Origin of the sequence: Pseudomonas trivialis (assembly GCF_001439805.1) — a bacterium.
GTDB classification, from domain to species: domain Bacteria; phylum Pseudomonadota; class Gammaproteobacteria; order Pseudomonadales; family Pseudomonadaceae; genus Aquipseudomonas; species Aquipseudomonas trivialis.
The window spans coordinates 287809-342597 of the sequence record NZ_JYLK01000005.1 but is presented as its reverse complement, the minus strand read 5'-3'; the positions used below and the strand labels follow the sequence as shown (position 1 = coordinate 342597).

Annotated in this window: 60 protein-coding genes, 2 tRNA genes and 2 pseudogenes (2 of these 64 cut by a window edge); 33 read left to right on the top strand and 31 right to left on the bottom strand. The window is 60.8% G+C overall.

The features are described from left to right. A protein-coding gene (locus TU79_RS10510; protein ID WP_057007921.1) for a response regulator crosses the window boundary here: on the top strand, positions 1–266 show its final stretch. Its footprint begins 1660 nt before the window's first position; 266 of the gene's 1926 nt are visible here — the last part of the coding sequence; its start codon lies off the left edge, out of view; the stop codon is at positions 264–266. An 18-nt stretch (positions 267–284) separates the two neighbouring features. Here TU79_RS10510 and TU79_RS26875 read toward each other — a convergent pair whose 3' ends face one another. Continuing rightward, positions 285–1094, bottom strand: coding sequence for a methyl-accepting chemotaxis protein (locus TU79_RS26875; RefSeq protein WP_414896189.1), 810 nt, complete (start codon positions 1092–1094; stop codon positions 285–287). Positions 1095–1139: 45 nt separating this feature from the next. Further along, positions 1140–1910, bottom strand: a pseudogene (locus TU79_RS26870) (MCP four helix bundle domain-containing protein); the annotation flags it as partial. A gap of 262 nt (positions 1911–2172) precedes the next feature. Between TU79_RS26870 and TU79_RS10500 the strand changes: the two are divergent. Beyond that, entirely contained in the window at positions 2173–3399 is a 1227-nt protein-coding gene (locus TU79_RS10500) for an MFS transporter (protein ID WP_057007919.1), read from the top strand. Positions 3400–3773: 374 nt separating this feature from the next. Continuing rightward, positions 3774–4385 (top strand): DapH/DapD/GlmU-related protein, encoded by a 612-nt coding sequence (locus TU79_RS10495; protein ID WP_057007918.1) that lies wholly within the window; start codon positions 3774–3776, stop codon positions 4383–4385. 89 nt (positions 4386–4474) lie between these two features. Here TU79_RS10495 and TU79_RS10490 read toward each other — a convergent pair. From TU79_RS10490 to dapA, 5 genes are all read right to left on the bottom strand, one after another. After that, a tRNA-Ser gene (locus TU79_RS10490) sits at positions 4475–4564 on the bottom strand. 83 nt (positions 4565–4647) lie between these two features. Further along, a complete protein-coding gene (gene purC / locus TU79_RS10485; RefSeq protein WP_057007917.1) occupies positions 4648–5361 on the bottom strand; it encodes a phosphoribosylaminoimidazolesuccinocarboxamide synthase in 714 nt (237 codons plus the stop codon). A 27-nt stretch (positions 5362–5388) separates the two neighbouring features. Then, positions 5389–6147, bottom strand: coding sequence for an MBL fold metallo-hydrolase (locus TU79_RS10480; protein ID WP_057007916.1), 759 nt, complete (start codon positions 6145–6147; stop codon positions 5389–5391). Positions 6148–6151: 4 nt separating this feature from the next. Then, a complete protein-coding gene (gene bamC, locus TU79_RS10475; RefSeq protein WP_003233936.1) occupies positions 6152–7267 on the bottom strand; it encodes an NlpB/DapX family lipoprotein in 1116 nt (371 codons plus the stop codon). A gap of 17 nt (positions 7268–7284) precedes the next feature. Further along, a complete protein-coding gene (dapA, locus tag TU79_RS10470; RefSeq protein WP_057007915.1) occupies positions 7285–8163 on the bottom strand; it encodes a 4-hydroxy-tetrahydrodipicolinate synthase in 879 nt (292 codons plus the stop codon). Between the two features lie 262 nt (positions 8164–8425). Between dapA and TU79_RS10465 the strand changes: the two genes are divergently transcribed. Further along, positions 8426–8986 carry a glycine cleavage system transcriptional repressor gene (locus TU79_RS10465; protein ID WP_003172487.1) on the top strand — a complete coding sequence of 187 codons (561 nt, stop codon included), beginning with the start codon at positions 8426–8428 and terminating at the stop codon, positions 8984–8986. An 11-nt stretch (positions 8987–8997) separates the two neighbouring features. Then, entirely contained in the window at positions 8998–9471 is a 474-nt protein-coding gene (locus TU79_RS10460) for a peroxiredoxin (protein WP_057007914.1), read from the top strand. Between the two features lie 7 nt (positions 9472–9478). On the opposite strand, the gene TU79_RS10455 is transcribed toward TU79_RS10460, so the two are convergent. Further along, on the bottom strand, positions 9479–9718 hold the full coding sequence (locus TU79_RS10455; protein WP_057007913.1) for a sulfurtransferase TusA family protein: 240 nt from the start codon (positions 9716–9718) through the stop codon (positions 9479–9481). A 94-nt stretch (positions 9719–9812) separates the two neighbouring features. On the opposite strand from TU79_RS10455, the gene TU79_RS10450 reads away from it, so the two are divergent. Continuing rightward, positions 9813–11246, top strand: coding sequence for a M48 family metalloprotease (locus TU79_RS10450; protein WP_057007912.1), 1434 nt, complete (start codon positions 9813–9815; stop codon positions 11244–11246). Positions 11247–11313: 67 nt separating this feature from the next. Here TU79_RS10450 and TU79_RS10445 read toward each other — a convergent pair whose 3' ends face one another. From TU79_RS10445 to rpoE, 4 genes are all read right to left on the bottom strand, one after another. After that, positions 11314–12753 (bottom strand): DegQ family serine endoprotease, encoded by a 1440-nt coding sequence (locus TU79_RS10445; protein ID WP_057007911.1) that lies wholly within the window; start codon positions 12751–12753, stop codon positions 11314–11316. Between the two features lie 235 nt (positions 12754–12988). Further along, positions 12989–13951, bottom strand: a complete 963-nt coding sequence (locus TU79_RS10435; protein WP_057007909.1) for a MucB/RseB C-terminal domain-containing protein — start codon at positions 13949–13951, stop codon at positions 12989–12991. 16 nt (positions 13952–13967) lie between these two features. Beyond that, a complete protein-coding gene (locus TU79_RS10430; RefSeq protein ID WP_034096393.1) occupies positions 13968–14555 on the bottom strand; it encodes a sigma-E factor negative regulatory protein in 588 nt (195 codons plus the stop codon). Between the two features lie 32 nt (positions 14556–14587). Next, the gene (gene rpoE / locus TU79_RS10425; RefSeq protein ID WP_003172477.1) at positions 14588–15169 is read right to left on the bottom strand and encodes an RNA polymerase sigma factor RpoE/AlgU; all 582 of its coding nucleotides are present in this window, start codon (positions 15167–15169) and stop codon (positions 14588–14590) included. A gap of 466 nt (positions 15170–15635) precedes the next feature. On the opposite strand from rpoE, the gene nadB reads away from it, so the two are divergent. Next, a complete protein-coding gene (gene nadB, locus TU79_RS10420) occupies positions 15636–17252 on the top strand; it encodes an L-aspartate oxidase (protein WP_057007908.1) in 1617 nt (538 codons plus the stop codon). On the opposite strand, the gene TU79_RS10415 is transcribed toward nadB, so the two are convergent. Further along, positions 17221–17667, bottom strand: a complete 447-nt coding sequence (locus tag TU79_RS10415; protein WP_057007907.1) for a hypothetical protein — start codon at positions 17665–17667, stop codon at positions 17221–17223. The two genes, nadB and TU79_RS10415, sit on opposite strands and share 32 nt — an antisense overlap. After that, positions 17651–17905 (bottom strand): FAD assembly factor SdhE, encoded by a 255-nt coding sequence (locus TU79_RS10410; protein WP_003233917.1) that lies wholly within the window; start codon positions 17903–17905, stop codon positions 17651–17653. Before TU79_RS10410 ends, TU79_RS10415 begins: the two co-directional genes overlap by 17 nt. A 140-nt stretch (positions 17906–18045) precedes the next feature. Between TU79_RS10410 and ygfZ the strand changes: the two genes are divergently transcribed. Then, complete coding sequence (ygfZ, locus tag TU79_RS10405) at positions 18046–18987, top strand: CAF17-like 4Fe-4S cluster assembly/insertion protein YgfZ (protein ID WP_057007906.1); 942 nt, start codon at positions 18046–18048, stop codon at positions 18985–18987. Positions 18988–19023: 36 nt separating this feature from the next. After that, entirely contained in the window at positions 19024–19845 is an 822-nt protein-coding gene (locus tag TU79_RS10400) for an HDOD domain-containing protein (RefSeq protein ID WP_057007905.1), read from the top strand. 1 nt (position 19846) lies between these two features. Here the strand turns inward: TU79_RS10400 and TU79_RS10395 are convergent, their stop codons facing one another. Then, positions 19847–21232: a sensor histidine kinase gene (locus TU79_RS10395; protein ID WP_057007904.1), complete on the bottom strand. Its 1386-nt coding sequence runs from the start codon at positions 21230–21232 to the stop codon at positions 19847–19849. Beyond that, complete coding sequence (locus tag TU79_RS10390) at positions 21225–21896, bottom strand: response regulator (protein WP_057007903.1); 672 nt, start codon at positions 21894–21896, stop codon at positions 21225–21227. The genes TU79_RS10395 and TU79_RS10390 overlap by 8 nt, the downstream gene beginning before the upstream one ends. 235 nt (positions 21897–22131) lie before the next feature. Here TU79_RS10390 and TU79_RS10385 point away from each other — a divergent pair, with 235 nt between their 5' ends. The 5 genes from TU79_RS10385 to TU79_RS10365 are packed head-to-tail and all read left to right on the top strand — an operon-like array spanning position 22132 to position 27501. Further along, entirely contained in the window at positions 22132–23424 is a 1293-nt protein-coding gene (locus TU79_RS10385) for an OprD family porin (protein ID WP_057007902.1), read from the top strand. A 31-nt stretch (positions 23425–23455) separates the two neighbouring features. Beyond that, complete coding sequence (locus TU79_RS10380) at positions 23456–24439, top strand: Bug family tripartite tricarboxylate transporter substrate binding protein (protein WP_057007901.1); 984 nt, start codon at positions 23456–23458, stop codon at positions 24437–24439. 57 nt (positions 24440–24496) lie between these two features. Further along, a complete protein-coding gene (locus TU79_RS10375; RefSeq protein ID WP_057007943.1) occupies positions 24497–24955 on the top strand; it encodes a tripartite tricarboxylate transporter TctB family protein in 459 nt (152 codons plus the stop codon). A gap of 1 nt (position 24956) precedes the next feature. Beyond that, on the top strand, positions 24957–26471 hold the full coding sequence (locus tag TU79_RS10370; RefSeq protein ID WP_057007900.1) for a tripartite tricarboxylate transporter permease: 1515 nt from the start codon (positions 24957–24959) through the stop codon (positions 26469–26471). Next, complete coding sequence (locus tag TU79_RS10365; protein ID WP_057007899.1) at positions 26464–27501, top strand: AbrB family transcriptional regulator; 1038 nt, start codon at positions 26464–26466, stop codon at positions 27499–27501. Before TU79_RS10370 ends, TU79_RS10365 begins: the two co-directional genes overlap by 8 nt. 28 nt (positions 27502–27529) lie before the next feature. Here the strand turns inward: TU79_RS10365 and ung are convergent, their stop codons facing one another. Beyond that, positions 27530–28222, bottom strand: a complete 693-nt coding sequence (gene ung, locus TU79_RS10360; RefSeq protein ID WP_057007898.1) for a uracil-DNA glycosylase — start codon at positions 28220–28222, stop codon at positions 27530–27532. A 137-nt stretch (positions 28223–28359) separates the two neighbouring features. Between ung and TU79_RS10355 the strand changes: the two genes are divergently transcribed. Further along, the gene (locus TU79_RS10355) at positions 28360–29472 is read left to right on the top strand and encodes an enoyl-CoA hydratase/isomerase family protein (protein ID WP_057007897.1); all 1113 of its coding nucleotides are present in this window, start codon (positions 28360–28362) and stop codon (positions 29470–29472) included. Between the two features lie 3 nt (positions 29473–29475). Here the strand turns inward: TU79_RS10355 and TU79_RS10350 are convergent, their stop codons facing one another. Both TU79_RS10350 and TU79_RS10345 read right to left on the bottom strand, forming a co-directional pair. Then, the gene (locus TU79_RS10350) at positions 29476–29910 is read right to left on the bottom strand and encodes a DUF3757 domain-containing protein (protein ID WP_057007896.1); all 435 of its coding nucleotides are present in this window, start codon (positions 29908–29910) and stop codon (positions 29476–29478) included. A 160-nt stretch (positions 29911–30070) separates the two neighbouring features. Beyond that, the gene (locus tag TU79_RS10345) at positions 30071–30430 is read right to left on the bottom strand and encodes a hypothetical protein (RefSeq protein ID WP_057007895.1); all 360 of its coding nucleotides are present in this window, start codon (positions 30428–30430) and stop codon (positions 30071–30073) included. Between the two features lie 310 nt (positions 30431–30740). Between TU79_RS10345 and TU79_RS10340 the strand changes: the two genes are divergently transcribed. From TU79_RS10340 to TU79_RS10295, 10 genes are all read left to right on the top strand, one after another. After that, positions 30741–32363, top strand: a complete 1623-nt coding sequence (locus tag TU79_RS10340) for a methyl-accepting chemotaxis protein (RefSeq protein ID WP_057007894.1) — start codon at positions 30741–30743, stop codon at positions 32361–32363. A gap of 62 nt (positions 32364–32425) precedes the next feature. Continuing rightward, a complete protein-coding gene (locus TU79_RS10335; RefSeq protein ID WP_057007893.1) occupies positions 32426–32638 on the top strand; it encodes a cysteine-rich CWC family protein in 213 nt (70 codons plus the stop codon). Next, positions 32628–33320, top strand: coding sequence for a pseudouridine synthase (locus tag TU79_RS10330; RefSeq protein ID WP_057007892.1), 693 nt, complete (start codon positions 32628–32630; stop codon positions 33318–33320). Before TU79_RS10335 ends, TU79_RS10330 begins: the two co-directional genes overlap by 11 nt. An 82-nt stretch (positions 33321–33402) precedes the next feature. Further along, positions 33403–34287: an alpha/beta fold hydrolase gene (locus TU79_RS10325; protein ID WP_057007891.1), complete on the top strand. Its 885-nt coding sequence runs from the start codon at positions 33403–33405 to the stop codon at positions 34285–34287. A gap of 94 nt (positions 34288–34381) precedes the next feature. Next, positions 34382–34455: transfer RNA gene (locus tag TU79_RS10320), tRNA-Gly, on the top strand. A 194-nt stretch (positions 34456–34649) separates the two neighbouring features. Next, positions 34650–35174 carry a DUF3833 domain-containing protein gene (locus TU79_RS10315; protein ID WP_003233886.1) on the top strand — a complete coding sequence of 175 codons (525 nt, stop codon included), beginning with the start codon at positions 34650–34652 and terminating at the stop codon, positions 35172–35174. Positions 35175–35195: 21 nt separating this feature from the next. Next, the gene (locus TU79_RS10310) at positions 35196–35501 is read left to right on the top strand and encodes a DUF6482 family protein (RefSeq protein WP_057007890.1); all 306 of its coding nucleotides are present in this window, start codon (positions 35196–35198) and stop codon (positions 35499–35501) included. 177 nt (positions 35502–35678) lie between these two features. Continuing rightward, a complete protein-coding gene (locus tag TU79_RS10305; protein WP_003233882.1) occupies positions 35679–35861 on the top strand; it encodes a type II toxin-antitoxin system HicA family toxin in 183 nt (60 codons plus the stop codon). Between the two features lie 21 nt (positions 35862–35882). Continuing rightward, the gene (locus TU79_RS10300) at positions 35883–36293 is read left to right on the top strand and encodes a type II toxin-antitoxin system HicB family antitoxin (protein ID WP_057007889.1); all 411 of its coding nucleotides are present in this window, start codon (positions 35883–35885) and stop codon (positions 36291–36293) included. 15 nt (positions 36294–36308) lie between these two features. After that, positions 36309–36809: a methylated-DNA--[protein]-cysteine S-methyltransferase gene (locus TU79_RS10295; RefSeq protein ID WP_057007888.1), complete on the top strand. Its 501-nt coding sequence runs from the start codon at positions 36309–36311 to the stop codon at positions 36807–36809. Here TU79_RS10295 and TU79_RS10290 read toward each other — a convergent pair whose 3' ends face one another. Continuing rightward, entirely contained in the window at positions 36810–37094 is a 285-nt protein-coding gene (locus TU79_RS10290) for a hypothetical protein (RefSeq protein WP_057007887.1), read from the bottom strand. A gap of 97 nt (positions 37095–37191) precedes the next feature. On the opposite strand from TU79_RS10290, the gene TU79_RS10285 reads away from it, so the two are divergent. Beyond that, a complete protein-coding gene (locus tag TU79_RS10285) occupies positions 37192–37617 on the top strand; it encodes a low affinity iron permease family protein (protein WP_057007886.1) in 426 nt (141 codons plus the stop codon). A 54-nt stretch (positions 37618–37671) separates the two neighbouring features. Here TU79_RS10285 and TU79_RS10280 read toward each other — a convergent pair whose 3' ends face one another. From TU79_RS10280 to TU79_RS10265, 4 genes are all read right to left on the bottom strand, one after another. Further along, a complete protein-coding gene (locus tag TU79_RS10280; protein WP_057007885.1) occupies positions 37672–38199 on the bottom strand; it encodes a DUF4142 domain-containing protein in 528 nt (175 codons plus the stop codon). 119 nt (positions 38200–38318) lie between these two features. Then, complete coding sequence (locus TU79_RS10275; protein WP_057007884.1) at positions 38319–38960, bottom strand: LysE family translocator; 642 nt, start codon at positions 38958–38960, stop codon at positions 38319–38321. Between the two features lie 52 nt (positions 38961–39012). After that, positions 39013–39423, bottom strand: coding sequence for a fosfomycin resistance glutathione transferase (gene fos, locus TU79_RS10270; RefSeq protein WP_057007883.1), 411 nt, complete (start codon positions 39421–39423; stop codon positions 39013–39015). 14 nt (positions 39424–39437) lie between these two features. Next, a complete protein-coding gene (locus tag TU79_RS10265; RefSeq protein ID WP_231986786.1) occupies positions 39438–40355 on the bottom strand; it encodes a LysR family transcriptional regulator in 918 nt (305 codons plus the stop codon). A gap of 77 nt (positions 40356–40432) precedes the next feature. On the opposite strand from TU79_RS10265, the gene TU79_RS10260 reads away from it, so the two are divergent. Together TU79_RS10260 and TU79_RS10255 are read left to right on the top strand one after the other, a co-directional pair. Beyond that, positions 40433–40915, top strand: coding sequence for a DMT family transporter (locus TU79_RS10260; RefSeq protein ID WP_057007881.1), 483 nt, complete (start codon positions 40433–40435; stop codon positions 40913–40915). A gap of 131 nt (positions 40916–41046) precedes the next feature. After that, entirely contained in the window at positions 41047–42204 is a 1158-nt protein-coding gene (locus tag TU79_RS10255) for an MFS transporter (RefSeq protein WP_057007880.1), read from the top strand. Here TU79_RS10255 and yiaY read toward each other — a convergent pair. Further along, the gene (gene yiaY / locus TU79_RS10250) at positions 42201–43349 is read right to left on the bottom strand and encodes an L-threonine dehydrogenase (protein WP_057007879.1); all 1149 of its coding nucleotides are present in this window, start codon (positions 43347–43349) and stop codon (positions 42201–42203) included. The two genes, TU79_RS10255 and yiaY, sit on opposite strands and share 4 nt — an antisense overlap. A 123-nt stretch (positions 43350–43472) precedes the next feature. Between yiaY and TU79_RS10245 the strand changes: the two genes are divergently transcribed. From TU79_RS10245 to TU79_RS10240, 3 genes and pseudogenes are all read left to right on the top strand, one after another. Next, complete coding sequence (locus tag TU79_RS10245; RefSeq protein WP_057007878.1) at positions 43473–44489, top strand: DUF4917 family protein; 1017 nt, start codon at positions 43473–43475, stop codon at positions 44487–44489. A 231-nt stretch (positions 44490–44720) separates the two neighbouring features. Further along, positions 44721–44882, top strand: a pseudogene (locus TU79_RS25195) (sigma factor-like helix-turn-helix DNA-binding protein); the annotation flags it as partial. Beyond that, complete coding sequence (locus TU79_RS10240; RefSeq protein ID WP_057007877.1) at positions 44879–45847, top strand: FecR family protein; 969 nt, start codon at positions 44879–44881, stop codon at positions 45845–45847. The pseudogene TU79_RS25195 and the gene TU79_RS10240, both read left to right, overlap by 4 nt. Positions 45848–45855: 8 nt before the next feature. On the opposite strand, the gene TU79_RS10235 is transcribed toward TU79_RS10240, so the two are convergent. The 4 genes from TU79_RS10235 to TU79_RS10220 form a co-directional block, all read right to left on the bottom strand. Continuing rightward, positions 45856–47073: a class I SAM-dependent methyltransferase gene (locus TU79_RS10235; protein ID WP_057007876.1), complete on the bottom strand. Its 1218-nt coding sequence runs from the start codon at positions 47071–47073 to the stop codon at positions 45856–45858. A gap of 132 nt (positions 47074–47205) precedes the next feature. Beyond that, positions 47206–47823: a TPM domain-containing protein gene (locus TU79_RS10230; RefSeq protein ID WP_057007875.1), complete on the bottom strand. Its 618-nt coding sequence runs from the start codon at positions 47821–47823 to the stop codon at positions 47206–47208. Positions 47824–47854: 31 nt separating this feature from the next. Beyond that, positions 47855–48586, bottom strand: coding sequence for a TPM domain-containing protein (locus tag TU79_RS10225; RefSeq protein WP_057007874.1), 732 nt, complete (start codon positions 48584–48586; stop codon positions 47855–47857). An 18-nt stretch (positions 48587–48604) separates the two neighbouring features. Then, complete coding sequence (locus TU79_RS10220) at positions 48605–49216, bottom strand: LemA family protein (RefSeq protein ID WP_057007873.1); 612 nt, start codon at positions 49214–49216, stop codon at positions 48605–48607. A gap of 237 nt (positions 49217–49453) precedes the next feature. On the opposite strand from TU79_RS10220, the gene bglX reads away from it, so the two are divergent. Further along, positions 49454–51745 carry a beta-glucosidase BglX gene (bglX, locus tag TU79_RS10215; protein WP_057007872.1) on the top strand — a complete coding sequence of 764 codons (2292 nt, stop codon included), beginning with the start codon at positions 49454–49456 and terminating at the stop codon, positions 51743–51745. Between the two features lie 69 nt (positions 51746–51814). Here the strand turns inward: bglX and TU79_RS10210 are convergent, their stop codons facing one another. Next, positions 51815–52972: a phospholipase D-like domain-containing protein gene (locus TU79_RS10210; RefSeq protein ID WP_057007871.1), complete on the bottom strand. Its 1158-nt coding sequence runs from the start codon at positions 52970–52972 to the stop codon at positions 51815–51817. Between the two features lies 1 nt (position 52973). After that, the gene (locus tag TU79_RS10205; RefSeq protein WP_057007870.1) at positions 52974–53555 is read right to left on the bottom strand and encodes a YceI family protein; all 582 of its coding nucleotides are present in this window, start codon (positions 53553–53555) and stop codon (positions 52974–52976) included. A 438-nt stretch (positions 53556–53993) separates the two neighbouring features. On the opposite strand from TU79_RS10205, the gene TU79_RS10200 reads away from it, so the two are divergent. Beyond that, positions 53994–54789: the 5' portion of a PAAR domain-containing protein gene (locus tag TU79_RS10200; RefSeq protein WP_057007869.1), read on the top strand. 620 nt of this gene lie beyond the right edge of the window; 796 of the gene's 1416 nt are visible here — the first part of the coding sequence; its start codon is at positions 53994–53996; the stop codon falls past the right edge of the window.

Here is a 54789-nt window from a genome sequence, read left to right as displayed (position 1 = left end):
ACGAGGCCATAGTGATCCTGCAGGCCGACCCGAGCATCGACCTGTTGCTGACCGATTACGGCCTGCCGTATATGACCGGCCGTGAACTGGCCGACCATGCACGCGTGCTGCGCACTGACCTGCCGATTTTGTTCATGACCGGTTATGCGGAAAATGCGGCCAATCGTCAGAGCTTTCTGGGCGAACGCATGGACTTGATCACCAAGCCGTTTCATATCGATGAACTGCTGGAGAAGATTCGCCGGGGGGTGGAGCGCCAGGTCTAGGCCGACGCTCCACAGGCACTACAGGCGGAACCGTGCCACCGCGTCGTTGAGCGCCACCGCCAGACGCGCCAGCTCATGGCTCGAATCGCTGACCTGCCCGGCGCCGGACGACGACTGCGCCGACAGGTCACGGATGTTCACGATGTTGCGGTCGACTTCCTTGGCCACCTGGGCCTGCTCCTCGGCCGCACTGGCAATCACCAGGTTGCGCTGGTGAATCTCATCAATCGAATCGGTGATCCGACTTAGCGCGCCACCAGCGCCCTCGGCCAGGCTCAAGGTCTCGGTGGCGCGCTGGGTGCTTGACTGCATCGAGGCCAGCGCATCGTTGGAGCCGGTGCGCATGGCGGTCACCATCTGGTCGATCTCCAGCGTCGATTGCTGGGTACGATGGGCCAGCGCCCGCACCTCATCGGCCACCACCGCAAACCCGCGCCCGGACTCACCGGCACGCGCCGCCTCGATGGCGGCGTTAAGGGCCAGCAGGTTGGTCTGCTCGGCGATGGAACGAATCACGTCGAGCACCTTGCCGATATCCCGCGATTGCTCGGCCAGGTTCTGCACCAGGGCGGAGGTCTCGCCGATGTTGCTGCTCAGGGCCTGAATCGCGCTGACTGTTTCGCCAACGCGGTGCTGGCCTTCGCGTGCGGTTTCATTGGAAAGCCTCGTGGATTCGGAGGTCGACACCGCGTTGCGCGCCACCTCGTCGGCGGCCGAGGTCATCTCGTTGACGGCCGTGGCGGCCTGTTCGATCTCTGCCGTTTGCTGCTGCAGGCTGCGGCTGCTCTGGTCGGTGATGCCATTAAGGTCGGTGGCCGAAGCGGACATTTGCACCGCAGACTGGCGAATCAGCTGCAAGGTATCGCGCAGGTTGCCCTGCATCGATTGCAGGGCGACGAGCAAGCGGGTTACCTCGTCGTCGCCGCTGACTTCGACGGTTTGGGTCAGATCGCCGCGCGCGACGTTTTCCGCAGCGCGCATGGCCTGTCCCAATGGGCCGACGATACTGCGCGTCAGCAGCCAGGCCAGGGCCACGGTGCTCACGCCGGCCAGGATCACAAAACCGAACACCATGGTGAGCGAGCGGCCGTACTGCGCCTCCGCCGCCTGGCCCAACTGGTTGATCTGCCCGTTGTAGTAGTCGCTGAGTGCATTGAGCTGGGCCCCGGAGCCATCGACCACGGTTTTCATGTCCACCAGCAGCAGCTTGTTGAGTTCAGCACCCTGCTGCTTGTCGGCCAGCACGAACGACTGCGCCAGCCCTTGCTGGTACTGGCGCAGCGAGACCTGGAACTGATCGTAAAGCGCGCGCACTTCAGGCGTGTCGACCAACGCGTCGAGTTCGGCCAGCTTCTTCGTCAGGTCCTGGCTGCGGGTGTCCATCTGACCGCGATACGTCGCAAGGTTCGCCGGGTTGGTGTCCAACGCCATGCGCAACGAAATCGTGCGGATGCGCAGCATGATTTCGCGGATATCGGCCACCAGCCGCATTTTCGGCACCAACCCACGCTCCACCTGCACCGCCCGGGCGCGAATACTCGCCATGTTCGACAGCGCGAAAAAGCCCAGCAGGGCCACGAGCAAGGCAATCAAGGCAAAACCCAGACCGGCACGGCGGGCGATGGACAGGCTGCGAAGGGACATTTTGAGCGCTCTTATTGGGGGGATACGACATCGTATGACAGGGTTTCGGCCTGACAGGCCTGGACTTGAGGAGATAAATCGGGAAATAAGGAATGCTGAATATCCGATGTGGAATTCCCGCTTGAAGCATCACATCGATCACACTGATGATGACTATCGAAACGAGCGCCTGCCGATTTGCCGGCGGTCATCCCTATAATCCCCTCCCACATCCCTCCCCCCGCCTGACGACAGGCGACATTCATCCTTGGAACCCAACACCATGCCAAGTGCCAGCCAGGCCCCCAGCGGCCTTCCCGAACATAATCAACAGAGCGTCAAGCAGCAGTGGCTGGCGATTCTGTCGGTCGCCGTGGGCGCATTCGCTCTGGTGACCAGTGAGTTTCTCCCGGTGGGCGTGCTCAACGACGTCGCCAGCGACCTGGGCATCACCGCTGGCCATGCCGGACTGATGGTAACCCTGCCCGGCATCATGGCCGCCCTTGCCGCGCCGTTTCTGTCGGTGAGCATCGGTGCGATGGACCGTCGCTATCTGCTGATCGGCCTGACGCTGATCATGATCATCGCCAACGGCATCGTGGCGTTTGCCAGTGATTTCAACGTGCTGTTGTTTGGTCGAGTATTGCTGGGCATCAGCATCGGCGGTTTCTGGGCCACGGCCATCGCCCTCAGCGGCCGCCTGGCGCCCAGGGGCGTCGACGTGGCGAAGGCTACGTCGATCATCATGATGGGCGTGACCCTGGCCACCGTGCTTGGCGTGCCGGTGGGTACCTGGCTCAGCGGCCTGATGGGCTGGCGCATGACCTTTCTGGTCACCGCCCTGATGGGCGTGCCGGTGCTACTGGCACAGGTGCTTCTGCTGCCACGGCTCAATCCGGAAAAGGCGATTCGCGTCAGTGATCTGCCGGCGTTGTTCTACAACCCGCAAGCGCGGGTGGGCCTGATTGCGGTACTGCTGATCGGCCTGGCGCATTTTGCTGCGTACACCTATGTCGCGCCGTTCTTCAAATTCAGCGCCGGCTTCGACGGGCCAACCATCAGTTCGTTGCTGCTGCTGTTTGGTATGGCCGGGGTGGCGGGCAATGTTTTCGCCGGTTTCGCCGCCAACCGCAGCGTGCGTAATACGCTGCTGCTGGTGGCGCTGATGATCGGCACCAGCACCGCGCTCTTCCCCCACTTCGCCACCGGCATGACCGGCGCCGCGATGCTGATCGCACTGTGGGGCTTCGCGTTCGGCGCGTTCCCGGCGTGCTCCAGTATCTGGATGTTCGTGGTGGCGCCCAAGGACGTGGAGCGTGGCATGCCGCTGTTTGTCGCGCTGTTCCAGGTGATCATTGCCCTGGGCTCGTTCTTTGGCGGGCAGATCGTTGACCAGATGGGCAGCTCGGTGTTGTTGAGCCTTGCCACGGTACTGGTGGGCTTCGGGTTTGTGACGGTGCTGGTGTTGGGGAGGAATGTCAGCAACCGAATGGTGGCGCAGCCGGCCTGACGGGTAGTTTTTGGAAAGGCCTGCCGAGCGTTGAGTTTGGCGGGCCTTTTTTGTTTTAGGCGCAGAGGTATTTGATCTGGAAAAACCTGGTAAAGAGAATGCCCGCACCGACACTTGCGCGCGCAAGGCTGCGAGCTAGCCTCAAACGTGTCGCCGCTGTGGCGATTGACTGTCAGGGAGCTTATATGCCAACGCGATATCGTGATGCGGTTACAGGGGAATACGTGACAGAGGCAGAGGCGAAGAAAAGGCCAAGGGAGACGGTGAGGGAAACGGATAAAAAACCGTCGAAAAAATCGGTGGGTAAAAAGTAGCGTCATTGTTTTAGCATGGGCCATGCAGATCCACATTTACCCTTTTCGGAATGACGCTCCATGACGCCGGTTGAAATCAATGCATTCATCGAACGATGGCCCACCCTGGGCCTCACGCCTGTTGAGGCCTGGCGGGTGGCACAAGACTGTGAAAACCAGGTGATGGCGTTGCTGGACCGCCTCGGCGACGGTTACCGGCGTCATGGAAACTGCGCCATCCACGAAAGTGCGGTTGTCGAGCAAGGCGCTGTGCTCAAGGGCGCGATCATCATCGGCGAAGGATCATTCGTGGCCGCGGGCGCTTATCTGCGCGCAGGGGTGTACCTGGGCAAGAATTGCATCATCGGCCCCAGTTGCGAGCTTAAAAGCAGCTTCATGCTGGACGGGAGCAAGCTGGCACACTTCAACTTTGTCGGTGACTCGTTGCTTGGCGAGGGCGTAAATATCGAGGCCGGTGCGATCATTGCCAATTACCGCAACGAACTGAACGGGGCGCAAATCAAAATCCGTTACCTGGATACGGTGATCGAGACGGGAGTGAACAAGTTCGGTGCCCTGGTGGGAGACGGCTGCACGATTGGGGCAAACGCCGTTATTGCTCCTGGCGCGCTGTTGCAGCCCGATACTCATGTGCCTCGTTTGGGATTGGTTGATCAGTTCGCTTACGATTGAACGGCTCGACGCCCGTCGGAGTTAAACGCCGGGAACGAAAAAGCCCCTGAAATAGTTAACCATTTCAGGGGCTTCGTCTTGTTCAATAATGGCGGAGAGATAGGGATTCGAACCCTAGGTACCGGTGAAGGTACAACGGATTTCGAATCCGTCCCATTCGGCCACTCTGGCATCTCTCCAACGGCGCGCATCATAACAGCATGGTTCGTGGATGCAAAGCGCCGAGGCGATTTTTTTCCGTGCTATCAGATGCTTGCGTCGATTACAGCGGTACGCCGAGGCGATTGGCGACTTCTTCGTAGGCTTCGATGACGTCACCGAGGCCTTGACGGAAGCGGTCCTTGTCCATCTTCTTGCGGGTGTCCTTGTCCCACAGGCGGCAGCCGTCCGGGCTGAATTCGTCGCCCAGGACGATGGAGCCATCGTGGAACACGCCGAACTCCAGCTTGAAGTCCACCAGCAGCAGGCCTGCGTCGTCGAACAGTTTGCTCAGCACGTCGTTGACCTTGAGGGACAGCGCCTTCATGCGTGCCAGTTGCTCAGCGGTGCCCCAGCCGAATGCCACCACGTGGGATTCGTTGATGAACGGGTCGCCCTTGGCATCGTCCTTGAGGAACAGTTCGAAGGTGTAAGGGTTGAGCTTGAGGCCCTCCTCCACGCCCAGGCGCTTGACCAGGCTGCCGGCGGCGTAGTTACGCACGACGCACTCCACCGGGATCATGTCGAGCTTCTTCACCAGGCATTCGTTGTCGCCCAGCAGTTTGTCGAATTGGGTCGGAATACCGGCTGCTTCGAGTTTCTGCATGATGAAGGCGTTGAACTTGTTGTTCACCATGCCCTTGCGATCAAGTTGCTCGATGCGCTTGCCGTCGAACGCCGAAGTGTCGTTGCGAAACAGCAGGATCAGGCGGTTGGCGTCGTCGGTTTTGTACACCGACTTGGCTTTGCCGCGGTAGAGTTCTTCACGTTTTTCCATGATGGGCTCCGCTTTGAGTGAGGTGGGCTAGGCGATGTGGCGCCAGTCGAGCCCTGAATCTTGATCGGCCAGTTGCAGCCAGTCCGGGTCGCACCCGAGGGTGTCGACGAAACATTGCCGGGCAAGCTGCGGCAGGTTGTTCTTGCTGCTCAGGTGGGCCAGGACCAGGTGCTGCAGGTCTTGCCAGCCCAACTCATACACCAGGTACGCCGCCTGGTGGTTGTTCAAATGCCCCAGTTCGCCGCCTACCCGCTGCTTGAGAAAGTAGGGGTAATGACCGCGCGCCAGCAGGTCCCGACAGTGGTTGGACTCGATCATCAACGCATCGAGGTCGCGGTAACCGTCCAGCACCCTGGCGCAGTAGGAACCCAGGTCGGTCAGCACGCCGAAGCGCCGCTGGCCGTCACTGAAGACATACTGCGTCGGTTCCTGAGCGTCGTGGGCGACCGCGATCACATCGATGCTCAAGGCACCGATGTGCAGTTGCTCACCGCCGGCCAGGAAACCTGCAGGCTCAATGGGTTTGCGCATCCCGCGCAGGGTGCCGCGACTCAGGTACACCGGAAGATTGTAGCGCCGAGACAGCAAACCCACGCCATGCACGTGATCGGCATGTTCGTGGGTCACCAGAATCGCGCTCAGCTGCGCAGGGTGAACCCCCAGGCGCAGCAGACGCCGCTCGGTTTCCCTCAGCGAAAAACCACAATCGACCAGCACGTACGTGTCGTCATGAGCGACCAGCGTGCCGTTCCCCTGGCTACCGCTGCCGAGAACGGCAAAACGCATCGGATCAGCCCAGGTTGTCCTGAATCACGCCCAACACTTTGCGCGCTGTTTCAGCGGGAGCCACGGTGTTGATGTTCTTCTCGACGGTAACCTGCACGCTTTCGCCCACCTTGCTCAAACGAACCTGGTAGCGCTCGGCGCGGGTTTCGACTTCTTCCTTGGTCGGCGTGCTGCCGAACAGTTTGCCGAAGAACCCTGGTTCATCGTCTTTCTTCACGGCCTTTTCAGCCACGTTGATGTAGTACAGGCCAAGGCTGCGGTTGATGTCTTCAACGCGCCATGGGCCTTGCTCCAACGCGCGACCGACACTGGCCCAGGCGCGATCCAGGTCTTCACCCAGGTTCAGCACCACGTTGCCGCTGCCGTCTTCGGTGAGGCTGACGCGGCTCGGGGTGTCGTAATCACGTGCGGCAAGCAGGGAAACGGAACCGCCCTTCTCGGAGATACGGCTCATGCTGGCCAACATCTCGTCGACCAGGGCAGCGTCGACGCCGGTATTGACCGAACGATTGGTGAATTCGACGTTGGCAGTACTGCCGGCGGGACGCTCGGCGCTGACCACGTAGACTTCACTGGTATTGCGCTGCACACCTGGCTCGATGCGCACACGCACGCGGGTCTCGCCATCGGCGGCTACGCCACTCGATTGCAGGCGCTTGGCCATGCTGGCGGACAGTTCGCTGCCGTGCTGCCATGCGGTGGTGAATTCACCCGTCTGCGGGCGCTGCTCATCAATGCGGAACCCGTTGTCCTGGAAGAACTGCACCGCCACTGGCCAGACTTCGGCAGGTGGGCGCTGGGCCACGACCCAACGCGAGTCGCCGCTCTTCTGCAGGCTGTAGTCGCTCGCGTCCGCCACGGCCGCAATCGGCTGCGGGCGTGGCACAACGTACTCACCCTTGGTGGTGTCGTCGGCCACGTTGCGCGGAATCGGCAACAACGGGTCAAGCCGCTTGGCGACATTGACGTCCGGCGGCAGTTGCATTGGTTTGGTTGCTTGTGCTTCCAGGTAATCGCTGCCGCGGTCACGGAAGTAGCCTTCCGGGCCCCAGATCCAACCGCAGCCACTGGTGCTGGAGATAATCAAGGCAAGTGCGGAAAGTCCGGCCAATCGCTTCATGCGTAGTGCTTCCTCAATTAAACCAGGACGCCGGACTGGCGCAGGGCCTGTCGCAGCGGTTCGTGAAAGGCTTGGCTGAGCTGGGTGAGCGGCAGACGGATACCGTCCGGCATCAGGCCCATCTCGAACAGCGCCCATTTCACGGGAATAGGGTTGGATTCGACAAACAGTGTCTTGTTGAGCGGCATCAGTTTTTCGTGGATCGCTCGCGCAGTCACGGCATCGCCGGCGATGGCAGCGGCGCAAAGGTCACTCATGGCACGCGGGGCGACGTTGGCGGTTACCGAGATGTTGCCCTTGCCGCCCAGCAGCATCAGTTCGACTGCCGTGGCGTCGTCACCGGAATACAGCAGGAAGTCGCTGCTTACGCCGGCCAGAATATCCCTGGCGCGTTGCAGGTCGCCAGTGGCTTCCTTGATACCAATGATGTTCGGCACGGTGGACAGACGGATGACTGTCTCGGCTTTCATGTCACAGGCAGTGCGGCCGGGAACGTTGTAGAGGATCTGCGGAATATCGACGGCTTCGGCGATGGCCTTGAAATGCTGGTACAGACCTTCCTGGGTCGGCTTGTTGTAGTACGGGGTTACCAGCAGGCAGGCGTCGGCGCCGGATTTTTTGGCGTTTTTGGTCAGTTCAATCGCTTCACGCGTGGAATTGGCGCCGGTGCCGGCAATCACCGCGATACGCCCCGCCACGCGCTTGACCACGAACTCGATGACCTGAATGTGTTCTTCCACATCAAGGGTGGCCGACTCACCGGTAGTGCCGACCGCCACGATGGCATTGGTGCCTTCTTGCAGGTGGAAGTCCACCAGTTTGCCAAGGCTGTCCCAGTCGAGACGACCTTGTGCATCCATGGGTGTGACCAGTGCCACCATACTGCCCGCAATCATGCAACCGCTCCTGCCGGAAAAAGAGAGCCGTAATGGTACTGGCGCCAAGATGCTTGTACAAGCGAAGTACCGCCTGAGGACGCGTTCTGGCGCAACTAAACGACGGGCAATGCCATCATTGGGCAAAAGCACCGCCGCAAGCAGGCCATTCACACAATGAAAACGCCATCTCCTATCCCTTCGCGATGCTTTTCGCTACCCTTGATCCTTTGATCGATACAGCCCTCACAGTATCGACCGCTCATCGTTTTAGGAAGGCTGCATGTCCACCCCCACAGTTCGCGAACAATTCCTTGTTATCAGTGCCCTCGGCGCCAACCCCATGGAGCTGACCAACGTCCTGTGCCGCGCCAGCCATGAAAACCGCTGCGCCGTCGTAACCTCGCGCCTGACCCGTCACGGCGAATGCAGCGCGCTGGTGCTGCAGATCTCCGGCACCTGGGACGCCCTGGCGCGCCTGGAAACCGGCCTGCCGGGCCTTGCCAAGAAGCATGACTTCACGGTCAATGTGGTGCGCAGCGCCGCGCTGGAGAACCGCCCGCAGGCCCTGCCTTACGTGGCGTATGTCAGCTCGGCGTACCGTTCGGACATCGTCAACGAGCTGTGCCAGTTTTTTATCGACCATAACGTCGAGCTGGAAAACCTTACCTGCGATACCTACCAGGCGCCGCAAACCGGCGGCACCATGCTTAACGCCACGTTCACCGTGACCCTGCCGGCCGGTGTGCAGATCAGTTGGCTGCGCGATCAGTTTCTGGATTTCGCCGACGCGCTGAACCTGGACGCGCTCATCGAGCCGTGGCGCCCACAGAACCCAATGTAAGGAGGTTATTCATGGCGGTAGTCATCGACATACCGGTCACTGATTTCGAAGCCCCGGCCACCAGCGGTCAGACCTTCAAGCTTGCAGCCCTCAAGGGCAAGCAAGTGGTGATCTACTTCTACCCCAAGGACAGCACCCCGGGCTGTACCACCCAGGGCCAGGGTTTTCGTGACCTGCATGAAGCGTTCAAGGCAGCCAGCACCGAGGTGTTTGGCGTGTCGCGCGACAGCCTCAAGTCCCACGAGAACTTCAAGGCCAAGCAGGCATTCCCGTTCGAGCTGATCAGCGACAAGGACGAAGCGGTTTGCCAGCTGTTTGATGTGATCAAGCTCAAAAAGCTATACGGCAAGGAATACCTGGGCGTGGATCGCAGCACTTTCCTCATCGACAAGGACGGCGTTCTGCGTCAGGAATGGCGTGGCGTGAAAGTACCGGGGCATGTGGATGCGGTGTTGGCGGCGGCGCAGGCGCTGAACAAGGCTTGAGTGCGGTTCAGGCCTTGCGCAACCAGTAACGGTAAACACCGGCGTCATCTTCTTCGCGCTCCAGCGTGTGGCCGGCCAACTTGGCGAAGGTGCGAAAATCACGCTGGGAGCCCGCATCGGTAGCGGTCACCTTAAGCACCGCGCCGCTGGCCATTCGATTGAGTTCCAGCTTGGCCTTGAGCAAGGGCAGCGGGCAATTGAGGCCGCTGGCATCGAGTTCGGCATCAAAGGCGACGGCGTCGGTCATGGTTTACTCCGGGCAAGCGTTGGGCTGCTTAGAATATCTGGTCCGAAGCTCAGTGTCCGGCTACAGTAAGCTCTTTGCCCAAAAGGCTTTGTGCATGACTTTTTTGCGCCCTACCCTGCTGACGCTGGCCTGCCTGCTGGCCTCTCCAGGCTTCGCCGACGACCTGCCGTCACTTGGCGACGCCAGCTCTGCCATTGTCTCGCCACAACAGGAATACCAGCTGGGCCGTGCATGGCTGGCCTACCTGCGCGGGCAGGTTTCGCAACTCAATGATCCGCAACTCAAGGATTACGTCGAGACCAGCGTGTACAAGTTGGTGGAGACAAGCCAGGTGAACGACCGGCGGCTGGAATTCATCCTGATCAACAGCCCGCAGCTCAATGCCTTTGCCGCACCGGGCGGGATTGTCGGCGTGAACGGTGGACTGTTTCTCAACGCCCAGACTGAAGGCGAGTATGCCTCGGTGATGGCTCATGAGTTGGCCCACCTGTCTCAACGCCATTTCGCACGGGGCGTTGAAGCGCAGCAGCGCATGCAACTCCCCATGATGGCGGCCTTGCTCGGTGGCATTATTGCGGCCGCAGCGGGCGCAGGCGACGCGGGTATCGCCGCCATCGCCGGCACCCAGGCCGCAGCGATTCAGGAGCAGCGACGCTTCTCCCGCCAGAACGAACAGGAGGCGGATCGCATCGGCATTCTCAACCTGGAGAAGGCCGGCTACGACCCACGCTCGATGCCCACCATGTTCGAGCGATTGATGCGCCAATACCGTTTCGATGCCAAGCCGCCGGAGTTTCTGTTGACGCACCCGGTGACCGAGTCGCGGATTGCCGATACGCGCAACCGCGCCGAACAATCCAAACAGGGCGGCAAGGAAGACAGCCTGCGTTATCAACTGATCCGCGCGCGGGTGCAGTTGAAATACGAGGACACGCCGGGGCTGGCGGCCAAGCGATTTCAGGCTCAGTTGGACGAGAATCCGAAAAACGATGTGGCCCGTTATGGTCTGGCAATCGCCCAGATTAAGGGTACTCAGCTCAAGGAAGCCCGGGAAAACCTGGCGCCATTGCTGGCCAAGGCTCCCAATGACATCACGTACAACCTGGCGCAGATCGAGCTGGACATCATCAACAACCGCATGCCGGACGCCCAGCAACGCACCGACCGCATGCTGAGCCAATACCCCAGCAATTACCCGCTGAACCAGGTTCGGGTAGATCTGCTGCTTAAACAGAACCGCACCGCCGACGCGGAGAAGGCCCTGGATGGCTTGCTCAAGTCTCGTCCGGACGATCCGGATGTCTGGTATCAAGTCGCCGAGACACGCGGACTGTCGGGCAATATCATCGGTCTGCATCAGGCGCGCGCCGAGTACTTCGCCCTGGTGGGCGACTTCCAGCAGGCGATCCAGCAACTGGACTTCGCCAAGCGTCGGGCCGGCAGCAATTTCCCGTTGTCCTCGCGCATCGACGCTCGCCAGCGTGAACTGATCGAACAGGAACGCTTGGTGAAAGGGATGATGAGCTAAACCCATCGCCCACAAAAAAGCCCCGCCATCGTTAACCGATGGCGGGGCTTTTTATTGGGCTAGCAGATTACTCGGCCAACTTGAAGGTGATGAAGCTGGCTCGACCCTGACGCAGAACACGCATCGACACTGTACGGTTCTTCGGCAGAGCCTTGGCAATGTCGGTGAACGCCTTGGTGTCGTTGATCGCCTGATTGTTCAGGTGGGTAATCACGTCGCCCGGCTGCAGGCCGATCAGGGAGGCAGGGCCATCCTGGACTTCCTTGATCACTACGCCGCTCTTGAGGTCGAAGCTTTTCTTCTGCTCCTCGGTCAGCTCGGCCACGGCAATCCCCAGACGATTGCTGCTGCGCTCGGCGCCCGGTTTGGCGTTGCCCAAAGCATCAAGGGCCGCGCCCTCTTCCGGGATGGCGCCTACGGTCAGTTCCACGTTCTGGCGCTTGCCTTCACGAATCACTTCCAGCTTGGCCTTGCTGCCGGCCTTGAGCGCGCCCACCAGGTGCGGCAAGTCTGCTGACATGACGATCGGCTGACCGTTCATGCTCAGGATCACGTCGCCCACCTGCAGGCCGCCCTTGGCAGCCGGGCCATCGTCCTGGATCTGCGCCACCAGGGCGCCGGCCGGCTTGTCGAGGCCGAAGGACTCAGCCAGGTCCTTGTTCACTTCCTGGATGACCACGCCCAACCAGCCGCGACTGACCTTGCCGCCGCTCTTCAACTGATTGGAAACGTCCATGGCCACGTCGATCGGGATCGCAAAGGACACACCCATGAAACCACCGGAGCGGGTGTAGATCTGCGAGTTGATCCCCACTACCTCACCGGCCAGGTTAAACAGCGGACCACCGGAGTTGCCCGGGTTGATCGGCACGTCGGTCTGGATGAACGGCACATAGTTTTCGTTCGGCAGGCTGCGGCCAATGGCACTCACAATGCCCTGGGTAACCGTGTGGTCAAAGCCGAACGGCGAGCCAATCGCAACCACCCACTGGCCGGCTTTGAGGTCCTGGGACTTGCCCAGTTTCAGCACGGGCAGGTCCTTGCCTTCGATCTTCAGCAACGCAACGTCGGAGCGCGGGTCAGTGCCCACCAGCTTGGCTTTGAGTTCGCTGCGGTCGGCAAGGCGCACGAGGATCTCATCGGCATCGGCAATCACATGATTATTGGTGAGAATGTAGCCATCCGGGGAAATGATGAAGCCCGAACCCAGGGACTGCGCCTCACGCTGACCACCGCCGCCGCCACGCGGAGCGCGCGGCTGGGGCATACCGCGCTCGAAAAACTCGCGCAGCATAGGCGGCAGGCCTTCCAGATCGGGCATCTGCTGGTTCGAGACTTTGCGATCCGGCAGCTTTTGCGTGGTGCTGATGTTTACCACCGCAGGTGAGGCCTGTTCGACCAATTGGGTGAAATCAGGCAGCTCGGCGGCTTGCGCAGGCAGGGCCTGGCCCAGCACCAATACCGTGGCGACTATGGATAGGTAAGACTTCAAACGTGGTATCGACATACAGCTCCCGTTACGACGAGCAGGGTTGAGCGACAGGGTTCAAGAGACGCCGGAAACCGAGACCGACGCCTTCGTTCCGCGAACAAAACAAGGTCAGTGCTGACAGGCCCTGACCTATAAAAAACATGAAGATTTTTTGCAAGTGAAAATGCTGATCCAGACATTTCATCGTCTCGGCAGTCAACCTGGCATGGACTTTAGACTGAAAGGTCAGGATGAACATAGGATTAACGGATCACGGCTGGGCAGTAGCCGCTTTCTCGCTGCGTACGAACAGGGCGATGCGCTCGGCAGTGCCAACGGGGATTTCGCCGACAACGGTCACCATCCTTTCACCGTCCACCGTATTCAAGCGACGAGAAACCGCAACCGTAGGGCCAATTTGCGTACGGGTTTCCGTCGCGCTGACTTCGCTGATGGGCTCGAGAAACACCGAAAACCGAGCAAGCCCGTCCTCATACATCAGACTTTCGACCGTTGCTTTGGTCTGCGTATCCTGGCGCGCAGTGCTTTTGATCAGCTGAAATCCCGGCGGCACCCATTCAAGATGCCATGCCTCAGAGGGCTCGACCTCTGGCGCCTGCTTCTGAACAACTGCGACAGACTTGCACTCACCCGAGGGTTGCAAGTCGCGATCACTTGGGGTGGAAGACGTGTCCAGCCGCGTAAATTGAAAGCGCTCCAACAGTTGCCCTTGATCATTCAGCAGCAGCGATTTGAGCGGCAGCGCGGTTTCGCGATCCAGATGCAGTTCAAACCCGAAGCGGTACTGGTCACGCGGCGTGATCGAGACGATCACTGCATTACGACCGGCAACGCGGGATTTACCGATGACTGCCAGTTCGTAGAATTGCGTGAGTTTTTTTGGGTCAAGCGAACGTGAAGGGGATTCACGTGAATTGCCAAGGCCTGCGACAAGAGCGCCGCTGACGCATTGAGTCAGACCATCTACACGCACGACTTCCTGGGCAGAACCATCGAGCTGCAATAGTCGCTCGCGGACCTGGCCTTTCTGGACGCGATGCCAGATATCGTGTGTAGAGAAACTGCCGTTACGTTCGTATATGAACGTACCCTGAAAGGTTTGCTGTCGCTCTGCACGCCCAAGTCGAGTAAGCCAGTTTTGAGCTTCATCGGCATGGGCGGGGAGTGCAGACCAACCACTGAGCAAAAGCGTAAGGAGCGATATGGCGCGCATAGGGCTCCTTAAAGGTTCAGCGATTTTCCAGGCTTGCAGCACGAGCGTATGGCAGAGCGCTTTCAGTGCCTTTCAAGGCAGATTCCTGTGCATGTTGGCGCAGGTACCCTGGAAGACGCTGATCCTGCCAGCCGGATTGGCCTTGAAGCACACCATTGGCCATAGGGCCTGTGGCATCAGAGCTTTCCTTGTAGCCGGCCAGCACTGCCGGGCCCTTGACCTGTGGACCGGCCATGACCGGTTGCTGGGTCTGTTGGGCCAGTTCAGCACCGGCGATTTCGTCCTGATTATACAGGCGAACACCGGCAAGAACGGCAACAGTCACCGAGGCAGCCACTGCCAGTCGACCCAGGCTACGCCATGGACCACGTGCAGCTTTTGCCGGAACGGCTTCGTCAGCCAGCGCAGCAGAAACGGCCGCAGCAATATCCAGACGAGGGATTAGAAGATCCTTGTGCATCACCGCCCGAGCGACTTGGTAACGAGACCAGGTATCACGGGTTTCGGCATCATCAAATGCATTGAGCACTCGACGAAGTTCCAGTTCATCCGCTTCGTTATCCATCACTGCGGACAGCGATTCCTGCAGGGCATCACGACTCATGGCGGTTCCTCTCTTGGCTGTCGCCGCTGTCTTTAGTTTTCCTGCAACAACGGTTGCAAGGCTTTATCGATGGCTTCCCGGGCCCGGAAAATCCGTGACCTTACAGTCCCCACCGGACACTGCATGACGCTCGCAATGTCTTCGTAACTCAGACCATCGAATTCACGTAAAGTTAACGCCGTACGTAAATCTTCTGGCAGTTGCTGAATTGTGCGATGGACGGTTCCTTCGATCTCGTCGCGCAGCAATGCACGCTCCGGCGATTCGAGATCCTTGAGACCATGATCACCATCGTAAAATTCAGCATCTTCTGAACTGACATCACTGTCCGGCGGGCGACGTCCGCGCGACACCAGATAGTTCTTCGCCGTGTTGATGGCGATACGGTATAGCCACGTATAAAACGCACTATCACCGCGGAAATTGCCCAGTGCACGATATGCCTTGATAAAGGCTTCCTGTGCAACGTCCTGCGCTTCATGGGTGTCGTGCACAAACCGCACGATCAACCCGAGAATTTTGTGCTGGTATTTCAGCACTAACAGATCAAATGCTCGCTTGTCACCGCGTTGCACGCGCTCGACCAGCTGCTGATCCTCTTCCTGGGTTAGCATGAACACTCCTCGTGGTGCTTGAAGGAGGCTTGCATAACTAAACGATCAGGCTTGCAAACATAGACTCGGTCTTTTCGCAAAAGTTCTCCCCCTTTCAAGCAAGTTTCCGGCATGCACTGATTTGGCACACACGAAAAACGCAGCACGGTCCAAGCCGACTGCGCGAATAATCTTGTCGCCGGTTTGATGACGCGTCCAATGCTCCCGACGGGCCAATAAACTCAACTTTTTCCAGGTTTTGGGCAACCGGCTATTGAGTCGGGACTCATGCAAAAAGTTCCCACCTTAAATAACCGGCCAAGTGAGGCAGGAACCGTGCTCCGTAATCTCACATTGCCACAAACGCCCGGCTATTGTGCCGCGCGCCCCCTCTATATACTAGTGGCCCGTGTGACCCTTTGATTCGCCGATCCAGGCGTTCCTGCTTGCGCCAGCCCTGTGGATCGCTTTTTGCGGAATCCTTCCAATGAGCCAACAGTTTCAACACGATGTCCTGGTGATCGGCAGCGGCGCGGCCGGCTTGAGCCTGGCACTGACCCTCCCCCGCCACCTGCGCGTTGCGGTGCTGAGCAAGGGAGACCTGGCCAACGGCTCGACATTCTGGGCTCAAGGCGGCGTCGCGGCGGTGCTGGACGAACACGACACGGTGCAATCCCATGTCGAAGACACCCTCAACGCCGGCGGCGGTCTGTGCGACGAAGACGCGGTACGCTTCACCGTCGAGCACAGCCGCGAGGCCATTCAATGGCTCATCGATCAAGGCGTACCCTTCACCCGCGACGAGCACACCGGCAGCGACGATGGCGGATTCGAGTTCCACCTCACCCGTGAAGGCGGCCACAGCCAGCGGCGCATCATTCACGCCGCCGATGCCACCGGGGCCGCCATCTTCAAGACCCTGCTTGAGCAGGCGCGCCAGCGTCCCAACATCGAGCTGCTGGAGCAATGCGTCGCCGTCGACCTGATTACCGAAAAACGCCTGGGCCTGGATGGCGCACGCTGCCTGGGCGCCTACGTGCTCAACCGCGTCAGCGGCGAAGTCGATACCTATGGCGCGCGTTTCACCATTCTCGCCTCGGGCGGCGCGGCCAAGGTCTACCTCTACACCAGCAATCCGGATGGCGCCTGCGGTGATGGCATTGCCATGGCTTGGCGCTCGGGCTGCCGGGTGGCCAATCTTGAATTCAATCAGTTCCATCCCACCTGCCTGTATCACCCGCAGGCCAAAAGCTTCCTGATTACCGAAGCCCTGCGCGGTGAAGGCGCGCACCTGAAACTGCCCAATGGCGAACGCTTCATGCAACGCTTCGACCCACGCGCCGAGCTGGCGCCGCGGGATATCGTCGCCCGTGCCATCGACCATGAAATGAAACGCTTGGGCATCGACTGCGTGTACCTGGACATCAGCCACAAACCTGCAGACTTCATCAAGGCCCATTTCCCTACGGTCTACGAGCGCTGCCTGGCCTTCAATATCGATATCACACAGGGCCCTATCCCCGTGGTGCCGGCTGCGCACTACACCTGCGGCGGCGTGATGGTCGATCAGCACGGCCGCACCGATGTGCCTGGGCTGTATGCAATTGGCGAAACCAGCTTCACCGGCCTGCACGGCGCCAACCGCATGGCCAGCAATTCGCTGCTCGAATGCTTCGTCTATGCACGTTCAGCGGCAGCAGACATCATCGAGCAACTGCCAAACATCCCGGTACCTGCCGCCCTGCCCCGCTGGGACGCCAGCCAGGTGACGGACTCGGACGAGGACGTGATCATCGCCCACAACTGGGACGAGCTGCGCCGTTTCATGTGGGACTACGTGGGGATTGTGCGCACCAACAAGCGTCTGCAACGGGCGCAACACCGCGTGCGTCTGCTGCTGGATGAGATCGACGAGTTTTACAGTAATTACAAAGTCAGCCGCGACCTGATCGAATTGCGCAACCTTGCCCAAGTGGCCGAGCTGATGATTCGCTCAGCCATGGAACGCAAGGAAAGCCGCGGCCTGCACTACACCCTCGACTACCCGCGGATGCTGCCCGAGGCCCGCAACACTATTCTGGTGCCAACCACCTACGGCGGCTGAATTTCAGGCGGGTGCGCAGACGCCGGTGCACATCGGCGACCTGTGAATCCCTGGGCACGCAGATCGAGCGCACCCGCCATTGCCCCGGCAATCGATAGCGCACCACCACGATCAACGGCAACGCCAGGCTGTCGGGACGCAGCTGCACACTGTGCCAACCGCGCTCGGCGCTGAACAATTGCCAGCCGTCTTCATCACGGCGCAGGCCAAGAATCGACGAACGGTGGGTCAGCAGAACCTGGCGCGGCAGCACCCAGCCAGCATGGGCAAGGCACGCAAGCATGCCAAATGCGGCAAAAGGCAAGTCCAGCGTCAGCAAGGCACCCAGCGCGAACAATTGGGCAAGCACATACATCGCCAGCAACAGCCGCGAGGCCTGCCAGCGACACTCAAAGCGATTACTTGGGCTGGACACGATCCAGAATCATCCGAACCATGCGTTGCAGCTCCGGGTCTTCCGATTCGGCGCGCTCCATGAACCAGCCGAACATGTCCTGGTCCTCGCATTCCAACAACCGCACGTACAGGTCACGATCCACCTTATCGAGCGTCGCATATACCTCTTTGGTAAACGGTACGAGCAACACATCCAGCTCAAGCATGCCGCGGCGGCTGTGCCAGTAGAGGCGATTGATTTCTACGTCTTCGACCATGGAACGCTCCTCAAATAGCGCGCAAGTATACAGGCCCGGCGGCACCCGAACAGCCAGCGTTGGTCGTGTCCCGAGGAAACTATCCATTTGCCGGGCGCCCCTCTATGATGCACGCATGACTTTTTGACCTGCGATGACCCATGGCCGACTCTGCTTTCTTCTGCCCCCTGTCCCACGAAGGCGTTCTCGCCGTCCGTGGCGCCGATGCCGCCAAATTTCTGCAGGGCCAACTCACCTGCAACCTCAATTACCTGAGCGACACCCAGGCCAGCCTTGGCGCGCGCTGCACGCAAAAAGGCCGCATGCAGTCGAGCTTTCGCATCGTGTTGCAAGGTGATGGCGTGCTCATGGCCATGGCCACCGAGCTACTGGAGCCGCAACTGGCGGACCTGAAAAAATACGCGGTATTTTCCAAGTCCAAGCTCACCGACGAAAGCGCCGCCTGGGTGCGTTTCGGCCTTTCGAATGCTGACGGGGCGCTGAGCAGCCTTGGCCTCGAACTACCGGCCGACACCGACAACGTCGCGCGCACCGATGCGTTGATCGCCATTCGCGTCTCCCCTGCCCGCGCCGAGCTCTGGGCACCCGCCGAACACGCCCAAGCCGTACGCAACCACTTGGCCGCGCAGCTTGACGAGGGGAGTTTGAACGATTGGCTGCTGGGCCAGATCCGCGCCGGGATCGGCCAGGTGATGCCACAGACCCGCGAGCTGTTCATTCCGCAGATGCTCAACCTGCAGGCTGTCGGCGGTGTCAGCTTCAAAAAGGGCTGCTACACCGGCCAGGAAATCGTTGCGCGCATGCAGTACCTGGGCAAACTCAAACGCCGCCTGTATCGCCTGAGCCTTGATACCCCAAACGCGCCAGAGCCCGGCACTGCGCTGTTCTCCCCCAGCCACGGCAGTTCGATTGGCGAAGTGGTGATTGCAGCAAAAGCCGACCTGGCGATTGAACTTCTGGCAGTGTTGCAAGCCGAAGCTGCCGATAATGGCGACGTGCATTTAGGCTCGCTGGAAGGGCCCACCCTGCAACTGCTCGACCTGCCCTACCAACTTGATCGAGATCGAGAGATTCAGCGCTGATCACCGTACTTTTTTGCAGCACCCTTGAGAGCATGAATGAACAAACTGGCGGATAAAGTCCAACAGGCTTTGGTAAAGGCCATCGACAACGATGACCTGGTTCTGCCGACATTGCCGGAGGTGGCCCTGAACATTCGACAGGCCGCCGAAAACCCGGATATCAGCATCAGCCACTTGAGCAAAGTGATCGGTCGCGACACCGCGCTGTCCGCACGCCTGATCAAAGTGGTGAACAGTCCGTTGTTGCGTGCCACTCAGGAAGTCACCAACCTGCACACCGCCATTACCCGGTTGGGCACCAACTACAGCAGCAACCTGGCCATCGGCCTGGTGATGGAACAGATCTTCCACGCCCGCTCCGAAGTGGTCGAACAGAAAATGCGTGACGTGTGGCGCCGCAGCCTCGAGGTGGCGGGCGTCAGCTACGCCCTGTGCCGCAGCCATTCTCAGCTCAAGCCGGACCAGGCCGCCCTCGGCGGGCTGGTGCATCAGATCGGCGTGCTGCCGATTCTCACCTACGCCGAAGACCACTACCAGTTGCTGTCCGACCCGGTCAGCCTCAACCACGTGATCGACAGCATCCACCCGCTGCTGGGCGACAAACTGCTGAGCGTCTGGGACTTTCCGGAAATGCTCGCCAAGCTGCCCGGCCAATACCTGAACCTGGAGCGCGATTCCGCCCGGCTCGACTACATCGACATCGTTCAGGCAGCGGTGCTTTATTGCCATCGCGGCACTGATCATCCGCTGGCCGACGTGCCGGTGGCCGACATACCGTCGATCATCAAGCTGCGCATTGATCCCAACAGCGAGACCCTGCGCGCGCAGCTGGATGAAGCGCGCTCGATGTTCTATTGATTCAACCGGCGATAAAGCTCACCCGTACCTTCAACCCCGCCAACTCGCCATCGTGCAGGCTGATCTGCGCCAGGTGCGCACGGCAGATTTCGCCGACAATCGCCAGCCCCAGGCCGGACCCCATGCCCTGCTGACTGCGCCGATAGAAGCGCTCGAACACCCGGTCGCGCTCATCCAGCGGGATACCGGGGCCATCGTCCTCGACCTCAAGCACCGCCGGCGCCGTGACCCGCAGGATCACATTGCCGCCCGGCGGTGTATGCGCCAAGGCGTTATCCACCAGATTGCTCAAAAGCTCGTTGAGCAGCGTCGGCTCGCCGCGCAGCCACACCGGCTCATCGGCCTCCAGCGCCAGGGCCACGCCGCGCGCGTGGGCCAACGGCGCCATGGCCATGCCCAGCTCACGGGCCAATTGGCTGAGATCAAGCAACTGTGCGCCCCCTTCGGCAATCGCGCGGGCGCCGTTTTCGATGCGGGCCAGGGACAATAGCTGATTGGCCAGATGGGTCAGGCGATCGGTGCCTTGGGCGGCGGTCTCCAGCGTACTGCGCCACGTGGCCGGCGCCTCGCTGCGCAGGCCCAGTTCAAGCCGGGCCTTGAGCGCCGCCAGCGGTGTGCGCAATTCGTGGGCGGCGTCGGCAATGAACTGCGCCTGGCGCTCGAACTGGCCGCGCAGGCGCTCAGTAAAATGGTTGAGAGACCGTACCAGCGGGCCGAACTCATGCTGCACTTCCACCAGCGGCAACGGACGAAGGTCGTCGGGCTGGCGTTCTTCCACCGCCGTGCGCAGGCGCTCCAGCGGGCGCAGCGCCGCACTCACGGCGAACCACACCAGCAGCAGTGCACCGACGCCGAGCATGCCCAGGCGCAACAACGTGTCGGCCGCCAGACTACGGGCCATGCTGACGCGCGCCTCATCGGTCTCGGCCACGCGAATTTCCGCCATGCCATTCATGTTCGGCTCGGAGACGGCCTTGAGCAGGCTGACCACCCGCACTTCCTGCCCTTGATACACCGCGTTGTAGAAACGCGCCAAGGCGGGATAGTCGTCGGTTCGCGGCGTACCCGGCGGCGGGCCGGGGAGGTGCTCATAGCCGGAGATGAGCTTTTGATCAATATCATTGACCTGATAATAAATGCGCCCGGCGCTGTCGTAGGCGAAGGTGTCCAACGCCACGTACGGCACATTGGCGCTAAGGGTGCCGTCGACCTGGGTCAGGCCGGCGGCGATGGTGCGCGCCGAGGCCAGCAGCGTGCGGTCATACGCCGTGTCGGCGGCCTCGCGGCCGTTCCAGTAGGCACTCAGGCCGCTGGCAATCATCAACACCACCAGCAACAGCGCGAGGTTCCACAGCAGGCGCCAGCGCAAGCTGCTGGGCTTATGCATCGCGGGCTTCCAGCAGGTAGCCCAGGCCCCGGAAGGTCACGATGGCAATCGGCTGGCCGTCGAGTTTTTTGCGCAAGCGGTGCACGTAGATTTCGATGGCGTCGGGGCTGGCTTCCTCATCCAGGCCGAAGACCTGCGAGGCCAACTGCTCCTTGCTCATCACCCGGCCAGGCCGTGCGATCAGCGCTTCGAGCACCGCCTGCTCGCGGGACGTCAGGGTCATCAGTTCACCACCAACGGTAAAGCGCCGCGTATCGAGGTCGTAGACCAGCACACCGCACGCCTGCTGACGCTCGCCGCCGAGCACACTGCGCCGCAGCAGCGCCTTGACCCGCGCCTCGAGTTCCGTCAGTTCGAACGGTTTGGCAAGATAATCGTCAGCGCCCAAATTCAAACCATGCACGCGGTCCTTCACATCACTGCGCGCGGTCAGCATCAGCACCGGCAGATTTTTCCCACGGGCGCGCAGCCGCGCCAATACCTCAAAACCGTCCATGCGCGGCAGCCCCACGTCGAGAATCGCCACTGCGTAATCCTCACTGTTCAAGGCCAGGTCGGCGGCCACACCATCGTGCAGCACGTCTACGGTCAACCCCGTGCTCTTGAGCGCTTGGGCGACACTTTCGGCGAGCTGCAAATGGTCTTCAACCAGGAGGACACGCATGGGTTTGTACCTCATTCAGGAGTGGTCGATGCCACGCTTCGCCGGGCAGTTTACAGGCGCCGCCTGGCCTGTGAAGCCCGAAAACATTGAAAGGCCACTGAAAGGTTAGCGAAAGCTTCGCGCTTTAGGATCCAAACACGGTGGTTCCAGCCCGCCGAGCGACCTGACCGTCGCGCCCGAAAAACGCCTCGAAGCGTTTTCGCCAAAAATAAGAACAATAACGGAGTGCACAACGATGCTGTCGACACAGCCCCAGGCTTGCCCGCCTGTTCGTTTTCCCCGCATGACCCACACTGCCCTTGCCAGCGCCGCGGCCCTTGCCGGTTTTTCACCGCTCGGCCAGGCTGCCTTCTTCGAAGACAGCAGCGCGACCCTTGAAACCCGCAACATGTACTTCAACCGCGACTTTCGCGACGGTACCAGCGCCCAGCAATCCAAACGCGACGAATGGGCCCAGGGATTCATGCTCAACCTGCAGTCGGGCTACACCGACGGCACCCTCGGCGTTGGCGTGGACGCGCTGGGCATGCTCGGCGTCAAGCTCGACTCCAGCCCCGACCGTACCGGCACCGGCCTCTTGCCCACCCACGACGATGGCCGCGCCGCAAACGAATACGCCAAGTTGGGCCTGACGGGCAAAGTGAAAGTATCCGCCACCGAGCTGAAAATCGGCGCGCTGCTGCCCGAACTGCCGATCCTCAAGCACAACGACGGCCGCATCCTGCCGCAGATCTTCAACGGCGGCCTGTTGACGTCCAGGGAATTCAAAAACCTGACGTTCACCGTCGGCCGCCTGGACAAGGTTAAGGACCGCGACGACAGCAACTATGAGGACATTGGCCTCAACAACAAGAACAGCCGCTTCCTCGGCGGCGCCACCGGCAAGCACTTCAACTTCGGTGGCATGGATTATAAATTCGCCGAAAAGATCACCGGCAGCTACCACTTCGCCCAGCTCGACGATGTGTACCGCCAGCACTTCCTCGGTCTGGTCGCCGCCCGCCCCATGGGCCCCGGCACGTTCGGCGCCGACCTGCGGCTGGCCATCAGCGACGACACCGGCGCCGCCCGTGGCGGCAAGATCGACAACACCTCCCTCAGCGGCCTGTTCAGCTATGCCCTCAACGGCCATAAGCTCAGCGCCGGTTACCAGCACATGTCCGGCGACAGCGCGTTTCCCTATGTGGATAGCAGCGACCCGTACCTGGTCAACTTCGTGCAGATCAACGATTTTGCCGGCGCCGAAGAACGCTCCTGGCAAGCGCGTTATGACTACGACTTCGCCAAACTGGGTATTCCCGGCCTGAGCTTCATGAGCCGTTACCTGTCGGGTGACAACATCCGGCTCAGGAACGGCGAGACCGGCAAGGAATGGGAGCGCAACAGCGAAATCAAATACGTGGTGCAAAGCGGCACGTTCAAGGATGTGGCGGTGCGCCTGCGTAACGCCACCTACCGTTCCAACTATTCAGCCCGTGATGCGGATGAAATGCGCGTGCTGGTGAGCTACAGCGTCGCACTCTGGTAAGCCACTCATAACAACAATGACGGAGAAACCCATGACCCTTTCACTGCGTAAACTGGCCCTCACCGCCGGCTGCATGCTGTTCGCCGGCCAACTGCTGGCCGCCGACGAACCCAAGCGTCCGGAGTGCATCGCCCCGGCCTCCCCCGGCGGTGGTTTTGACCTGACCTGCAAGCTGGCGCAAAGCGCGCTGGTCAACGAGAAGCTGCTGAGCAAGCCGATGCGCGTGACCTACATGCCCGGCGGCGTCGGCGCGGTGGCCTACAACGCGGTGGTCGCCCAGCGTCCTGGGGATGCTGGCACCCTGGTTGCCTGGTCCAGCGGTTCGCTGTTGAACCTGGCTCAGGGCAAGTTCGGTCGCTTCGACGAGAGCGCCGTGCGCTGGCTGGCAGCGGTAGGCACCAGCTACGGGGCCATTGCGGTGAAAGCCGATTCGCCCTACAAGAACCTCGATGATCTCGTAAAAGCCTTGAAGAAAGATCCGGGCAGTGTGGTGATCGGTTCCGGCGGCACCGTAGGCAGCCAGGACTGGATGCAAACCGCGCTGATCGCCAAGGCCGCCGGGATCAACCCGCGCGAGCTGCGCTACGTGGCCCTCGAAGGCGGTGGTGAAATCGCCACTGCCTTGCTCGGCGGTCACATCCAGGTGGGCAGTACCGACATCTCCGACTCCATGCCGCACATTCTCAGCGGCGACATGCGCCTGCTGGCAGTGTTCTCCGAGCAGCGTCTGGACGAGCCAGAAATGAAGAATATTCCTACCGCAAAAGAGCAAGGCTACGACATCGTCTGGCCGGTGGTACGCGGTTTCTACCTCGGGCCAAAAGTCAGCGACGCCGACTACGCCTGGTGGAAGGAAGCCTTCGACAAGCTGCTCGCGTCCGAGGAATTCGCCAAATTGCGTGACCAGCGCGAGCTGTTCCCGTTTGCCATGACCGGTCCGGAGCTGGACACCTACGTGAAGAAACAGGTGGCTGACTACAAAGTGCTGGCCAAAGAGTTCGGCCTGATCCAGTAAACGCCCGTCATGCAACGCCACTTCGGCAAGCCTGCCGAAGTGGCCCTGGAGTTCCCTATGCTCTTACAACGCATTTTCGCCGCGACGATGCTGCTGGTCTGCGCCGGCCTGGCACTGATGGCCTGGCCGTATCAGGCGGCGTTTTCCTACGAGCCGGTCGGGCCTCGCGCCTACCCGCTGCTGATGCTCGGGCTGATGAGCCTGGGCCTGATCTACATGCTGTTTCGTCCGCAGGCCACCAAACACACGGAAGAAGAACCGGCGCTGGACCGCGACACCCTGGTCAAGATCGGCCTCTGCGTCGCGCTGCTGATCGTGTTCGCCGGCACCTTCGAACCTCTGGGCTTCATCCTCAGCAGCATGCTGATCGGTATCCCGATGGCACGCCTTTATGGCGGCCGCTGGCTGCCCAGCGTGGTAATCGTGACCTTGATGGCCATCGGTCTTTACCTGTTGTTCGATAAAGCCATGGATGTGCCGCTGCCCCTCGGCCTGCTCGACGTTCTGGAGAACTGATATGGATACTTTTGGCTATTTGGGCCAGGGGTTCGGCGTCGCGCTGAGCCCGTACAATCTGGTGACGGCCCTGTGCGGCACCTTGATCGGCACTGTGGTCGGCCTGTTGCCGGGCCTGGGGCCGATCAACGGCGTGGCGCTGCTGATCCCCATTGCCTTCGCCCTGGGCCTGCCGCCGGAGTCGGCGTTGATCCTGCTGGCTGCGGTGTACCTGGGTTGCGAATATGGCGGCCGTATCAGCTCGATCCTGCTGAACATCCCGGGCGAAGCCTCCACCGTGATGACCACCCTCGACGGTTACCCGATGGCCCGTAAAGGCCTGGCCGGCGTGGCACTGTCGTTGTCGGCATGGAGTTCGTTCATCGGCGCGTTTATCGCCACCTGCGGCATGGTGCTGTTTGCGCCGCTGCTGGCCAAATGGGCAATTGCCTTCGGCCCGGCGGAATATTTCGTCCTGATGGTATTCGCGATTGTGTGCCTGGGCGGCATGGCCGGCGACAAGCCATTGAAGACCTTTGTGGCGGCGCTGATGGGGTTGTTCCTGTCGGCAGTGGGTATCGACGCCAACAGCGGCGTGTACCGGTTTACCGGTGACAACATCCACCTCACCGACGGCATTCAGTTTGTCGTGCTGGTCCTGGGTCTGTTCTCCATCAGTGAGATCCTGTTGCTGCTGGAAAAAACCCACCGTGGCCAGGAAGCGGTGAAGGCCACCGGACGCATGATGTTCAACCTGAAGGAAGCCGGTGCGGTCTTCGTCGTCAACATCCGTTGCGGCCTGCTGGGCTTCATCATGGGCGTGTTGCCGGGTGCGGGTGCCACTCTGGCCTCGGCGGTTGCCTACATGACCGAGAAACGTATCGCCGGCGCCAGCGGCAAATTCGGCCAGGGCGACATGCGCGGCCTGGCGGCGCCGGAAACCGCCATCGGCGCTTCCGCCTGCGGCGCGCTGGTGCCGATGCTGACGCTCGGTGTGCCCGGTTCGGGCACTACCGCGGTGATGATCGGCGCCCTTTCGCTGTACAACATCACCCCGGGCCCGCTGCTGTTTCAACAGCAACCGGACATCGTCTGGGGCCTGATCGCCTCGCTGTTCATCGCCAACATCATGCTGGTGATCCTCAACATTCCGATGATCCGTATCTTCACGCGCATCCTCGCCGTGCCTAACTGGGCGCTGGTGCCGGTGATCGCCATCATCACCGCGATCGGGGTATACGCGGTTCACGCCACCACCTTCGACCTGTTCCTGATGGTGGGTATCGGTATCTTCGGTTATATCCTGCGCAAGCTGGACTTCCCGCTGTCGCCGGTGCTGCTGGGCTTCATCCTTGGCGGTTTGATGGAGCAGAACCTGCGCCGGGCGCTGTCGATCTCCAACGGTGCGCTGGAGATTCTCTGGTCGAGCCCGATCACCCTGGGTGTGTGGGTACTGACCGCGTTGATGCTGATGTTCCCGCTGATCCGCATCTACCGTAAACGCGCCCTGCAGCGTCGTGCCCTGGCCGATGTCTGACGTCACCTTCAAACAATGGTGGGGCACACCGCTGGTCGGTCTGGCTGGCGGTTACCTGGCCAGCCTTGTCGGCTGGCCTTTGCCGTACATGGTTGGCTCGTTGCTGGCGATCATCCTGGTGCGCTGCCTCACGCCCTGGCAGTTGGGCGAGATTCCCGGCGGGCGCAAGTGCGGCCAATGGGTGGTGGGCATCGGCATCGGCCTGCACTTCACCCCGGTGGTGATCGAGCAGGTGATGAGCCACTTCGGGCTGATCTTCTTCGGGGCCTTGATCACCAGCCTGTCGAGCGTGGTCGGGGTGTGGCTGATGCGGCGCAGCGGTGAAGACCGCGCCACTGCGTTTTTCTCCAGCATGCCGGGCGGTTCCGGTGAGATGGTCAACCTCGGCGCACGCAATGGCGCCGTACTCAGCCGGGTGGCCGCCGGGCAAAGTCTGCGCGTGCTGGTGGTGGTGCTGTGTATCCCGGCGATCTTCAAGTATTTGCTGGGCGGCGGTGCGCCGCAGTTTCATCCGGCACCCGTCGACTGGTCGTGGCTGGCCCTGCTGTTTCCAGCAGGTGCGCTGGTCGCCTGGGGCTGGCAGCGCCTGCGCCAACCCAACCCCTGGCTGTTCGGGCCGTTGCTGGTAAGTGCCATTGCCAGCGTGACCTGGGACCTGCACATCGGCCTGCCTGACGGCGGCAGTCAGGTTGGCCAGTGGCTGATCGGCAGTGGTTTGGGCTGCCACTTCAACCGTCAGTTTTTTCGCCGTGCGCCCTCCTTCATGGGCCGCACCCTGATCGGCACGGCCTTGACCATGGCGCTGGCGACACTGGCAGCGGTAGGGCTGAGCGCCCTGACCCAATTGGACCTGCGCTCACTGACCCTGGGCATGATGCCCGGCGGCATTGCGGAAATGAGCCTCACGGCGGAGACCTTGCAACTGTCGGTGCCATTGGTGACGGCAATGCAGGTGATGCGTTTGTTGTTCGTATTGTTTTTGGCCGAGCCGTTGTTTCGGCGCTGGGAACGCCAGCCTGACAAAACCTGAAATGTTCGACACGTTCCTGCCGCCGGCTTCAGACCGGCGGCAACCGCCAATCAATTGGCGCCTCGCCATTCTGCTCAAGAAACTTGTTGGTGCGGCTGAAGTGACCGCAGCCCAAAAACCCGCGATACGCCGACAAGGGCGACGGGTGCACCGAGGTCAGTACCAGGTGTTTGGTGGCATCGATCAGCTTTTGCTTGCCCTGGGCATGAGCGCCCCATAGCAGGAACACCAGATGCGGCTGATGCTCACTGACCACTTCGATAATCCGATCGGTAAAGAACTGCCAGCCCTTGCCCGCATGCGCATTGGCGTTGGCGCGCTCCACCGTCATGGTGGTATTGAGCATCAGCACGCCCTGGTCAGCCCAGCTTTGCAGGTAGCCGTGGCTGGGGATGTCGATATTCAGGTCGCGCTTGAGCTCTTTGTAGATATTGACCAGCGACGGCGGTGCCGGCACGCCCGGCTGCACCGAAAAACACAGGCCATGGGCCTGTCCGGGGCCGTGATAAGGGTCCTGGCCGAGGATCACGACCTTGACCTTGTCCAGCGGCGTGGAGTTGAGGGCGTTGAAAATCAGCGGGCCCGGTGGGTAGATTTCCTTGCCGGCCGCATGTTCCTGACGCAGAAACTCGCGTAACCGGGCCATGTAGGGTTTGTCGAACTCCTCACGCAAGGCGTGCTTCCAACTGGGTTCGAGCTTGATACGGTCGCCGTCGGTCATGGTGGGTTCATCGTTCAGAAAAAGAATGGGCGAACCCTAGGAAACGTGCCCCCGCTTGTCAATTGATCTGACACACCTCCGGCACTTTCCCGTGGAGCGATCATACTGAGCCTTCACCTTCTCGATTTGAGGTCACGATGAATCTGCACTTCGAAGAGCTGACCGGCAGCGGCGGCGCCCGTATCGGCATTGCCAGCCTGGACGCTGAAAAATCCCTCAATGCCCTTTCCCTGCCCATGATCCTGGGCCTTGGCGAACGCCTGGAGGCCTGGGCCAAAGACCCGAACATCGTCTGCGTGCTGCTGCGCGGCAACGGGCCCAAGGCCTTTTGCGCCGGTGGCGAAGTGCGCAGTCTGGCCCAGGCGTGCCTTGAGCAACCCGGCGAGGTACCGGCCCTGGCTGCACAGTTTTTCGCCGCCGAATACCGCCTTGACTACCGTCTGCACACCTACCCCAAGCCGGTGATTTGCTGGGGCCACGGCTACGTGTTGGGCGGCGGCATGGGCCTGCTGCAAAGTGCGTCCATGCGCATCGTTACGCCCGGCAGCCGTCTGGCGATGCCGGAAATCAGCATCGGCCTGTACCCGGACGTGGGCGCCAGCAGCTTCCTGTCGCGCCTGCCCGGCAAACTCGGCCTGTTCCTGGGCCTGACCGGCGCGCACATCAATGGCCGCGATGCTCTGGACCTGGGCCTGGCTGACCGATTGCTGCGCGAGGATCAACAAGACGAACTGCTTGAAGGCCTGCTGCAACTCAATTGGCAGGAACAGAGCGCGATGCAGCTCAACAGCCTGCTCAAGGCCCTGGCCCGGGAGGCCGTCGACCAGCAGCCCGAAGCGCAATGGCTGCCACGCCGGGCGCAAATCGACGAATGGCTGGACGTGGGCGATGTGCGCTGTGCATGGCGCGCCTTGAGCCAGCTAAGTGATCACGCTGACCCGCTGCTGAGCCGCGCCGGCAAGACCCTCAGCGAAGGCTGCCCGCTGACCGCACATCTGGTGTGGGAACAGCTGCAGCGCGCGCGCCACCTGTCGCTGGCGCAGGTGTTCCAGATGGAATACACCATGACGCTGAACTGCTGCCGGCATCCGGAATTCAGTGAAGGGGTTCGCGCGCGATTGATCGACAAGGACCAGAAACCCCGTTGGCACTGGCTCGATATCAACACAGTGCCTGAAGCCGTGGTGCAGGCGCACTTCCACAAGGCGTGGGAGGGACGACATCCCCTGGCGGACTTTTCCTACTTATGACAGCTATAGCTTTGGCTTCGCGATTGTGAATGCACAATTGTCGGGCTGACTGTCCTGGCAGATATACACCTCTTGTTCAAGCGGGTCCTTGGCGATCTGCCAATGCAAGGTGCTTGTCAATGAAATGGCTTCGGCAAGTTCAGCTTTTCCTGGGCGCAACGCCACACGCTGGCCGCTGCCGGTACGGTAAACGCACTTATCCAAGCGACCGTTTTCGCGCTCTTGATCCTTCTCCGGGATGAAAATCGCGCCAATGAACCGGTCAACAAAATCGCGATGCTTGACCTTTGAACTGAGCCAGGGAAACCGCACATCAGACGTCAGGAAGAAGCCGTCAACGTATCTGATTGTCGATGGGTAGGGACAGCTAAACGCATCATGGGCTTGGGCCAGGCTGCCAGCCATCAGAAAATACAGACAAACCAACCTTTTGATCATTTCTAGAGTTCCATCTATTCCCTGATTACTTCGAGGGCACAAAGGCCGACGCCAGTGAAATACATTTGAACCCGATAAGATACCTGTTAATTCTGACAGTACCGACGAACGGTATCCATAAAAAAACGGCGCATTGTGCGCCGTTTCCATTATTCAACGTTTAACGATGGCCGCCGCGGCCTCCCCCGTGATCACCGCCATGCCCGCGTCCGCCATTATGCCAACGGTCACCCCATCCCTGGTTCGGATAAGGTCGGTACCCGGCACGCGGCCCGTAATAGCGCGGAGCCGGCTGGTAATAACGCGGGGCCGGGTAGTAACGCGGGGCCGGCGTGTAATAGCGCGGGGTTGGGTAGTAGTCACGCCGGTACTGATACGCAGGGGCCCCGCCGTAGTAATACACCGGTGCCGGTTCGGTGTAGACCTCGGACCGATAGTAAGTGGTGGTGCCCTCGTAGTACGGCACGCAGCCGGAAAGCGTCAGGCCGAGCAATGCAGCAAGCAGCAGTCGTCGATACATGGCGGCCTCCTGGACCGCGGAAGAGCACCTCCAGCGACGCTGGAGAGCGGCATTCGGCTTTCACCGAATGACGAAATATCTGACATCAAAAACTGAATCTGGTGCGTTTTGGTAATAGTCTGATACATCTCCACCACACCTCCGCCTGGCTTGACTATTGCATGACCGCCGGTCGAATTGACTGCCGAATAAAGGACCATTTTTGGAAGAGATGAAACTTTAAACAATTCGATAATGTCACTATGCCATCGCACAACAGCACGGAGGCTCTAGAGCGAGCATCCCACTCTTATATCCCCGGATTTCCGTCATGAAGATTTCAACCAAACTGCTGCTCTCATTTGTACTGTGCGCGTTCATTACCCTGGGCGTTGGCGCACTGGGCATCAAAGGCGTGATCCGTCTGGCTTCGGCCCTCGATTTAACGTTTTCCAATAACCTGGTCTCGGTCAGCAATACGGCGTCGACCCTCAATGGCCTGGTTGCCCACAATCGTGGCCTGTACCGGTTGATGGACGCCAATAACGGCGATGTCGCCCAACAGGACCGGGAACGCGTGCGTCAGGACGTTGCCAACCAACTCAAAGCCGGCCTGAGCGCTTACGCCATCTATCGCGCCACACCGCTGGAAGATGACGAACGCGCTGCAGGAGACAAGCTTGATCAGTTGCTGCCCGGCTACATCAGCAACTCCGAACGTATCGTGTCATTGCTCGATGCTGGCCAGACCGAACAGGCACGTGCGCAACTCAACGGCACCAACAACGAAATGTTCAGGCAGGCCCGCGAACTGATCCGCGTGATGATCGACTCCAATAACCGTCAGATCAAAGAGGGCTCAATCGCCGCCGATGACCTGCGCAGCAGCGCCATGAGCTGGATGATCGGCGGTATCGTGCTGGCCTTTATCATCGCTATCACGGTCGGCCTGCTGATCACGCGCCTGATCACGCGGCCTATCGCCCAGGCCGTGGAAAGCGCCCAGCGGATCGCCAAGGGCGACCTGACCCACGCGATACTCACCGACCGCACCGATGAAGCCGGGCAACTGCTGATGGCGATTTCGGATATGCAGAGCGGATTGAAAAGCACATTACTGGAAATCGCCAATGCTTCGGATCAACTGGCATCCGCTGCTGAAGAGCTGAGCGCGGTGACCGACGAGAGCACGCGCAGCCTCACCCGCCAGAACGACGAAATCCAGCAAGCCGCCACCGCCGTCAACCAGATGACCGCAGCCGTCGACGAAGTGGCCAGCAACGCTGTGTCCACCTCGGAGGCTTCGAGCCAGGCCACCACAGAGGCTGAAGAAGGCCAGCAGCAGGTGGAGCAGGCTGTTTCCGGCATGAGCTCGATGGTGGTGGAAATCAACGACTCGACGCAATCGGTCGCCGACCTCGCCAATCAGGTTCGCGAAATCGGCAAGGTGATCGATGTGATTCGCGGCATCGCCGACCAGACCAACCTGCTGGCGCTCAACGCGGCCATCGAAGCGGCACGCGCGGGCGAGCAAGGCCGCGGTTTTGCGGTGGTCGCCGACGAGGTGCGCGCATTGGCCCATCGCACCCAGACCTCCACCGTCGACATTGAAAAAATGATCGGCGAAGTGCAGGCCGGCGCCGACGATGCCGTGGCGGCGATGAACAAGAGCCTCACCTGGGCCAATAACACCCAGACCCTGGCGCAGAACGCCGGGCACGCCTTGCAGCGGATTACCAGCAGCGTGGCGAAGATCAACGAACGCAACCTGGTGATCGCCTCCGCGTCCGAAGAGCAGGCTCAGGTGGCCCGCGAGGTCGACCGCAACCTGCTGAACATCCAGGACCTGTCGGCCCAGACCGCCGCCGGTGCCAACCAGACCAACGCTTCCAGCCAGGACCTTTCACGCCTGGCGACTTCGTTCAATGTGCTGGTCAGCAAGTTCAAGCTGTAAGTAGCCTGGCATGGGTGGGCGCTGTATCGTGCAAGGCAACCTTGCTCGATAGCGCCAGCCCCATGACCACGCCCTCCCTCTGCCCCGCCTGCGGGGCTTCCAATGATTGCACCCTGGCCGACCCGCGCACCGCAGGCATGGCCTGCTGGTGCTTCAGCGTCAGCATCGACCCGGCGCTGCTCCAGGCCCTTCCCGATGAATTACGCAACAAGGCCTGCCTGTGCCCGCGTTGTGCTCAGGTGGACGAACAGTTGCGCAACCCAGATGCGCGTTGACCGCTTGCTCAGCAACCTGCCGCGCTTTAATCGCAAGCAGGTACGCCTGTTATTGGTGGAACGGCGGGTGAGCGTCGATGGGGTGGCGGTCAGCGATCCGCATCACGACGTGCGCGAATTCAGCCGGGTATGCGTGGACGATGAGGTCGTGCAAACCGGTAAACCGGCGCGCTATTTCATGCTGCACAAACCCCGGGGCTGTGTGAGCGCCACGGCAGACCCGCAACATCCAACGGTCCTCGACCTGCTGGATGAACCGGACAAGCACCAATTGCACATCGCCGGTCGCCTGGACTTCAACACCACCGGTTTGCTGCTGATTACCAACGACGGCCAGTGGTCGCGGCGCCTGACGCAACCGACGACCAAGCTGCCCAAGGTCTACCGGGTTGAGACCGAACAGGTCATCGGCGACGAGTACGCAGCGACATTCAAGGCGGGCCTGTACTTTGCCTTCGAAGACCTCACCACCCAACCCGCCGAGCTTGAATTGCTGGGCCCGAAAACCGCGCGACTAAGCATCATCGAAGGCCGTTATCATCAGGTAAAACGCATGTTCGGGCACTTCGACAACAAGGTGCTCGCCTTGCACCGCGAACGCATGGGGCCACTGGAGCTGGATAGCGCGCTGGCGCCCGGCGAGTATCGCGCGTTGCACCCGCAAGAGATCCAGCAGGTCTGAGCCGTGGCGGCATTGTCTGCTTGTCATAAAGCACGTGCAGAGTGGTTTACGCGCTCTACCCGCTTGCCAGGAGTCTTACGACATGACGCCAGAAATCGCTGTGTTGGATATGCAGGGTCAGTACCGGGTTTACACGGAGTTCTACCGCGCGGACGCGGCTGAAAAGACTATCGTTCTGGTCAACGGCTCGATGGCCACCACGGCCTCCTTCGCCCAGACCGTGAAAAGCCTGCACCCGCAATTCAATGTGGTTCTGTATGACCAGCCCTACGCCGGCCGTTCCAGAATCCACAACCGCCATGAGCACATGCTGACCAAGGAGGTCGAAGGTCAGCTCCTGCTGGAACTCATCGACCACTTCGCCGCCGAACACGTGTTGTCCTTCTCCTGGGGCGGCACGGCGGCGCTGGTGGCCTTGTCCCAGCGACCCCGGCGCGTGGAAAAGGCGGTGATCAGCTCGTTCTCCCCGGTGATCAACGCGCCCATGCGTGACTATCTTGAACGCGGCGCTGATTACCTCGGCAACCGCGACCGCCACCGCGTCGGCCATCTGGTCAACAGCACACTCGGCAAGCACCTGCCGTCACTGTTCAAACGCTTCAATTACAAGCACGTCAGCAGCCTGGCCGAGCACGAATACGGGCAGATGCATTTTCACATCAGCCGGATGCTGGACGGTGATCGACAGTGTTATCTCAAGGCGGCCAAGGCCATCGACATACCGGTGCTGTTCATCAATGGCGAATGGGACGAATACACCTGCCCCCAGGATGCCCGGTTGTTCGGACAGCACGTGGCGCACAGCAGCTTCAGCACGATTCAGGCTACCGGACATTTTCTCGACATGGAGCACAAGGCGGCATGCAGGGACAGCCAGGAGGCGGTGGTGGGATTCTTGAAAGGGGAGCGGCCATTGAGCCGGTTGCGGTGTCAGCAGGGACGGACGCAACAGGCCTTCGCAATCTGAAATGCCATCGCTGGGGAAGCGACAGGGGCTCACACATTTTTGAAGAAAAACTTCAAATCGCGGCGAACATCTGGTACAAAGTCAGCCGCTTTGAGCGGGTATAGTTTAGTGGCAAAACGAAAGCTTCCCAAGCTTTAGTTGAGGGTTCGATTCCCTCTACCCGCTCCACTTTTTTAGCGTCCGACGTCGCGGAATTTGATGAAGATGCGTGAAGAACCGGTCCCAGTGACCGGTTTTTTTATGGCCGCGATTTGAGTCGAAGGTCGGACTGAGCCCCTCAGGACCTGTACAAACTAATAATTTTGTACAACTATCACCTTTGAGCACCGGCAAGACGCCGCGCGCGATCAAGGAGCCAGGCCATGCCGCGCCTTCTGGTTTCACTGTTGCTGATATTGAGCCTGGGTGGTTGCGCCCATGTGGGCGTCGAGCACTACGCCAATCAGCAACCGCAATTGGATTTGCAGCGCTTCTTCAGCAAGCCCGTCAAGGCCTGGGGCATATTCGAGAAACGCTCGGGCGAGGTGGCCAAGCGTTTCGAGGTGGACATCACCAGCCGGCGCGAGGGCAATGCGCTGATTCTTGACGAACGCTTTCTGTACAGCGATGGCACGCGCCAGCAGCGGGTGTGGACGCTCACCCCCGATGGCCCTGGGCGCTGGCGTGGACGCGCCGGCGATGTGGTGGGCGAGGCCATCGGCGAAGTGGCGGGCAATGCGCTGCGCTGGCGCTACCGGCTCAACCTGCCGGTGGATGGTTCGGTATACGAAGTCAGTTTTGACGACTGGATGTACCTGATGGACGAAGATACCCTGATCAACCGCTCGAGCATGTCCAAGTTCGGCGTTGAGTGGGGCCAGGTCACGTTGTTCTTTCGTCGCCAATAAACCTGAACGCGAGGGTAAACCATGAATGTGCAGATGCTGACCGAACTGGCCGAGAGAGGCGCAATACGGGAGCTGGAGCTGCTGTCGCTGGAGGGCGGCTTCTACATTGCTCGTGTGACACTCGATGACGGTGAACTGACCTTGCTGGACGATCATGGCAAAACCCTGCGCCTGCGCTCCACCACCCATCTGCGCGATCTGTTGCAGCGCGTTCCGCCATTCCCCTGTGTGCTGGTGCAGCAGTGCGTGCATGACGAAATGTGCGGCACGCGCAACGGGCCTATTGGCGCCTTGCGCATTCCGTTTTCGCTCGCGGCGACGCACTAAACGCTTCGCCTGCGTGGCAAAACCTCGCAATACCTCTCTCCGGCGTCGTTCCCCGGCGCTCATACACTGCAGTGACCACTCACCGAAATACCGCTCATCAACTTCCGGTAGGTAGAGTGTTGATATTTTATCTTCTGTGGTTATAGTCACCACCAACACACACCACAAGGAGGTGTTGTGGACAGTCGATACTTGATAGGTCATATCGTTGCGGATGGCTGGTACCTGGTGCGTATCAGAGGCAGTCATCACCACTACAAGCACCCGACCAAGCCGGGACTGGTGACGATTCCTCATCCAAAAAAGGACCTGTTGGACAAGACCGCCAAGAGCATTTTGAAACAGGCTCTGCTGAGTTGAACGTCTGTGGAGGACAAAAACATGCTGTACCCCATCGCAATTTCAACCGGTGACAAAGACCACGCCTGGGGCGTGGAAGTCCCGGATATCCCTGGCTGCTATTCGGCCGGCGACGACCTGGACGACGCCATGGCCATGGCCCGCGAAGCCATTGAAGGGCACTTCGAAATCCTTGCCGAAGACGGCTCGCCGATTCCCGGCGCGCAAAAAGTCACCGTGCATGCCGCCAACCCCCAATACGCTGGCTGCACCTGGGCAGTGGTGGACATCGATGTCACCCGCTATTTGGGCAAGGCTCAAAAACTCAACATCACCTTGCCTGGCTATCTGCTCAATCGCATTGATGACTATGTGCTGCACCACCCGGAAGAAAAAAGCCGTTCAGGTTTTCTGGCATCGGCAGCACTCAAGGTACTGCAGAAGGGCCATTGACCCAGGAGCGTGCTGATGTCTCACGAATACACCCTCATGCCCTCTCCTGTCGGCCAGCTCACTCTGGTGGCGCGCGCCGGCAGGCTCGCGGCCATCCTGTGGGAAACAGAGCGCGCCAACCGTGTACGCCTGGGTAATCTGATCGAAGCCCGCGATAACCCGGTGCTGCTGGAAACCCAGCGCCAGTTGCACGAATATTTCGCCGGAACGCGCAGCCACTTCGAGCTGGAGCTGGATTTCGCCGGCACCGTTTTCCAGAAGCAGGTCTGGCAAGCGCTGCTGACCATTCCTTTCGGCGAAACCCGCAGCTACAGTCAGATTGCCAAGCAGATCGGCAACCCCGCCGCCGTTCGCGCAGTGGGCGCTGCCAACGGTCGCAATCCCATCTCGATCATTGCCCCTTGCCATCGCGTTATTGGCGCATCGGGCACCTTGACCGGGTTTGCCGGAGGGCTGGAGGCCAAGCAGTATCTGTTGACGCTCGAAAACCGCTGCCAGACCAATATGGGGTTCTGACTACGCCTGCACCACCGGGCCCCGCGCAAAGGTCTGATCACCGAACAACCGCTCGAAACCCAAGGCTCGATAGAGCGATGTGGCCACTGAAGTCGCCTCCAGAGCTCGTTCGTACTGCATTTGATAATGCGCGACCTCTGCAAGAGTCGACGAGAATGCACTGACCAGCAGGACGGCCTGCAGCTCAACGGCGCTTTCATTGGGCATGGGCAATATCCAGGCAAAAGCCCAGGCTTGGATGTGACGCAGCAACGTGCTGCAGGCCAGCTCCTGAAAGAGGATCAAAAAAGCATCGCCTGGCTTGGGAAGCTAATTGTAAAAAGAAATTTCACAGACCCGCCACGGTCGATATGTTCATCACCCACTGCAAAGGAAAAAGGTCATGAAATTCGCCGCCATCTCGCAATCCCTGTCCCGCTGGGCAGGCAGTGCCCGGACGTTCTATGCAGCCGTCGCACTGATTTGCCTGTGGAGCCTGAGCGGGCCGTACTTCCACTACAACGATACCTGGCAACTGATCATCAATACCTCGACCACCATCATCACGTTTCTGATGGTGTTCCTGATCCAGAACACGCAAAACCGCGACAATGACATCCTGCACATCAAGATCGATGAGCTGCTGCGCGTCTCCAAGGATGCGCAGAATGCGGTGCTGAGCCTGGATGGCCTGGACCGCAAAGAGCTGGAGAAGCTACGCCAGGAATACCGCAGTATCGGCAAAACGGGTACCGTCAGCTTGAACAGCAGTTGCGGCATGGCTGCAGACGATGCGGCACAGGTCAGGACCGACCTGAACCAGGCATGAAAAAACGGCGGCTGGATCTGATCCAGCCGCCGTTTTTCATTTCAAGCCAGCGTCTCAACCGTCGCCTTGATGACCTTTGCCATAAGTCGACGCCAACGCACGGGCTTTTTGCAGACGCTCCTCCAGCTTGGGCAATGTCTCATCCACCAGTGCCTTTATCTCGGGAACGCTGGAAGCCGCGCCCTCGCGCTTGAACAGGGCGATGGCGTCTTCGTTTTCCTTGACCTGTTGCGCGGTATAGGCAGCGTCGAACGAGTCGCCATCCTTGAGTTCGGGCATCAGGGTTTCGGCCTTGTCGATAATCTTTTCGCGCGGCGCCACGGGCAGATCGAGCTTCTTGGCGATGGCTGCCAAGTGCTGGTTAGCCAGCGTGCGCTCGTTGATCACCTCGATGGTGTAGTCCTTGATTTCCTGAGACGAGGTTTTGGAATGGGCCATGCGACTGGTTTCGATATCGGCCATGCCTTTGGCCGAAGCCTGCTCGATGAATTCGGCCGGCGACTGGGCGAAGGCATTGCTGGCGCCGAGGCCCAGCAGCATCGCGAAACTGGCGGTGCGTAACCGGATAGCCATGCGGCTCATGATGGGTTCCTCCAGGGCAAAAATAGGTGCGAGGACAAACACCTCGCCCTGAATTCGAATTTTCAGGGCAGCAAAGGTTTAGAAAAAACTTGTCAGTGCGACGAACGGTCACCTTCGCGTCAGGCAGGTTTGCTGCCAAACAGGCCCGGCAACGCATGGGCCAGGGCATTGATAGCAAAGCCGATGAACATCACACCGCACAGCCGAGTGATCAGGATTTCGTGGCGTTGATACACCGTGCGCACACGCTGGGCGCCGACCACGCCGATCAGAATCGCGTAGGCCAGCAGACCGCCTGTAAAGCTCAGGAAAATCAGCGACGGCAGCATCGCCCAGGTCAGCAATTCGGCGCGGCTGGAAAGTAATGCCGTGAACGTCGCGACTGCTACCGGGTACGCCTTGGGATTGGTCAGGCCAAACAGGATGCCGTGCCAGAACGGATGCCGCGCCGCGCCCTGGGGCGCATCACTGTTGCGACGCTGGGTGCGAATTGCGCGCCAGCCGAGCCAGAACAGATACAGCCCGCTGAGCATGCCGAGCACGTCGAATGCCGTGCTGCCGACCTCGCGCGCGCCCACAATCGCAATCAGCGCGGTGCTGCACCACACCACATCCCCCAGCAAATGCCCGCACAAAAAACCCGCCCCGGCACGGCGACCACGGGAGGCACCGATGCCAAACACCGCCAGCACGCCCGGACCGGGCGTAATGCCATAGATGAATCCCGAAGCAAGAACAGCGAGCAGCAAGGATGGGGTCATGGGCGCGACTCTGACGGAGGGTTGAGGTAGAGGGATTTTGCACGTTCCGGCGTTATGGGTAAAACCTCATGCCTGAGTAAGGTTTGTCACGACAGGCTTGCAGGCGCGAAGCCAGATCGCCGACGTGAACCTCGAGCTTGTACCCGTCAGGGTCGAGAAAATAGTAGGAAGCGCCCTCACTGAGGTTATCACGCCACTCCTGCACACCCGCGCCCCTGAGGCGTTCAACCAGTGCATCAAAATCACGAGCATGCGTGCTGAATGCGTAGTGGGTGTAATCAACCACCGGCACAGGGTCGCGCAGCGGGTCGAGGGACAGACAGAGCCATAACCCAGGCAGCGAGAGGTAAGCGCCGTTGTCCCAGGTCGCCTCAAGCTGCAAGCGCAACAGCTCGTGGTAGAAGTGCAGGCTGCGTTGCAGGTCGACGACGGCCAGCGTGAGGTGATTGAGTCCCGAAAGCATGCTGTTGTTTCCTGTTATAAACGGCCATCGCACAATACACCTCGCACCTGCCCACTCAACCACTGCAACCCCGCATCCCCACCCCGCCGCGCATGCCAAGCCAACTCAAAAGCAAACGTGGGGATATGAAACGGCGGCGGCACGGCCAGCAATTGCTCCTGATCAATGGCCAGGACTCCCCGTGATGACACCGTGAGGATCAGATCCGTGCCCTGAATCAACCGCGGCGCCACGCCCCAGTGGGGCAGGCTGATCGCCACATGCCGCCGCTCCCGAATCGCTTTCAAGGCGCGTTCGATTTCAGGGGTGCCGCTGCCGCGCATCTCCAGCAGTACATGGGGCCGCGACAGGTAGGTCGGCAAGTCCAGCACGCCGCTGTCCGGCAGGCTGTCGCGGTCCACCAGGCAGGTGTAGTGCTCTTCGAACAGCGGTGTAGTCCGCAGTTCGGCCGGCGTGTCCGGGAAGACGCCGGCGGCCAGGTCCAGATCGCCATTGAGCACACCGTCGACCATGCCTTCACGGCTGGCCTGGACGACCTGCAAGTCGATGCCCGGCGCCTCCCGACGCAACGTGCGCACCAGCTGTGGCAAAAAAATTGCCGCGCCGTAGTCCGACATTGCCACACGGAACCGACGCTTGGCGGTCGCCGGATCAAACCGGTTCGGCGCCAGCAATGCCTGCACGTGGGCCAGGGCTTCGGCCAACGGGGCGGCCAGCTCCAGCGCGCGGGCAGTCGCAACCAATGCACCGCCCTGCCGCACCAGCAACGGGTCGCCGAGCAGGTCACGCAGGCGCGCCAGTGCATGGCTCACCGCCGGCTGGCTCAGGTGCAGGCGCTCGGCGGCACGGGTGACGTGTTGCTCACTGAGCAAAGCGTCGAGGATAACCAACAGGTTGAGGTCGATGCGTCTCAGATCATTCATCAGCTGCATGCCAGCCATACGTAATTGGAATTTAAATTTGCGCGACGAATACCCTAGAGTCCAGCAAAACCTCTGGGAGATTCGACATGACGACGTTGCAGTGGGCCGGGTTATTGCTGTTGGCCGTAATCGCCGGGGTGGTGGTGCCGTTTCAAAATGCGATCAACGCCAGCCTCGGGCGCGGCCTCGGCCATCCGCTCTGGGCCACGCTGGCGTCATTGCTGGTAAGCATCATTGTGCTGCTGCCGGTGATTCTTGCCCTGCGCCTGCCATTGCCAAGCCTGGCGTTTATCACCCAGGCACCGTTGTGGATGTGGGCCGGTGGCGCTTTCGGCGTGTGCTTTATCTCGCTGGCGTTGATGCTGCTGCCCAAACTCGGCGCCTCGGGGTTTATCGCCCTGGCCATGGCCGGACAGATTCTCGCATCGCTGCTGCTTGACCACTTCGGCCTGTTCGGCCTGGTCGAGCGCCAACTGACCGCGCCCAGGGTAGTGGGCGCGCTGTTGTTGATGGGCGGCGTGGTACTGATCCAGTTCAGCAGCACACCGGCACGGGCGCTGGCTGGCTGATCAGCGCCGGTGGCAGCGAATAACAGCACGATCAAAAATTTTCCTGCGTGGTTACAAACCCAGTACTGCGCAGTGCAGACAAACGCACTATCAGCTTGTAGCTTACCCTCCAAAAAAGGATAAGCCGGCCCTTGAAAAACACCACCACACTCATCCTCGCCTGCAGCGCCGCCTTCCTTGCTCAAGCCGGCATCAGCAGCTACTTGCCGGCAGTCCCGGCCATCGCCCACTTCCTGCCAGCCGCAGAAGAGCTGGTGGCAATGGCAATTGCGGTGTACCTGGTGGGCATGGCACTGCCGATGTTGCTATGGGGCAGCCTGGGCGAGCGATTTGGCAGAAAGCGGGTATTGCTTGCAGCGTTGGCGGTGTACGCGCTGGCGAGTGCGGCAATTACGTTGGCGGTCAATGTCGAATTCTTCCTGGCAATGCGGCTGATTCAGGGCCTTGGCGCGGGTGGCGTTGCGGTAATGGCGCGCGTGCTGGTGCGCGATGCTTTCAGCGGCGCACTGCTGGCCAAGGGGTTGTCATGGTTGGGAATGACTTTTGTGATTGCCTTGGGCCTGGGCCAGTTCGCAGGTTCGCTGTTGCAGGTGGCATTCGGTTGGGAGGCGATCTTTTATACCTTGGCGCTAGGGGCCGGCGTGCTGATGGTGGTGGTGCAGCGCATGATAGTTACGACGCGTATAAAAGCCGCCCCTTCGGTCTCGACATGGCGTGTTTACACACAGATTGTGCGACATCCCCCCTTCCTGTACGCGGCACTCGCTGGCGGGCTGGGCTACGGGGTGATCATCGCGTTCAACACATGTGCACCGTTGATCTTGCAAGGGCGCTTTGGCTGGAGCGCGGCGCAATATGGCTGGCTGGGCTGGCCGATCAGCGGCGCGTATCTGGCAGGGGCGCTGCTGGTCAATCGCCTTGTCGCGCGCGTGGGGCGGTTGACCATGATGAGCGTCGGCAGTGCGCTGGTGTTGCTGGGCACGGTGATCATGCTGTTGGGCAGTGTATTTGCCGGCGCACTGGCGGTGCTGCTGTGGATGCCCTATTGCCTGGCATTGGTGGGGCAGTCGATGAGCTATCCCATCAGCTTATCCATGGCCAATGATCAGTCTCCGGTCAGTGGCGCTTACGCCATGGCCTTGAGCGGGTTCATTCATCAATTGATCGCCGCGCTGATCGGCGGCGTGGCGAGCCTGCTGGTGAGCGAGCAGGCATGGCCCTTTACGCTGCTGTGCGTAGTGCTGGCGAGTACTGCCTGCGCCTGTGTGGCTCGCTGCCGGGCGATCTAAAACGCACTGCGAAAAACCTCCTCAATCTGCCGTTGATCCGCCCGACGAGGGTTGGTCAGCCCGCATGCGTCCTTCAGCGCATTGCTGGCCAGCAGTGGAATGTCCTGCAACTTCGCGCCGAGTTCGCGCAGGCCGGCGGGGATCTCTACGTCGTGGGACAGTCTGCGGATCGCGGCAATGGCGGTCTGGGCGCCCTCTTCGGCGGTAATGCCGGAGACATCGGCACCCAACGCGCGCGCCACATCACTCAGGCGTCTGGCGCAAACACTGGCGTTGAAGCTTTGCACGTGGGGCAGCAATACCGCGTTGCATACACCGTGGGGCAAGTCATAAAAGCCGCCCAATTGGTGCGCCATGGCATGCACGAAACCCAGTGACGCATTGTTGAAGGCCATGCCGGCGAGGAACTGCGCATAGGCCATATTCTCCCGTGCGGTTTTGTCGCTGCCGTCGCGCACCGCCAGGCGCAGGTTGGCGCTGATCAGTTCGATGGCCTTGATCGCGCAGGCATCGGTAATCGGCGTGGCGGCGGTGGACACGTAGGCTTCGATGGCATGAGTCAGCGCGTCCATGCCGGTAGCGGCGGTGAGGCCCTTGGGCATGCCGACCATCAGCGCGGGATCGTTGACCGACAGCAACGGCGTGACGTTGCGGTCCACGATGGCCATTTTCACGTGGCGGGTTTCATCGGTGATGATGCAGAAGCGGGTCATCTCGCTGGCGGTGCCGGCGGTGGTATTGATGGCCACCAGCGGCAGTTGCGGCTTGCTCGACCGGTCGACGCCTTCGTAATCGCCGATACGCCCGCCATTGGTGGCGCACAACGCGATGCCCTTGGCGCAGTCATGGGGCGAGCCGCCGCCCAGGGACACCACGAAATCACAGGCGCTCTGTTGCAGCAGCACCAGGCCTTTCTCGACATTGTCCACGTTGGGGTTGGGCCTGGCACCGTCATAGATCACCGACTCAATGTCCTGCAGCGCCAGCTTCTCGGCAATCATGCCGGCCACGCCCGCCTTGGCCAGGCCCGCGTCGGTCACGATCAGCGCCTTGCGAAAACCGTAGTTGCGGATGGCGAGCATGGCGTCGTCCAGGCAATCGGTGCCCATGATGTTGACGGCGGGAATGAAGAAGGTGCTGCTCATGGTCAATCCTCGGAGGCGTTAGGCCGACAGCATCAACCCTTGCCGCACGGCGCATGTTGACCAGGATCAATGCCCGCTCGTGATAAAGTCACCGTCCAGCCGATTTTGAGTAGACCCGCCGCAATGAAGGATTTCCAGGATATCGACGCCCACCTTGAAGACTGGAGCACGCTGAGTGCTGCCCTCGACTTCAGTGGGATTCTGATCGGCAACGGCGCCAGCCGCACGATTTGGGAAGACTTTGCCTACGACTCACTGTTTGAAAACGCGCGCACCGTCGAAGAAAAACCTCTGGGGCCCTCCGAGCTCAGCGTGTTCGACGCCCTGCAAACCCGCAGTTTCGAGCAGGCCCTGGGCGCACTGAAAACCACTAGCCGCGTCAACAAGGCACTGGCCGTCAGCTCGGCGGCGCCGCGCAACCGCTACTACGCGATCAAGGAAGCGCTGATCAATACCATCCACGCCGTGCATATCCCGTGGCGCCTGGTGCAGCCATCGACACTGGCGACGATCAACCATGAATTGCAGCGCTACGCGACGGTGTTCACCAGCAACTACGACTTGCTCAATTACTGGGCGATCCTGCACACGCCGGGCATCGACGACCTGTTCCGCAGCGCCGACGCCCACTTCGACCTGCGCGACACCCGCACCAACGCCACGCGCATTCTGTACCTGCACGGCGGCCTGCACCTGGTGCGCAACCTGGACGGCACCGCGCGCAAACTGGCGTCCACCGACAGCACCCTGCTCAGCAGCTTTGCCATCAACAACACGATCAAGACCCTTGACGACGTGCCGCTGTTTGTCAGCGAAGGCACGGTGCAAGAGAAGCTCAAGACCATCCGCAGCTCGGATTACCTGTCGTTCTGCTATGAACAATTGCTCAGCCACAAAGGCGCGTTGTGCATCTTCGGCCATGACTTGGGGCCGCAGGATCAACACCTGGTGGATGCGATTCGCCAAGCGGATGTGAGCACCCTGGCGATCGCGGTGTCGGGGCGCAGTGATGGGTTTATCCGTCAGCAGAAAAGGCGCTATTCGCAGTTGTTTGACGGCACGGGCGTGGACGTGAAGTTCTTTGCCGCACGTACTCATCCACTGGGTAACCCGGCACTGTCCGTCCCGGTCGAGCGCTGATCAAAAGGTGGGAGGCTGCGCCAGGTCTTCCACTTAGCCATGTGGCGAGCAGGCTTGTCCTGCGTTGGGCTGCGCAGCAGCCCCAAAACCAGGCGCTGAGCAGCGTCAGGTACACCGCGTCTTCCTTAATTGGGAGCGCTTCGCCCCCCAACGCGGGGCAAGCCCGCTCGCCACAGCGGGCCCGCTCGCCATAGGGGTGTGGTTGCCTGAAATAGCTCATGCGCAGTCGCGCAGCGCCTGGAACAATTGAACGAAGTCCTCGCCGAACGCTCGCCCCGCAGGCGAGAAGCCCTTATGCTGCACCGCTTCGAAGGCATGAGCCAAGCGCAGATCGCCCTGCTGCATTGCAAAAGGCACCTTCAATCCAACCCCGGCACGGAGCAGCCAGAATGAACCGCCTGAGCGACACCGACGCCCTGGACATCGAAGCACGCGACGCCATCGATGCGCAGGCCGCCAGCTGGTTTGCACGCAGCCGCAACCACCTGAGCCGCACCGAGCGCAAAGCCTTTGCGGCCTGGCAGTCGGTGCCTGCGCATGCGCATGCCTATGCCGAATTCGAACAGCTGTGGGCCGACCTCGCCCAACTTCAACAACTGAACAAGCCCGTGGCGCTGCCTGCACGCAAACCGTCCCTCTGGCGCTCGGCCCTGGCCGTGGCAGCCGGCGTGCTTTGCGCCGTGCTGGCCACGCACCTGGGCGCGCCCCGCCATCCGTATCACAGCCAAGTGGCGGTTCACGCCAAGGGTATGCGCACCCTCACCCTGCCCGATGGCAGCACGCTGTACGTGAACGCCAACACCCACATCCGCGTTGACTTCACCGCGCATCAACGCATTCTTCACCTGGACCAGGGCCAACTGTACATCGACGTCGCCGCCGACAAGGAACGCCCCCTGTACGTGCAGGCCGGCACCGCGACTGTGCGGGCGGTAGGCACCGGTTTCGATGTGCGCCGCAGCCAGCAGCAACTGGTGGTCAGCGTCGCCCATGGCCAGGTGGCGTTCGAACCGGATGCGAACAAACCCGTCGCCCTGCTCGGCGCCCGGCAACGCGCGACTTACCGCTACACCCAAGGCACGCTGCAACAGCAATCCATCATCGCCGAAGAAGTGGCCGACTGGCGCAGCGGCCACTTGTCGTTTCGCAACCTGGAACTGGCCAGCCTGATCGACGAGTTGAGCCTGTATCGCCCTCAGGTGCCGCTGCAGGTCAACAAGGCAGTTGCGGCGCTCAAGGTGTCGGGCAATCTGGATGTGAATAACCCCGACGCCCTGCTCAATGCCCTGCCCGCGCTGCTGCCGGTGAAAACCGTGGCCTCGGCGGACGGCATCCTGCGGATCGAACCGCGCCCATAAACCCCGCCTCAGCTCAACAAACCCTCCGCGCGCAGCAGGGTTTCCAGGCAGTGTTCAGTGATGTGATAGAACGCCTTCAATTCCTGGATTTTCGCCAGCAACTGCGTATTTTCCAACGGCTGCGCGCGCTTCACCGCGAGGATCATCTTGTTCTTGTTGGTGTGTTCCAGCGAAATGAACTCGAACACCTTGGTCTCATAGCCACAGGCCTCGAGGAACAGCGCACGCAGGCTGTCCGTGACCATCTCCGCCTGCTGGCCCAGGTGCAGACCATATTGCAGCATCGGCTTGAGCAGCGCCGGGCTCTGGATCTGCAGGCGAATCTGTTTGTGGCAGCACGGCGAGCACATGATGATCGACGCGCCTGAGCGGATGCCGGTGTGGATCGCATAGTCGGTGGCGATATCGCAGGCATGCAGAGCGATCATCACGTCCAGCGCACTCGGCGCCACGCTGCGCACGTCCCCGCATTTGAACACCAGCCCAGGGTGTTCCAGGCGAGCGGCGGCGGCGTTGCACAGAGTCACCATGTCTTCGCGCAACTCCACGCCGGTGACTTCGCCTTCGGCCTTGAGGGTGTTGCGCAGGTAATCGTGGATCGCGAACGTCAGGTAACCCTTGCCCGAGCCGAAATCGGCAACACGCACCGGTTGGTCGAGTTTGAGGGGCGACGAGGTCAGCGCATGGCTGAACACTTCGATGAACTTGTTGATCTGCTTCCACTTGCGTGACATCGACGGGATCAGCGCCTGCCTGGCGTCGGTCACCCCCAGATCGGCGAGGAATGGCCGACTCAGGTCAAGAAAGCGATGCTTCTCGCGGTTATGCTCGGCAGACGGCGCCTCGCGCAATTGTTGCGGTTTGCTTTTAAACAGCGAGCTTTTGTTTTTCTTGCTGTATTCCAGCTGGGCTTCATCGGTCAGCGACAACAGGTGCGCGTTCTTGAACGAGGCCGGCAGCAACGCGGCAATCGCCGCCACACCGTCTGCCAGCGGCAGGTTGCGGGTGATATCGCGGGTCTTGTAGCGATACACGAAAGACAGGCACGCCTGCTCCTTGACCGTCACCGGCTTGATGATCAGCCGTTGCAGCTCGGCTTCCTCTCCCACGTATTTGGCCAGCACCAGCTTGATAAAGGCGTTCTGCGCAAGGCTCGCGTTCAGCAGCTCAATGAACTGGGCATGATGATCCGGCGCGAGGCTGGCGGGTTTAGCGGTGACGGACATGAACAAAAACGCCTCGGGCAGGGAATGCCGGGCATTTTAGGGGGGATGACCGTTGAGGGCACGGAGTTATTTGATCAACGGTTAGTCAGTCAACACAAAGCCAGCTCCCACAGGGCTCAGGGCGTGCCTGGATTATTCGAGCACAACCAGCCGATTGGGCAACTCATTACGCGTCTGCGTCACCGGCACATGCACCTTGAGCAACTCACCACACGCCTCGATACAGGCAATAAACCCGGCCAGGGTCTGCCCCTGTTTCACCTGCCGGGTAAACGTTTTGACGATCACATCCCAACTGCTGTCATCCAGGCGTTTGGAGATGCCGTCATCCACCAGGATTTCCACATAGCGCTCCGCCTCGCTGACAAAAATCAGCACCCCGGTGCTGCCCAGCGTGTGGTGCAGGTTCTGCTCCAGAAACTGGCGCCGCGCCAGGTTGGACGCGCGCCAATGACGCACCGAACGCGGGATCAGGCGGGTGGTGACACTGGGCAAACGAAACAGCAGGCACAGCACGATGAACGTCGCCCATTGCGCCAGCAGCAAGGTGTACATGGTCATGTAGCCCGACAGGTAATGCACGATGCCCGGCACCACCAACGCGATCAGGCTGGCCCACAACAGCGGGATGTAGGCGTAGTCGTCGGCACGCGCCGCCAGCACGGTCACCAGCTCCGCGTCGGTCTGTTGTTCGACTCGCGCAATCGCTTCGGCGACCTGGCGTTGTTCGTGTTCAGTCAGTAATGTCATGGTTGTACATGCCCATTTTTAGTTGTTGTCATCACCAGCCACCTGAAGCACCGCCGCCGCCAAACCCGCCGCCGCCGCCCCGAAAACCACCACCGCCACCGCCTCCCCCACCGCCGCCGCGACCGCTGCTGCTGAGGATCGCCAGCAGGATAGCGCCCACCGGCAGGCCCATGCGGTTGCACAGCCATAACACGCCGATCAGCAGCACAAACAGACCGATGGACAACCCTGGATTGTCCACGGCGAAATTTCCATCCGCCACATGGGCCGGCACGGCCAGCGGCTCACCGCCCACCACCTGGATCATCGCGGCCACGCCGTCGCTGATACCCTGGCTGAAATTGCCGGCCTTGAACTTGGGCGCGATCACCTGGTTGATGATCACCCAGGACTGCGCATCGGTCAGCACACCTTCCAGGCCATAGCCGACTTCGATGCGCAATTTGCGCTCATCGCGGGCGACGATCAACAGCGCGCCGTTGTCCTTGCCCTTCTGCCCGATGCCCCAGGCGCGGCCCAATTGATAACCGAAGTCTTCAATAGGCACGCCCTGCAGGTCCGGCACGGTGACCACCACAATCTGCTCGCCCGAGGTTTGCTCCAGCGCCTGCAACTGCCGGGTCAACTGTTCGCGCACCGCCGGGTCGATCATCTGGGCGTTATCCACCACCCGCCCGGTCAGCGCCGGGAAGTTCAGCGCCGCCTGGGCCGCGCCCACGCAGACCAACAGCCACAGCGCCAAACCTATCCGTAATAAACGCATCGCCACCTCAGGAAAGTCTTATTTGAACTTCACTTGCGGCGCTTTATCGGCATCGGCACTGGTGGCTTCAAACGAGGCGCGCACCGGCAGGTCGCTGTACATCACGCTGTGCCACAGGCGGCCGGGGAAGGTGCGGATCTCGGTGTTGTAGGCCTGCACGGCCTGGATGAAATCGCGACGCGCCACGGCGATACGGTTTTCGGTGCCTTCCAGTTGCGATTGCAAGGCCAGGAAGTTCTGGTTGGCCTTGAGGTCCGGATAGCGCTCGGACACCACCATCAAACGGCTGAGTGCACCGCTGAGGCCATCCTGAGCCTGCTGGAACTGCTTGAGTTTTTCCGGATTGTCGAGGGTGCTGGCATCCACCTGGATCGAGGTGGCCTTGGCCCGCGCTTCGATTACCGCAGTGAGGGTGTCCTGCTCATGGGCGGCATAGCCCTTGACCACTTCCACCAGGTTGGGGATCAGGTCGGCGCGGCGCTGGTACTGATTCTGCACCTGGCCCCAGGCGGCCTTGGCCTGCTCGTCCAGCGTGGGAATGGTGTTGATGCCGCAACCGCTCAGCAGCGTGCTGATCAATAGCAATGCCGCGGCCTTGACGCCCCAGCGGTAAGAGTGTGCTGCTTGCATGGTGTTTCTCCTGACGAACCTTGATGGAATGTGACGACTCATCCCACAAGCAACACGCTTGGGGCATAATCCGCCACCACTGGCATGCATCGAGCCAATCAGCTACAAAGATGCCCAGCGCGAAAAAGAGTTCAGAGTGTGCTGCATTTATCTGAACAACACCCGAACAACAATAGACGCTCCCCACATTTCGGCCGATCAGCCTTGTGCTGTGCCGTGAGCCGAAAAAGGATATTCATGAAGAAGCTGTGTTTGCTCGGCCTTGTTGCCACTCTGGCCAGTCACCCCGCCTGGGCAGAAACCAAGCCTGCCGCGCTCAAGGACAAGGACGCCTTCGTCAGCGACCTGCTCAGGCAGATGACCCTCGATGAAAAGATCGGCCAGTTGCGCCTGATCAGCATCGGCCCGGAAATGCCCCGCGAGCTGATCCGCAAGGAAATCGCCGCCGGCCGTATCGGCGGCACGTTCAACTCCATCACCCGCGCGGAAAACCGTCCGATGCAGGACGCGGCCATGCACAGCCGCCTGAAGATCCCGATGTTCTTCGCCTACGACGTGATCCACGGCCACCGCACCATTTTCCCGATCAGCCTGGCCCTGGCCTCCAGCTGGGACATGGACGCCATCGGCCGCTCCGGGCGCATCGCCGCCCAGGAAGCCGCCGCCGACAGCCTCGACATCACCTTTGCACCGATGGTCGATATCTCCCGCGACCCGCGCTGGGGCCGCACCTCCGAAGGCTTCGGTGAAGACACCTACCTGACCTCGCGCATTGCCGGCGTGATGGTCAAGGCCTTCCAGGGCACAAGCCCGGCCAATGCCGACAGCCTCATGGCCAGCGTCAAGCACTTCGCCCTGTATGGCGCGGTGGAAGGCGGGCGTGACTACAACGTAGTCGACATGAGCCCGGTCAAGATGTACCAGGACTACCTGCCGCCCTACCACGCGGCGATCAAGGCCAGGGCCGGCAGCGTGATGGTGGCGCTCAATTCGATCAACGGCGTGCCCGCCACCGCCAACACCTGGCTGATGAACGACCTGCTGCGCAAGGACTGGGGCTTCAAGGGCCTGGCCGTGAGCGACCACGGCGCGATCTTCGAACTGATCAAGCACGGCGTGGCCAAGGACGGGCGTGAAGCCGCCAAACTTGCGATCAAGGCCGGCATCGACATGAGCATGAACGACTCGCTCTACGCCAAGGAATTGCCGGGGCTGCTCAAGTCCGGCGAGATCGAACAGAGCGACATCGACAACGCCGTGCGCGAAGTGCTCGCCGCCAAGTACGACATGGGCCTGTTCAAGGACCCGTACCTGCGCATCGGCAAGGCCGAGGACGACCCGGCCGACACCTACGCCGAAAGCCGCCTGCACCGCAGCGATGCGCGCGATATCGCGCGCCGCAGCCTGGTGCTGCTGAAAAACCAGAACGACACCCTGCCACTGAAAAAATCCGCCACCATCGCCCTGGTGGGCCCGCTGGCCAAGGCGCCGATCGACATGATGGGCAGTTGGGCCGCCGCCGGCAAACCCGAGCAATCGGTAACCCTGCTTGACGGCATGAACGCGGTCATCGGTGAAAAAGGCAAGATCATCTACGCCCGTGGTGCCAACATCACCAACGACAAGGCCGTGGTCGACTACCTCAACTTCCTCAACTTCGATGCCCCGGAAGTGGTGGATGACGCCCGCCCGGCCCAGGCAATGATCGACGAAGCGGTCAAGGCCGCCAAAGACGCCGATGTGGTGGTCGCCGCCGTGGGCGAGTCCCGTGGCATGTCCCACGAATCGTCCAGCCGCACCGACCTGAACATCCCGCAAAGCCAGCGCGACCTGATCAAGGCACTCAAGGCCACCGGCAAGCCACTGGTGCTGGTGCTGATGAACGGCCGTCCACTGTCGATCGTCGACGAGAACAAGCAAGCCGACGCGATCCTGGAAACCTGGTTCGCCGGCACCGAAGGCGGTCATGCGATTGCCGACGTGCTGTTCGGTGACTACAACCCGTCGGGCAAACTGCCGATCACGTTCCCGCGTTCGGTGGGGCAGATCCCGACCTACTACAACCACCTGAGCGTCGGCCGGCCGTTTACCCCGGGCAAGCCGGGCAACTACACCTCGCAGTATTTCGATGACACCACCGGCCCCCTGTTTCCATTCGGCTATGGCCTGAGCTACACGCGCTTCACCCTGTCGGACATGGCGCTGTCGTCCACCACCCTGAACAAGACCGGCAAGCTCGACGCCAGCGTCACGGTGAAGAACACCGGCAAGGTGGATGGCGAAACGGTGGTGCAGTTGTATATCCAGGACGTGGCCGGCTCAATGATCCGTCCGGTCAAGGAGCTGAAGAACTTCCAGAAGGTCATGCTCAAGGCCGGTGAAGAGCGCACCTTGCACTTCACCATCACCGAGGAAGACCTGAAGTTCTACAACGCCCAGCTCAAGTTCGCGGCGGAACCGGGTGAGTTCAACGTGCAGATCGGGCTGGACTCCCAGGATGTGCAGCAGCAGAGTTTCGAGCTGCTCTGATACCTCGCGTACGATGCAAAACAATGTGAGAGGGGCTTGCGCCCTCCCACATTTGATCGCGGTAACCGGCTAGTTGCGTCGGTCCAGCAGATTGACCACCAGCCGATCCACCCATCCCCATAACCGCTGCTTCACCCGCCGCCACAGCGGCCGCGCTTTCCACGCCTGCAGACTCACTGCCTGACTCAGGGCAAAATCGCGCTCGAAACTGCCGGCCACGGCCAGTGCCAGATCCGGGTCCAGGGCTTCGAGGTTGGCCTCCAGGTTGAAACGCAAATTCCAGTGATCGAAATTGCATGAGCCAATGCTCACCCAATCGTCCACCAGCACCATCTTCAGGTGCAAAAAGCACGGCTGGTATTCAAAAATCTGCACGCCCGCGCGCAGCAGGCGCGGGTAATAGCGATGCCCGGCATAACGCACCGAGGGGTGATCGGTACGCGGACCGGTGAGCAACAGGCGCACATCCACACCGCGGCCGGCGGCGCGGCGCAAGGCTCGGCGCACGCTCCAGGTCGGCAGAAAATACGGCGTGGCCAGCCAGATACGTCGCTGGCTGCTGTTCAAGGCACGGATCAGCGACTGCAGGATATCGCGATGCTGACGGGCGTCGGCATAGGCGACGCGGCCAAGGCCCGCGCCGCTCGCCGGCACCTTGGGCAGGCGCGGCAAACCGAAACGGGTCGCCGGCTTCCATGCCCGGCGCGCGGCGTTGGCGTGCCATTGACGGTCGAACAGCGCCTGCCAATCCAGCACCAGCGGGCCGTTGATCTGCACCATCACTTCATGCCAGTCGGCGCTGTCCTGCCCTGGCGTCCAGAACTCATCGGTGACGCCCGTGCCGCCGACCACGGCGGTTGCCTGGTCGATCAGCAGCAGCTTGCGGTGGTCGCGGTACAGGTTGCGCACCCAGCGGCGCCAGCTCAGGCGATTGTAGAACCGCAACTGCACACCCGCGTCGGTCAGGCGCTTGCGCAGCCCGAGGGTGAAGGCCAGGCTGCCGTAATCATCGAACAGGCAGCGCACCCGCACGCCGCGCTCGGCAGCGTGCACCAGCGCCTGCACCATCGCTTCGGCACACGCCCCCGCCTCCACCAGGTACAACTCCAGGTCAACCTGCTGCTCGGCGCGGGCGATGCCCACCAGCATCTGCGGGAAAAAGCGCGGTCCGTCGATCAACAACTCGAAACGGTTGGCGCTGCGCCACGGGAACACCGCGCCGCTCACGTCAGCGCGCCGTGAAAATCAGCACCGCACTCACCGGCACCGACAAACTGATCGACGCAAGCCCGGCCGCCTTGCGCAATGCCGCCACACCCGGCGCCAAGTCGAAATCCTCGGCATGCAACACCACCGGCTCCAGGGTTACCACCTGGAAGCGCCGATCATCCAGGCGCGTGGCCAACAGCTCGGCGCTGTAGGTCTGAGTCTTGCCATGCAGGGTGACGCTTATCGGCAGGCGCAGCTCGATTTGCGCACCGGGCGCCAGGTCGTTGATCGGCTGCAGATTGATCTGCGCACTGATCAACGCTTCGGGGAACGTCTTGATCTCAAACAGCTCGTTACGCATGCGCTCATCACGCAGCGGGACGGCACTGTTGACCGACTCCAACTCCACTTGCAACTGCGCCGCGCCCTTGCCGTCGACCTTGCCATGCAACACCAGAAAGCGCTGCACTTCAGCGATCTCGGTGTTTTTGGTGGTGACGAAAGACAGGCGCGAGGATTCGTTATCGAGGTACCAGGCGGCGTGCGCGGGCAAGGCGGCGAAAGCCAGCAGGGCAAAGGCCAGGGGTTTGACGCAGAACATAAGGACTCATGGGGCAGGAAACCTGCGCGAACCTTAAGCGCAATGTCATGAACGGTGCAAATTCAATGTGGGCCCCAATGCAATTTGCCTTTTTCGGCTGATGCGGAAATTCATCGGATTTTTACGACAAAGCTCCCGGAATTGTCCGACTTTACCTCAGGCAAACACCTCTTCAAAGTTTGGGTTGTTGGCAATTCGCCCTTACCCGCCTTCTTCGTATAAAAAGGATTACATGTGAGCTCAACATTGCATCCCTCGTCTACCAATGAGGTTACCGCTGAACTTCTTCGTGGCGGGGACTTTCTACCTTCGGTAAAGCCCCAAGCCAACAGGCGCAACACCCTTTCCAGTATTACGCCATTAAATATGTTCGAAACGCATGGCTAATGTTCAGTCGCCGCTCTATGTCCACACGACTGTCTGCAATGGAGAAACACGATGAATGAAGGTCACTTCATCGGCCTGGGTGACAAAACCACCTGCGGCGGGAACGTTCTGGATGGTGATCCAAGGGTTAATATTTATGGCCTCCTACATGCCCGTGAAGGTGACCGGGTAACGTGTGGGAAACATGAGGGAATTTACAATATCCTCGGAGGAATTTCGCACATTGAAAGTCATGGCAAACTTGTGGCAGGCACACTGGACAGTCTCAGCAGTTGCCCATGTCGCGCCAAGCTGATTCCCTCGGTGTACACCGCTACTTACAGCAACCAAAGCTCCCCATCCCAATCAACCCGGCGCACCGCTGAACCGGTTCCATCACCCGTGGATAATCGCTCGGCAGCGCCGCAACAATCCGCCTATGTCCCTTCGCGCAGTGTGTCGCCACCTGTATTTAAAGGCCCAGCAGGCGAGGAGCCCGGCTTCTATATCGTGCCAACAAGCATGACCCGTGAAGCGCTGGAAAAAACCCTATTTCCCACACCTGATCCGGCGGTGATGCGCAAATTCCAAGCGCTCAATCCTCGCACGGCAAACGTCAAAGCCGGCTCACTGATCGTGCTTGGCGATCCTGAAAATACCGCCTGCACCTATCAGGAATCGCAACTGATGCAAGCGGCTCAACAGGTCGACGCATCCCTTGATTCTCTTACACAGGATGAGGCTGACTTCCTGCAACGTCACGGCGCCGAAATCGCCGGCTTCATTGGCCACACCTCGACATGGCTGGGCGTGAGCGCCGTGGTGATGGAGACACACCTCGCCAACCTGCGCGACACACTCCGTGCCA

Excerpts from the sequence above, each read along its gene's own strand:
- TU79_RS26875 (WP_414896189.1), bottom strand. The coding sequence starts at position 1,094 with ATGTCCGCTTCGGCCACCGACCTTAATGGCATCACCGACCAGAGCAGC.
- TU79_RS10500 (WP_057007919.1), top strand. The coding sequence starts at position 2,173 with ATGCCAAGTGCCAGCCAGGCCCCCAGCGGCCTTCCCGAACATAATCAA.
- TU79_RS10495 (WP_057007918.1), top strand. The coding sequence starts at position 3,774 with ATGACGCCGGTTGAAATCAATGCATTCATCGAACGATGGCCCACCCTG.
- purC (WP_057007917.1), bottom strand. The coding sequence starts at position 5,361 with ATGGAAAAACGTGAAGAACTCTACCGCGGCAAAGCCAAGTCGGTGTAC.
- TU79_RS10480 (WP_057007916.1), bottom strand. The coding sequence starts at position 6,147 with ATGCGTTTTGCCGTTCTCGGCAGCGGTAGCCAGGGGAACGGCACGCTG.
- bamC (WP_003233936.1), bottom strand. The coding sequence starts at position 7,267 with ATGAAGCGATTGGCCGGACTTTCCGCACTTGCCTTGATTATCTCCAGC.
- dapA (WP_057007915.1), bottom strand. The coding sequence starts at position 8,163 with ATGATTGCGGGCAGTATGGTGGCACTGGTCACACCCATGGATGCACAA.
- TU79_RS10465 (WP_003172487.1), top strand. The coding sequence starts at position 8,426 with ATGTCCACCCCCACAGTTCGCGAACAATTCCTTGTTATCAGTGCCCTC.
- TU79_RS10460 (WP_057007914.1), top strand. The coding sequence starts at position 8,998 with ATGGCGGTAGTCATCGACATACCGGTCACTGATTTCGAAGCCCCGGCC.
- TU79_RS10455 (WP_057007913.1), bottom strand. The coding sequence starts at position 9,718 with ATGACCGACGCCGTCGCCTTTGATGCCGAACTCGATGCCAGCGGCCTC.
- TU79_RS10450 (WP_057007912.1), top strand. The coding sequence starts at position 9,813 with ATGACTTTTTTGCGCCCTACCCTGCTGACGCTGGCCTGCCTGCTGGCC.
- TU79_RS10445 (WP_057007911.1), bottom strand. The coding sequence starts at position 12,753 with ATGTCGATACCACGTTTGAAGTCTTACCTATCCATAGTCGCCACGGTA.
- TU79_RS10435 (WP_057007909.1), bottom strand. The coding sequence starts at position 13,951 with ATGCGCGCCATATCGCTCCTTACGCTTTTGCTCAGTGGTTGGTCTGCA.
- TU79_RS10430 (WP_034096393.1), bottom strand. The coding sequence starts at position 14,555 with ATGAGTCGTGATGCCCTGCAGGAATCGCTGTCCGCAGTGATGGATAAC.
- rpoE (WP_003172477.1), bottom strand. The coding sequence starts at position 15,169 with ATGCTAACCCAGGAAGAGGATCAGCAGCTGGTCGAGCGCGTGCAACGC.
- nadB (WP_057007908.1), top strand. The coding sequence starts at position 15,636 with ATGAGCCAACAGTTTCAACACGATGTCCTGGTGATCGGCAGCGGCGCG.
- TU79_RS10410 (WP_003233917.1), bottom strand. The coding sequence starts at position 17,905 with ATGGTCGAAGACGTAGAAATCAATCGCCTCTACTGGCACAGCCGCCGC.
- ygfZ (WP_057007906.1), top strand. The coding sequence starts at position 18,046 with ATGGCCGACTCTGCTTTCTTCTGCCCCCTGTCCCACGAAGGCGTTCTC.
- TU79_RS10400 (WP_057007905.1), top strand. The coding sequence starts at position 19,024 with ATGAACAAACTGGCGGATAAAGTCCAACAGGCTTTGGTAAAGGCCATC.
- TU79_RS10395 (WP_057007904.1), bottom strand. The coding sequence starts at position 21,232 with ATGCATAAGCCCAGCAGCTTGCGCTGGCGCCTGCTGTGGAACCTCGCG.
- TU79_RS10390 (WP_057007903.1), bottom strand. The coding sequence starts at position 21,896 with ATGCGTGTCCTCCTGGTTGAAGACCATTTGCAGCTCGCCGAAAGTGTC.
- TU79_RS10385 (WP_057007902.1), top strand. The coding sequence starts at position 22,132 with ATGCTGTCGACACAGCCCCAGGCTTGCCCGCCTGTTCGTTTTCCCCGC.
- TU79_RS10380 (WP_057007901.1), top strand. The coding sequence starts at position 23,456 with ATGACCCTTTCACTGCGTAAACTGGCCCTCACCGCCGGCTGCATGCTG.
- TU79_RS10375 (WP_057007943.1), top strand. The coding sequence starts at position 24,497 with ATGCTCTTACAACGCATTTTCGCCGCGACGATGCTGCTGGTCTGCGCC.
- TU79_RS10370 (WP_057007900.1), top strand. The coding sequence starts at position 24,957 with ATGGATACTTTTGGCTATTTGGGCCAGGGGTTCGGCGTCGCGCTGAGC.
- TU79_RS10365 (WP_057007899.1), top strand. The coding sequence starts at position 26,464 with ATGTCTGACGTCACCTTCAAACAATGGTGGGGCACACCGCTGGTCGGT.
- ung (WP_057007898.1), bottom strand. The coding sequence starts at position 28,222 with ATGACCGACGGCGACCGTATCAAGCTCGAACCCAGTTGGAAGCACGCC.
- TU79_RS10355 (WP_057007897.1), top strand. The coding sequence starts at position 28,360 with ATGAATCTGCACTTCGAAGAGCTGACCGGCAGCGGCGGCGCCCGTATC.
- TU79_RS10350 (WP_057007896.1), bottom strand. The coding sequence starts at position 29,910 with ATGATCAAAAGGTTGGTTTGTCTGTATTTTCTGATGGCTGGCAGCCTG.
- TU79_RS10345 (WP_057007895.1), bottom strand. The coding sequence starts at position 30,430 with ATGTATCGACGACTGCTGCTTGCTGCATTGCTCGGCCTGACGCTTTCC.
- TU79_RS10340 (WP_057007894.1), top strand. The coding sequence starts at position 30,741 with ATGAAGATTTCAACCAAACTGCTGCTCTCATTTGTACTGTGCGCGTTC.
- TU79_RS10335 (WP_057007893.1), top strand. The coding sequence starts at position 32,426 with ATGACCACGCCCTCCCTCTGCCCCGCCTGCGGGGCTTCCAATGATTGC.
- TU79_RS10330 (WP_057007892.1), top strand. The coding sequence starts at position 32,628 with ATGCGCGTTGACCGCTTGCTCAGCAACCTGCCGCGCTTTAATCGCAAG.
- TU79_RS10325 (WP_057007891.1), top strand. The coding sequence starts at position 33,403 with ATGACGCCAGAAATCGCTGTGTTGGATATGCAGGGTCAGTACCGGGTT.
- TU79_RS10315 (WP_003233886.1), top strand. The coding sequence starts at position 34,650 with ATGCCGCGCCTTCTGGTTTCACTGTTGCTGATATTGAGCCTGGGTGGT.
- TU79_RS10310 (WP_057007890.1), top strand. The coding sequence starts at position 35,196 with ATGAATGTGCAGATGCTGACCGAACTGGCCGAGAGAGGCGCAATACGG.
- TU79_RS10300 (WP_057007889.1), top strand. The coding sequence starts at position 35,883 with ATGCTGTACCCCATCGCAATTTCAACCGGTGACAAAGACCACGCCTGG.
- TU79_RS10295 (WP_057007888.1), top strand. The coding sequence starts at position 36,309 with ATGTCTCACGAATACACCCTCATGCCCTCTCCTGTCGGCCAGCTCACT.
- TU79_RS10285 (WP_057007886.1), top strand. The coding sequence starts at position 37,192 with ATGAAATTCGCCGCCATCTCGCAATCCCTGTCCCGCTGGGCAGGCAGT.
- TU79_RS10280 (WP_057007885.1), bottom strand. The coding sequence starts at position 38,199 with ATGAGCCGCATGGCTATCCGGTTACGCACCGCCAGTTTCGCGATGCTG.
- TU79_RS10275 (WP_057007884.1), bottom strand. The coding sequence starts at position 38,960 with ATGACCCCATCCTTGCTGCTCGCTGTTCTTGCTTCGGGATTCATCTAT.
- fos (WP_057007883.1), bottom strand. The coding sequence starts at position 39,423 with ATGCTTTCGGGACTCAATCACCTCACGCTGGCCGTCGTCGACCTGCAA.
- TU79_RS10265 (WP_231986786.1), bottom strand. The coding sequence starts at position 40,355 with ATGCAGCTGATGAATGATCTGAGACGCATCGACCTCAACCTGTTGGTT.
- TU79_RS10260 (WP_057007881.1), top strand. The coding sequence starts at position 40,433 with ATGACGACGTTGCAGTGGGCCGGGTTATTGCTGTTGGCCGTAATCGCC.
- yiaY (WP_057007879.1), bottom strand. The coding sequence starts at position 43,349 with ATGAGCAGCACCTTCTTCATTCCCGCCGTCAACATCATGGGCACCGAT.
- TU79_RS10245 (WP_057007878.1), top strand. The coding sequence starts at position 43,473 with ATGAAGGATTTCCAGGATATCGACGCCCACCTTGAAGACTGGAGCACG.
- TU79_RS10240 (WP_057007877.1), top strand. The coding sequence starts at position 44,879 with ATGAACCGCCTGAGCGACACCGACGCCCTGGACATCGAAGCACGCGAC.
- TU79_RS10235 (WP_057007876.1), bottom strand. The coding sequence starts at position 47,073 with ATGTCCGTCACCGCTAAACCCGCCAGCCTCGCGCCGGATCATCATGCC.
- TU79_RS10230 (WP_057007875.1), bottom strand. The coding sequence starts at position 47,823 with ATGACATTACTGACTGAACACGAACAACGCCAGGTCGCCGAAGCGATT.
- TU79_RS10225 (WP_057007874.1), bottom strand. The coding sequence starts at position 48,586 with ATGCGTTTATTACGGATAGGTTTGGCGCTGTGGCTGTTGGTCTGCGTG.
- TU79_RS10220 (WP_057007873.1), bottom strand. The coding sequence starts at position 49,216 with ATGCAAGCAGCACACTCTTACCGCTGGGGCGTCAAGGCCGCGGCATTG.
- bglX (WP_057007872.1), top strand. The coding sequence starts at position 49,454 with ATGAAGAAGCTGTGTTTGCTCGGCCTTGTTGCCACTCTGGCCAGTCAC.
- TU79_RS10205 (WP_057007870.1), bottom strand. The coding sequence starts at position 53,555 with ATGTTCTGCGTCAAACCCCTGGCCTTTGCCCTGCTGGCTTTCGCCGCC.